48 protein-coding genes and 1 other RNA gene (1 of these 49 running past the window's edge) are annotated in these 57,671 nt (G+C 61.4%); 16 read left to right on the forward strand and 33 right to left on the reverse strand.

The window, feature by feature from the left end; all coding sequences use genetic code 11:
- Positions 1-108 precede the first annotated feature (108 nt).
- Positions 109-717, reverse strand: coding sequence for a TetR/AcrR family transcriptional regulator (locus tag F2S13_RS26795; protein ID WP_166366623.1), 609 nt, complete (start codon positions 715-717; stop codon positions 109-111).
- A 118-nt stretch (positions 718-835) separates the two neighbouring features.
- Positions 836-1,279 carry a DUF3757 domain-containing protein gene (locus F2S13_RS26800; protein ID WP_166366625.1) on the reverse strand — a complete coding sequence of 148 codons (444 nt, stop codon included), beginning with the start codon at positions 1,277-1,279 and terminating at the stop codon, positions 836-838.
- Positions 1,280-1,461: 182 nt separating this feature from the next.
- On the opposite strand from F2S13_RS26800, the gene F2S13_RS26805 reads away from it, so the two are divergent.
- Positions 1,462-2,388: a DUF808 domain-containing protein gene (locus F2S13_RS26805; protein ID WP_166366627.1), complete on the forward strand. Its 927-nt coding sequence runs from the start codon at positions 1,462-1,464 to the stop codon at positions 2,386-2,388.
- Here the strand turns inward: F2S13_RS26805 and F2S13_RS26810 are convergent.
- From F2S13_RS26810 to puuE, 8 genes are all read right to left on the reverse strand, one after another.
- Positions 2,378-2,758 carry a profilin gene (locus F2S13_RS26810; RefSeq protein ID WP_166366629.1) on the reverse strand — a complete coding sequence of 127 codons (381 nt, stop codon included), beginning with the start codon at positions 2,756-2,758 and terminating at the stop codon, positions 2,378-2,380. The genes F2S13_RS26805 and F2S13_RS26810 overlap by 11 nt on opposite strands.
- A 204-nt stretch (positions 2,759-2,962) precedes the next feature.
- Positions 2,963-3,748, reverse strand: coding sequence for an outer membrane protein OmpK (locus F2S13_RS26815; RefSeq protein WP_166366631.1), 786 nt, complete (start codon positions 3,746-3,748; stop codon positions 2,963-2,965).
- A 413-nt stretch (positions 3,749-4,161) separates the two neighbouring features.
- Positions 4,162-5,517 (reverse strand): nucleobase:cation symporter-2 family protein, encoded by a 1,356-nt coding sequence (locus tag F2S13_RS26820; RefSeq protein WP_166366633.1) that lies wholly within the window; start codon positions 5,515-5,517, stop codon positions 4,162-4,164.
- 190 nt (positions 5,518-5,707) lie between these two features.
- A complete protein-coding gene (locus F2S13_RS26825) occupies positions 5,708-7,033 on the reverse strand; it encodes a urate hydroxylase PuuD (protein WP_166366635.1) in 1,326 nt (441 codons plus the stop codon).
- Between the two features lie 48 nt (positions 7,034-7,081).
- On the reverse strand, positions 7,082-7,585 hold the full coding sequence (locus F2S13_RS26830; protein ID WP_166366637.1) for an ureidoglycolate lyase: 504 nt from the start codon (positions 7,583-7,585) through the stop codon (positions 7,082-7,084).
- A 126-nt stretch (positions 7,586-7,711) separates the two neighbouring features.
- Positions 7,712-8,707: an allantoicase gene (gene alc, locus F2S13_RS26835; protein WP_166366639.1), complete on the reverse strand. Its 996-nt coding sequence runs from the start codon at positions 8,705-8,707 to the stop codon at positions 7,712-7,714.
- Positions 8,708-8,744: 37 nt separating this feature from the next.
- Positions 8,745-9,260, reverse strand: a complete 516-nt coding sequence (gene uraD / locus F2S13_RS26840) for a 2-oxo-4-hydroxy-4-carboxy-5-ureidoimidazoline decarboxylase (protein WP_166366641.1) — start codon at positions 9,258-9,260, stop codon at positions 8,745-8,747.
- The gene (puuE, locus tag F2S13_RS26845) at positions 9,257-10,186 is read right to left on the reverse strand and encodes an allantoinase PuuE (protein WP_166366643.1); all 930 of its coding nucleotides are present in this window, start codon (positions 10,184-10,186) and stop codon (positions 9,257-9,259) included. Before puuE ends, uraD begins: the two co-directional genes overlap by 4 nt.
- Before the next feature lie 386 nt (positions 10,187-10,572).
- On the opposite strand from puuE, the gene uraH reads away from it, so the two are divergent.
- Entirely contained in the window at positions 10,573-10,926 is a 354-nt protein-coding gene (gene uraH / locus F2S13_RS26850) for a hydroxyisourate hydrolase (RefSeq protein ID WP_166366645.1), read from the forward strand.
- Between the two features lie 310 nt (positions 10,927-11,236).
- Here uraH and F2S13_RS26855 read toward each other — a convergent pair whose 3' ends face one another.
- A complete protein-coding gene (locus F2S13_RS26855; protein WP_166366647.1) occupies positions 11,237-12,586 on the reverse strand; it encodes an NCS2 family permease in 1,350 nt (449 codons plus the stop codon).
- A gap of 360 nt (positions 12,587-12,946) precedes the next feature.
- On the opposite strand from F2S13_RS26855, the gene F2S13_RS26860 reads away from it, so the two are divergent.
- Positions 12,947-13,717, forward strand: coding sequence for a GntR family transcriptional regulator (locus F2S13_RS26860; protein ID WP_166366649.1), 771 nt, complete (start codon positions 12,947-12,949; stop codon positions 13,715-13,717).
- Between the two features lie 65 nt (positions 13,718-13,782).
- On the opposite strand, the gene guaD is transcribed toward F2S13_RS26860, so the two are convergent.
- The 4 genes from guaD to xdhA all read right to left on the reverse strand — a co-directional run bounded on the left by guaD (position 13,783) and on the right by xdhA (position 19,901).
- Complete coding sequence (gene guaD, locus F2S13_RS26865; protein ID WP_166366658.1) at positions 13,783-15,087, reverse strand: guanine deaminase; 1,305 nt, start codon at positions 15,085-15,087, stop codon at positions 13,783-13,785.
- Positions 15,088-15,094: 7 nt separating this feature from the next.
- Positions 15,095-15,940, reverse strand: a complete 846-nt coding sequence (gene xdhC, locus F2S13_RS26870) for a xanthine dehydrogenase accessory protein XdhC (protein WP_166366660.1) — start codon at positions 15,938-15,940, stop codon at positions 15,095-15,097.
- 114 nt (positions 15,941-16,054) lie between these two features.
- Positions 16,055-18,454 carry a xanthine dehydrogenase molybdopterin binding subunit gene (gene xdhB / locus F2S13_RS26875; RefSeq protein ID WP_166366662.1) on the reverse strand — a complete coding sequence of 800 codons (2,400 nt, stop codon included), beginning with the start codon at positions 18,452-18,454 and terminating at the stop codon, positions 16,055-16,057.
- Positions 18,447-19,901, reverse strand: coding sequence for a xanthine dehydrogenase small subunit (gene xdhA, locus F2S13_RS26880; RefSeq protein ID WP_166366664.1), 1,455 nt, complete (start codon positions 19,899-19,901; stop codon positions 18,447-18,449). Before xdhA ends, xdhB begins: the two co-directional genes overlap by 8 nt.
- 279 nt (positions 19,902-20,180) lie before the next feature.
- Between xdhA and F2S13_RS26885 the strand changes: the two genes are divergently transcribed.
- The 8 genes from F2S13_RS26885 to F2S13_RS26920 all read left to right on the forward strand — a co-directional run bounded on the left by F2S13_RS26885 (position 20,181) and on the right by F2S13_RS26920 (position 34,690).
- A complete protein-coding gene (locus F2S13_RS26885; RefSeq protein WP_166366666.1) occupies positions 20,181-20,840 on the forward strand; it encodes a GntR family transcriptional regulator in 660 nt (219 codons plus the stop codon).
- A 2-nt stretch (positions 20,841-20,842) separates the two neighbouring features.
- Entirely contained in the window at positions 20,843-24,331 is a 3,489-nt protein-coding gene (smc, locus tag F2S13_RS26890) for a chromosome segregation protein SMC (RefSeq protein WP_166366668.1), read from the forward strand.
- Positions 24,332-24,535: 204 nt separating this feature from the next.
- Complete coding sequence (gene zipA, locus F2S13_RS26895; RefSeq protein ID WP_166366670.1) at positions 24,536-25,378, forward strand: cell division protein ZipA; 843 nt, start codon at positions 24,536-24,538, stop codon at positions 25,376-25,378.
- Between the two features lie 180 nt (positions 25,379-25,558).
- A complete protein-coding gene (gene ligA / locus F2S13_RS26900; protein WP_166366672.1) occupies positions 25,559-27,916 on the forward strand; it encodes an NAD-dependent DNA ligase LigA in 2,358 nt (785 codons plus the stop codon).
- Between the two features lie 160 nt (positions 27,917-28,076).
- Positions 28,077-29,240, forward strand: a complete 1,164-nt coding sequence (locus F2S13_RS26905) for a zinc-binding metallopeptidase family protein (RefSeq protein ID WP_166366674.1) — start codon at positions 28,077-28,079, stop codon at positions 29,238-29,240.
- An 87-nt stretch (positions 29,241-29,327) separates the two neighbouring features.
- Positions 29,328-33,938, forward strand: coding sequence for an NEL-type E3 ubiquitin ligase domain-containing protein (locus tag F2S13_RS26910; RefSeq protein ID WP_166366676.1), 4,611 nt, complete (start codon positions 29,328-29,330; stop codon positions 33,936-33,938).
- A gap of 99 nt (positions 33,939-34,037) precedes the next feature.
- An RNA gene (gene ffs / locus F2S13_RS26915) (signal recognition particle sRNA small type) lies at positions 34,038-34,134 on the forward strand.
- Between the two features lie 121 nt (positions 34,135-34,255).
- Positions 34,256-34,690: a hypothetical protein gene (locus F2S13_RS26920; protein WP_166366678.1), complete on the forward strand. Its 435-nt coding sequence runs from the start codon at positions 34,256-34,258 to the stop codon at positions 34,688-34,690.
- Between the two features lie 13 nt (positions 34,691-34,703).
- On the opposite strand, the gene F2S13_RS26925 is transcribed toward F2S13_RS26920, so the two are convergent.
- Positions 34,704-35,477: a substrate-binding periplasmic protein gene (locus tag F2S13_RS26925; protein WP_166366680.1), complete on the reverse strand. Its 774-nt coding sequence runs from the start codon at positions 35,475-35,477 to the stop codon at positions 34,704-34,706.
- A 193-nt stretch (positions 35,478-35,670) separates the two neighbouring features.
- Here F2S13_RS26925 and dnaX point away from each other — a divergent pair, with 193 nt between their 5' ends.
- The 4 genes from dnaX (at position 35,671) to recR (ending at position 40,016) form a co-directional block, all read left to right on the forward strand.
- A complete protein-coding gene (gene dnaX / locus F2S13_RS26930; protein ID WP_166366682.1) occupies positions 35,671-37,728 on the forward strand; it encodes a DNA polymerase III subunit gamma/tau in 2,058 nt (685 codons plus the stop codon).
- 31 nt (positions 37,729-37,759) lie between these two features.
- Positions 37,760-38,086 carry a YbaB/EbfC family nucleoid-associated protein gene (locus F2S13_RS26935; protein WP_027981427.1) on the forward strand — a complete coding sequence of 109 codons (327 nt, stop codon included), beginning with the start codon at positions 37,760-37,762 and terminating at the stop codon, positions 38,084-38,086.
- A 224-nt stretch (positions 38,087-38,310) separates the two neighbouring features.
- The gene (locus F2S13_RS26940; RefSeq protein ID WP_166366684.1) at positions 38,311-39,345 is read left to right on the forward strand and encodes an NADP-dependent oxidoreductase; all 1,035 of its coding nucleotides are present in this window, start codon (positions 38,311-38,313) and stop codon (positions 39,343-39,345) included.
- A 68-nt stretch (positions 39,346-39,413) separates the two neighbouring features.
- Positions 39,414-40,016 carry a recombination mediator RecR gene (gene recR / locus F2S13_RS26945; protein ID WP_166366686.1) on the forward strand — a complete coding sequence of 201 codons (603 nt, stop codon included), beginning with the start codon at positions 39,414-39,416 and terminating at the stop codon, positions 40,014-40,016.
- Between the two features lie 121 nt (positions 40,017-40,137).
- Here the strand turns inward: recR and F2S13_RS26950 are convergent, their stop codons facing one another.
- The 15 genes from F2S13_RS26950 to F2S13_RS27020 form a co-directional block, all read right to left on the reverse strand.
- Complete coding sequence (locus F2S13_RS26950; protein ID WP_166366688.1) at positions 40,138-40,686, reverse strand: adenine phosphoribosyltransferase; 549 nt, start codon at positions 40,684-40,686, stop codon at positions 40,138-40,140.
- A 56-nt stretch (positions 40,687-40,742) separates the two neighbouring features.
- A complete protein-coding gene (gene fnrA / locus F2S13_RS26955) occupies positions 40,743-41,477 on the reverse strand; it encodes a Crp/Fnr family transcriptional regulator FnrA (protein WP_166366690.1) in 735 nt (244 codons plus the stop codon).
- A 98-nt stretch (positions 41,478-41,575) separates the two neighbouring features.
- Entirely contained in the window at positions 41,576-42,958 is a 1,383-nt protein-coding gene (gene hemN, locus F2S13_RS26960) for an oxygen-independent coproporphyrinogen III oxidase (RefSeq protein WP_166366692.1), read from the reverse strand.
- A gap of 81 nt (positions 42,959-43,039) precedes the next feature.
- The gene (locus tag F2S13_RS26965) at positions 43,040-43,723 is read right to left on the reverse strand and encodes an urease accessory protein UreH domain-containing protein (protein WP_166366693.1); all 684 of its coding nucleotides are present in this window, start codon (positions 43,721-43,723) and stop codon (positions 43,040-43,042) included.
- Positions 43,716-43,934 carry a cbb3-type cytochrome oxidase assembly protein CcoS gene (gene ccoS / locus F2S13_RS26970; RefSeq protein WP_166366695.1) on the reverse strand — a complete coding sequence of 73 codons (219 nt, stop codon included), beginning with the start codon at positions 43,932-43,934 and terminating at the stop codon, positions 43,716-43,718. Before ccoS ends, F2S13_RS26965 begins: the two co-directional genes overlap by 8 nt.
- A 10-nt stretch (positions 43,935-43,944) precedes the next feature.
- On the reverse strand, positions 43,945-46,398 hold the full coding sequence (locus F2S13_RS26975) for a heavy metal translocating P-type ATPase (protein ID WP_166366697.1): 2,454 nt from the start codon (positions 46,396-46,398) through the stop codon (positions 43,945-43,947).
- A 137-nt stretch (positions 46,399-46,535) separates the two neighbouring features.
- On the reverse strand, positions 46,536-47,072 hold the full coding sequence (locus F2S13_RS26980; protein WP_166366699.1) for a FixH family protein: 537 nt from the start codon (positions 47,070-47,072) through the stop codon (positions 46,536-46,538).
- An 11-nt stretch (positions 47,073-47,083) separates the two neighbouring features.
- Entirely contained in the window at positions 47,084-48,499 is a 1,416-nt protein-coding gene (gene ccoG, locus F2S13_RS26985) for a cytochrome c oxidase accessory protein CcoG (RefSeq protein WP_166366701.1), read from the reverse strand.
- A 202-nt stretch (positions 48,500-48,701) separates the two neighbouring features.
- Complete coding sequence (locus F2S13_RS26990; RefSeq protein WP_166366704.1) at positions 48,702-49,112, reverse strand: type II toxin-antitoxin system VapC family toxin; 411 nt, start codon at positions 49,110-49,112, stop codon at positions 48,702-48,704.
- The gene (locus F2S13_RS26995) at positions 49,112-49,363 is read right to left on the reverse strand and encodes a type II toxin-antitoxin system Phd/YefM family antitoxin (RefSeq protein WP_166366706.1); all 252 of its coding nucleotides are present in this window, start codon (positions 49,361-49,363) and stop codon (positions 49,112-49,114) included. The genes F2S13_RS26990 and F2S13_RS26995 overlap by 1 nt, the downstream gene beginning before the upstream one ends.
- Positions 49,364-49,510: 147 nt before the next feature.
- Positions 49,511-50,482: a cytochrome-c oxidase, cbb3-type subunit III gene (gene ccoP, locus F2S13_RS27000; RefSeq protein WP_166366708.1), complete on the reverse strand. Its 972-nt coding sequence runs from the start codon at positions 50,480-50,482 to the stop codon at positions 49,511-49,513.
- A complete protein-coding gene (locus F2S13_RS27005; protein ID WP_166366710.1) occupies positions 50,479-50,682 on the reverse strand; it encodes a cbb3-type cytochrome oxidase subunit 3 in 204 nt (67 codons plus the stop codon). Before F2S13_RS27005 ends, ccoP begins: the two co-directional genes overlap by 4 nt.
- A gap of 5 nt (positions 50,683-50,687) precedes the next feature.
- Positions 50,688-51,296 carry a cytochrome-c oxidase, cbb3-type subunit II gene (gene ccoO, locus F2S13_RS27010; RefSeq protein ID WP_166366712.1) on the reverse strand — a complete coding sequence of 203 codons (609 nt, stop codon included), beginning with the start codon at positions 51,294-51,296 and terminating at the stop codon, positions 50,688-50,690.
- On the reverse strand, positions 51,296-52,738 hold the full coding sequence (ccoN, locus tag F2S13_RS27015; RefSeq protein ID WP_166366714.1) for a cytochrome-c oxidase, cbb3-type subunit I: 1,443 nt from the start codon (positions 52,736-52,738) through the stop codon (positions 51,296-51,298). Before ccoN ends, ccoO begins: the two co-directional genes overlap by 1 nt.
- A 428-nt stretch (positions 52,739-53,166) precedes the next feature.
- Positions 53,167-53,340, reverse strand: a complete 174-nt coding sequence (locus F2S13_RS27020; RefSeq protein ID WP_166366716.1) for a hypothetical protein — start codon at positions 53,338-53,340, stop codon at positions 53,167-53,169.
- A gap of 52 nt (positions 53,341-53,392) precedes the next feature.
- Between F2S13_RS27020 and F2S13_RS27025 the strand changes: the two genes are divergently transcribed.
- Positions 53,393-54,082: an alpha/beta family hydrolase gene (locus F2S13_RS27025; RefSeq protein ID WP_166366718.1), complete on the forward strand. Its 690-nt coding sequence runs from the start codon at positions 53,393-53,395 to the stop codon at positions 54,080-54,082.
- Between the two features lie 146 nt (positions 54,083-54,228).
- Here the strand turns inward: F2S13_RS27025 and F2S13_RS27030 are convergent, their stop codons facing one another.
- A complete protein-coding gene (locus tag F2S13_RS27030) occupies positions 54,229-55,794 on the reverse strand; it encodes a methyl-accepting chemotaxis protein (RefSeq protein WP_166366720.1) in 1,566 nt (521 codons plus the stop codon).
- A gap of 103 nt (positions 55,795-55,897) precedes the next feature.
- Positions 55,898-57,671: the 3' portion of an aconitate hydratase AcnA gene (gene acnA, locus F2S13_RS27035; protein ID WP_166366722.1), read on the reverse strand. The gene runs 968 nt beyond the window's last position; the window shows 1,774 of its 2,742 coding nt (coding positions 969-2,742); its start codon lies off the right edge, out of view — the gene reads right to left on this strand; it ends in the stop codon at positions 55,898-55,900.

Raw genomic sequence — 57,671 nt, forward strand, 5'->3', positions numbered from 1 at the left:
TCCGCGTGGGAATGCCTCGCCAGACGCTCTGCGTCGATCGTCACGAGCTCAACGCAGAGCGTCGCAGGATGCATTCCCACGCGGAGCGTGGGAACGAGGGGCCCCGGATCAAACCTCCGGCGCACACCCCTTCAACACCAACCGAATAATCGTCTGCGTCGCCGCTTCATAATCGGCATCGTCCAGCTTGGCCTTGCCGGTCACCGCCGAGATCTGCCAGTCGAAATCCGCATAGGTCTGGGTCGCGGCCCAGATGCTGAACATCAGGTGGTTGGGCTCGATCGGCGCGATCTGGCCGCGGTCGACCCAGGTCTGGATGCAGTCGATGTTGTGCTTGGCCTGGGCGTTGAGTTGCTCGACCTGGTCGGGGCTCAGGTGTGGCGCACCGTGCATGATTTCGCTGGCGAACACTTTCGAGGCGAAGGGCAGGTCGCGGGAAATGCGGATTTTCGAGCGAATGTAGCCACTCAATACTTCATTGGGCTCACCCTCCGGATTGAACGGCGTGGACGCCTGCAGAATCGGCTCGATTATACTTTCCAGGACCTCGCGGTAGAGGTTTTCCTTGGACTTGAAGTAGTAGTAGACATTCGGCTTGGGCAGCCCGGCCTTGGCCGCGATGTCGCTGGTCTTGGTGGCGGCGAAGCCCTTGTCGGCGAACTCTTCACTGGCTGCGCGCAGGATCAGTTCTTTATTGCGTTCGCGAATGGTGCTCATGGTGCTGGACGGTCCTTTGACGCTGCGAGCGCGGATGGTAGCAAAGATCGTCGGGTTAGAGCACCTGTGGCACAGTCCCGTCCAGGTGCGAGGCGTGGCCGGGACACAGGCTGGCAGGCTACCTGGCTTCCTCGAACGCGCAGCCCTGGAGCTCCTGGCTGGTGCATTCGAAGTAGACGAGCCCGAAGGGGCCTTCCTTTTTCTCCCAGGCTGGCGGCCATTTCAAGCGGACGGGGATATCAGGCTGGACATCCGGACGATAGCGCATATCCACCTTCTGGGCGTCTGTCGTGTTGAAGGTGCAAGCGCGTAGTCTGCCGACGTCTTCGGCATTGCCATTGGCAGGGTAGAATATGGCGTTGTCGAAAGTCGTCACGGAAGTGTTCGGATTTTGCAGGACGCCAAGCCACTCCCCCTTACCGTTCTCGGTCTTTACGGTCAGAACGCCGTTGGTATTCTGGATCTCGCGCGGGTTCGGACAGAACTCGACGGTGCCGGCCAAGGCGTTGCCCGCGAATAGGGCAGGCAGCAGCACAAGCAGGGTGGGTTTGAGTTTGAGCATTTACTTCTCCATAGTTTGTTCAGGAAGCCGCAGCCTTGCGGCGTCCTCATCTTAGGAGTGGAGAACCTGAGTGGATGCAGGCAGGTTCCCTCATATGCCGTAGTTACTTTCAGATCACGGTGTAGTACGGTCCTGACCAGGCACTGAATCAGCCTGAATGAATGATTTTTATGGAGTAGCACATGGCAGGAAGTAGCTTGCTGGTACTGATCGACGACATCGCCACGGTGCTCGACGATGTGGCCGTGATGACCAAGCTGGCCGCGAAGAAAACCGCCGGGGTGCTCGGCGATGACCTGGCGCTTAACGCCCAGCAGGTCTCGGGCGTACGCGCCGACCGCGAGCTGCCGGTGGTCTGGGCCGTGGCCAAGGGCTCGTTTATCAACAAGCTGATCCTGGTGCCGGCGGCACTGGCCATCAGCGCTTTCATCCCCTGGGCCGTCACGCCATTGTTGATGCTGGGTGGCGCTTTCCTCTGCTTTGAAGGCTTCGAGAAGCTCGCGCACAAGTTCCTCCACAGCAAGGCTGAAGACGACGCCGAGCATGCCGAACTGACCGAGGTGGTGGCCGACCCGGCCGTCGATCTGGTGGCGTTCGAAAAGGACAAGATCAAAGGCGCGGTGCGCACCGATTTCATTCTCTCGGCGGAAATCATCGCCATCACCCTGGGCATTGTCGCCGACTCGCCCCTGACCCAGCAGATCATTGTGCTCTCGGGCATCGCCATCGTCATGACGATCGGGGTTTACGGCCTGGTCGGCGGCATCGTCAAGCTCGATGACCTGGGGCTGTGGCTGAGTCAGAAGTCCGGGCGCATATCCCAGGCCATCGGCGGCGCGATCCTGCGGGCGGCACCGTACCTGATGAAGAGCCTGTCAGTGATCGGTACGGCGGCGATGTTCATGGTCGGTGGCGGGATTCTGACCCACGGCATCCCGGCCGCTCATCATGGGATTGAAGCGGTCACGCAACGGTTGGAGCCGGTGGTGGGCGGCTTGACGGTGATCGTGCCGACTTTGCTCAGCGCCCTGGCCGGCGTGGTGGCCGGCGCCCTGGTGTTGGCGCTGGTCATGGCCGGCGGCAAGCTTTGGCGGGCGTTCAGAAGCTGAGAATACGCAGATAGTCGGTGAAGGTTTCGACGATCTTCAGCGCCTTGCTGCCGTGCAGCTCCTCGTTATAGACACCGATCACCAGCTCTTCAGGGGTCTTGATGCAGACGCAGCCCCTGGAGCCTCTTCGGCCAAGCAGGCCATGGGCGTTGACGTACAGCGTGAAGTACTTGCGGCGGTCGAGTATGAAGCCGTATCGCAAAGCCGACAGTGGCAAATCGAATAGAGAGTGCAGGACGGTAATCTCTTCCAGGCTGGGAGCAAAGCCGGCCGAGCATGCCCAGACCTGGCCGTCGTACCCCAGGATGGCGGCGTGCTCCAGCCCAGCCCCCACAAGATTCAGGTCCACATAAGATTGCCAGGTGTTCATGGCCAGACTCCAGAAATTACCAGTGGGTGACTGGCCTATCTTTGGGGAATTCCCAAGACCTTGGCTACTGTCAGAAATGACAGTTTTTTCGGTTTTATTAGTCTGGTTGGCGATAACCAAGCTGTTTTTAATCGCTTTGCCGCATTTCCTCTTTAAGCCCTATGGCCTGCGAGTGACGCAGGCCATACGCACTCAGGCGATCACTTAGAAGTGCACCTTGACCAGTACGCTTGCGGTGTTCTGGTTGGTGTCGAACGAGGAGGTGTCGACGATGCCGTACTTGTCGCTCCAGTAGTCGTATTCGATACCGACGTACAGCTGTTTTTCACCCATGTGCAGCGCCTTGCCCAGGTCGTACTTGATCTGGGGAACGAAGTGCAGGTTGGCGTGATAGGTGCTGCGGCTGTTCTCGTCGTTGTCGACGACCCAGTCCATGAAGCCGTCGATCTTGATGTCGGAGCTGCCCACGGGAATGGTGTAGGACCAGACCGGGGAGATTTGCCAGACGTCATCACCCGGACGGTCGCCCTCGGTGTTGCGCTGGTAGAAGTTCAGCTGGAAGTAGTCGAAACCCGGGATCGCCAGGTCGAAGCCCGGGCCGATCAGGTACGACTCGACGTCGTTCTCGCCCCACTCGTAGGTCATGGCCAGCAACACGTCCTTGATCGGGCCGAACTCGAGTTTCGAATCGAAGATCTTGCCGAACGACAGGCGTGGGCTGACTTCACCGTAGATGGAGTTGCTGCCGTTCTGAGAATCGTCCTTGCCGTTGTAGAAGGTCTTGTCGATGAACAGGAAGTTGTCACCGTACTTCCAGCCGTCGGCGTGCTCGAAGGTGAAGGTCTGCTGGTTTGGTGGGTTGACGGTGTAGTCCTTGCCGTACAGGTAGGTCAGGCTGTTGTCCTGCCACTGCACCCAGTCGCCGGCCATGGCCTGGCCTGCGGCCAACAGGCTGCCAGCCAACATCAGGTTCGAGAAAATACGCTTCATTCGGTTGCTCCCAGGATGAATGGTTCTAGTTTTGTGTGCCTTGCAGCGCTCTCATTCGGCGCCTTTTTCAGGTAAAGCTGTCTTTCGAGTCAGTTTTTTTCATCTGGCCGCACTTTTTTGGCAAGAGCTGGGCCTGAACGCTGGATCGGCCGCAGATATCCTGCTCGACAAAGGTCTGAACAGAGGAAAGATGTACGTGCTGACTTTGACGCATACCAACCGATGGTCCGCTTGACTGATCGGTCAGTAATCTCGGGCGAGATTCTTTGCGCCTAGCTTGAGCGGCCGCGGAGAATACTGGCTCGCGGGTGACTGCTCAAGTGTTACATCATGGATCGGGCGCGTAAAAGTGGAGCATTTGGTCAAAAACCTGACCAAAGGGCAGCGTCATCCGGACCGCTGCCCCGATTGGGTCAATGATGCTGTACCGCGTGCTCGAGTGCCTGGCGCTCGGCACCGCCCAGCACATTGAACAGCAAGTTCAAGAGCAGGGCGCTGAGGGTTGCCATGGCGATGCCACTGTGGGTAATGGGCTCCAGCCAATGGGGCATATGAGCGAAGAACTCCGGACGAACCACCGGAATCAGGCCCATGCCGACACTGACGGCCACCAGCAACTGATTGCGGCGGTCGCTGATGTCGGTTTCCTGGAGAATCTTGATGCCGGTCGCCGCGACCATGCCGAACATGGCGATGGCTGCGCCACCCAGTACCGCGGGCGGAATCGACGCGACCAGGTAGGCCGCCTTGGGCAGCAGGCTCAGACCAATCAACAGGCCCCCGGCCACGACTGTCACGTAGCGGCAGCGCACACCCGTCATCTGCACCAGGCCGATGTTCTGGGCGAAGGAGGAGTGGGTGAAAGTGTTGAGAAAACCGGCGAAGAACGAAGCGGTCGCATCGCACAACAGGCCACGACGCAGCATGCCCGGCGTGACTTCCCGGTCGGTGATCTTGCCCAGCGCCAGGAACATCCCGGTGGACTCGACGAAAATGATCACCACCACCAGGCACATCGACAGGATCGGCGCCAGGCTGAAGGTCGGCATGCCGAAATGCAGCGGGGTGACCACTCGCAGCCATGGTGCTTCGGCCAGGCCACTGAGGTCGACCATACCGATCATGCCGGCGATGCCGTAGCCCAGGCCCATGCCGATCAGTACCGAGACATTGACCCAGAACCCGCGCATGAAGCGGTTGATCAGCAGGATGGTGGCCAGCACCAGGGCGGCAACCGCCAGGTAGATGGGCGAGCCGAATTGCGCCGCGCCACTGCCGCCACCTGCCCAATTGACTGCCACCGGGAACAGCGACAGGCCGATGGAAGTGATCACCGTGCCGGTGACCAGGGGCGGGAAGAAACGCACGACCTTGGACATGAAGGGGGCAATCAACATACCGAAGAAGCCGGCAGCGATGGTTGCACCAAAGATGCCGCTCATGCCGACGCCGTCCATGCCCGCCATGGCGACCATGCTGCCGACGGCGGCGAAACTGGCACCCATCATCACGGGCATGCGAATACCGACAGGGCCGATACCCAGCGATTGCACCATGGTGGCAATGCCGGCGACCAGCAGGTCGGCGTTAATCAGAAAGGCAATTTCTTCACGGGAGAGGCCGGCGGCTTGTCCGATGATCAGCGGCACCGCAATGGCGCCTCCGTACATCAGCAGCACATGCTGTATACCCACCAGGATCAGTTGCAGCAATGGCAGGGGCTGTCGCGGTGGCGCAGGAGGGACGTGCGCCTTGAGTGACTCGGACATGCAACACCTCGGATTTTGTTCTTATTGTTCAGCATTTCTACGCTGTCTGGCTGGGCGCCCGTAGCCGCTGCCGCAGGCTGCGCTCGCCCCTGCAAGGGGCGCTCGATCTCAAGATCGCCGGGAGGTCCTGCGGACCTCAGCGCAGCCTGCGGCAGCGGCTACAGGGGGCCAATCAAGGCTGCCGTTTACATCAGTTGGTCGGCGCCCCCTTGGCAATCCAGGCGCCGATCATGTCGCGTTCCTGCTGGGTCATCTTGGTGATGTTACCCAGTGGCATCACCTGGCTGGCCACGGCCTGGGCCTGGATGCGCGGTGCCAGTTGCTGGATCTGTTGCGGGGTGTCGAACATGATGCCTGCCGGAGCTGTGCTGAACAGTGGGCTGGTCGGCTTGGCCGAATGGCACACGGCGCAACGTTCCTGGATGACGCTGTGGATCTTGTTGAAGCCAGCGTCATCCATTGCTGCCACAGGTGCCTGTTCGGCAGCCGGGGCAGTGGCAGGAGCAGCAGGTGCGGCAGCTTGTTCCGCAGCCTTCTCGCTGGCGCGCTTGCCGCCCTGGGCGGTTTCCGGCAGCGGCTGGTACTCGATTTTCGCGGCAGCCTGCTCAGGCGCGCTCGGCATCGGTGCGGGACCGGTGACGTAAGCCAGGCAGATCATCGACAGGGCGCCGACCGGCAGGGTCCAGGCGTACTTGTTGCTTTCATGACGGGTGTTGAAGTAGTGACGCACCAACACCGCAGCCACCGCGATACCGGCCAGGATCAACCAGTTGTACTGGCTGCCGTAGGTGCTCGGGAAGTGGTTGCTGATCATGATGAACAGCACCGGCAGGGTGAAGTAGTTGTTGTGCCGCGAGCGCAGCAGGCCCTTGGCCGGCAGGACCGGATCCGGGGTCTGGTTGGCTTCGATGGCGGCTACCAACTGACGCTGGGCCGGCATGATGATGCGGAACACGTTACCGACCATGATGGTGCCGATGATCGCGCCAGTGTGCAGGTAGGCGCCACGACCGCTGAACACCTGGCTGAAGCCGAAGCAGGCAGCGATGACCAGCACGAACAGCACCAGGCCCAGCAGGGCAGGGCGTTTGCCCAGTGGCGAGTCGCAGAGGAAGTCGTAGATGAACCAGCCGGCGATCAGCGAGCCGACACCGATGGCGATACCTTCAGCGCCGCTCAGGGTGCTGCCAGGGGCCAGCAGGTACAGGGTGGGGTTGGAGTAGAACACCACGCACAGCAGCGCGATACCCGACATCCAGGTGAAATAGGCTTCCCATTTGAACCAGTGCAGGTTCTCCGGCATCTTCGGCGGAGCCAGCTTGTATTTTTCCAGGTGGTAGATACCACCACCGTGGATCGCCCAGAGATCGCCCGACAGGCCGTCCTTGGGGTTGACGCGATTGAGGTTGTTTTCCAGCCATACGAAGTAGAACGAAGCGCCGATCCAGGCCACGCCCGTGATCATGTGAACCCAGCGCACGCTCAGGTTCAGCCATTCAATCAGATGTGCTTCCACAGTACTTACCTCTTGCCTGTCACCGTCGGTCGATGGCCAGGCCTTCTCTTATTGGTGGGGGTTGAGGATCAGCAGCTCATCCTCATTGAAAAAATGCTCATCGCAGTTATTGCCTGTGCCACTGCGATCAACCACCAGGAAGTCATCCCGCTTTTCGATCGTCAGCACCGGGTGGTGCCAGACGCCGCGATGGTAATTAATGCCCTGCCTGCCATTACTGACAAAGGCGCGGACCAAGCCTGATACAGGTACATCGCCAAGTGGCGCGACCACGATCAGAAAGGGGTTGCCGAGCAGCGGAATAAACGCCTGGCTGCCCAGCGGATGGCGCTCCAGCATGCGGACGGTCAAGGGCATGTCCTGCGCGTCGGCGCGGAAAATGCTGATGATCGCCTTGTCCTCGGGCTGCGCGGTTTCTACCGTCGCCAGCTTGTGGAAACGCATGGTCGAGCCGTTGTTGATCATGAAGTGGTCGCTGCCGTCGGTTTCGATCACGTCACCGAAAGGGGCGAAGGCTTCTTTGGTCAGGGGCTCAATCACTAGTGTGCGCATGCTGTTCTTCTTAAGTTTGAGTTCTGTGTTGTTTGTTCTATCGCATCGCTGGCAAGCCAGCTCCCACAGGATCAGTGTTCGGCGCCGATCTCTGTGGGAGCTGGCTTGCCAGCGATAGGGGCGACGCTATTTAGCTACCTTGCCCAATACCCGCAAACGGCTAACCCCACCATCCGGGAATACATTCAGGCGAATGTGGGTAATCGGCCCCAGATCCTTGATCTGCTCCTGGAAGCTGTGCTCCTGGTGCATTTCCAGTTTCTGACTCGGCAACAGTTCACGCCAGAACAGGCTCTGGGTTTCGATCTGGCTGTCGGTGCCGCCCTTGACGAAGGCGCCCTGGATCGAGCAGCTGTCCGGGTAGTTGCCTTTGAAGTGCAGGGTGTCGACGACCACTTGTTCAACGATGCCGGCATGGCCCAGGGCGACGATGACCCAGTCGTTGCCCGGGGTGCGACGACGTGCGGTTTCCCAGCCGTCGCCCATGTTGACGCCACGGCCCGGGTTGAGGATGTTGCTCATGCGCCCGAAGTGCTCGTCGGAGCAGGCCAGGGCGCGGCCGCCGTTGAGTGCGGCAGCCAGGTCGACCTGTTCGTTGTCGCCGACGGCCGACCAGTCGCGGAACGGCACGCCGTACACGCGCAGGCGAGCCACGCCGCCATCCGGGTAGATGTTGAAGCGCAGGTGGCTGAAGGCCTGGTCGTTGCTGATTTCGTGGTAGTGGTGGCTGTTGCCTGAAAGCTCCACGGCAGACAGCACTTCGACCCACTGGGTCTGCTCGGTGGGGGCGCCTTCAGCCACGAAGCAGGCTTCCAGGGACGCCGACGGTGGGAAGTTGCCGGTGAAGAAGGAGGTGTCGATGTCCACACCCTTGATCGAACCCGGTACGCCCAGGCGGATGACCGCGCTGTCGTAGCCCTCGAAACGCTTGCGGCGCGATTCCCAGCCGTCCATCCACTTGCCGTTGTCGTCGAACACGCCTTCCTTCCACACCGCAGGAGTCGGCTGGAACAGGCGGTTGACGTCGGCGAACCAGTCATCCGTGACCGAGATGGCTTTGGTGCCCAGGCGCGCGTCGGCCAGGTTGACGAACTTCTCGAAGGGTACGGCGTATGCTTTCATTTTTCTGGTCTGCCTTGAATAAGTGGCTTTGGATGCACTAAAGCTGCAGTAAGCGGAACAGGGCGATCTTGTTGATCTGCGCCAGTGCTTCCTTGAACTCGGCCTCGACCGAGTTATGGATACGCGTTTCGAACGCGGCGAGAATCTGATGCCGGTTGCTGCCTTTCACCGCCATGATGAAGGGGAAGGCAAATTTGGCTTTGTAGGCGTCGTTCAGCTCGGTGAAGCGCTGGAACTCTTCGGCCGTGCATTGGTGAATGCCGGCGCCGGCTTGTTCGTTGGTGCTGGCCTCGGTCAGTTCGCCTTGCACGGCGGCTTTGCCGGCCAAGTCCGGGTGAGCGTTGATCAGGGCCAGTTGGCTTGCATGATCGGCGCTCAGCAGCACATCGCTCATGCGCTGGTGCAGGGTTTCGATCACGTCGATCTCGGGGCCCTGGCCCAGGTCGAAGGCCTTTTCGGCCACCCATGGCGAATGTTCGTAGATATCGGCGAACGCCCGGGCGAAGCTTGCACGATCGAGGGTCGACGGCGTCAGGGTCTGAAAGCGGTTCATTGCGCGGCCTCGGCGTTGAAAGGGTGGGTGGCGTGCCAGTGACGGGCAATATCCACGCGCCGGGTGAACCAGACCTGGTCATGGCTCTTGGCGTATTCGATGAATTTTTTCAGCGCGGCCAGGCGGGCAGGGCGGCCGATCAGGCGGCAGTGCAGGCCGATGGAGAGCATTTTCGGGGCATCGGCGCCTTCGGCGTAGAGCACGTCGAAGGCATCCTTGAGGTACTGGAAGAACTGCTCGCCGTTGTTGAAACCCTGGACCTGGGTGAAGCGCATGTCGTTGGTGTCCAGGGTGTAGGGGATCACCAGGTGCGCCTTGCCGGTCGGGTTGTTGCCTTCCCAGTAGGGCAGGTCATCGTCGTAGGTGTCGGAGTCATAGAGGAAACCGCCTTCTTCCATCACCAGCCGACGGGTGTTCGGGCCGGTGCGGCCGGTGTACCAGCCCAGCGGGCGTTCACCGGTGATTTCGGTGAGGATGCGGATGGCTTCGAGCATGTGCTCGCGCTCCTGGTTCTCATCCATGTACTGGTAGTCGATCCAGCGATAGCCGTGGCTGCAGATTTCGTGGCCAGCGTCGACCATGGCGCGGATCACGTCCGGATGACGCTGGGCGGCCATGGCCACGGCGAAGATCGTCAGCGGGATGTCGAATTCCTTGAACAGCTTGAGGATGCGCCACACACCGGCACGGCTGCCATACTCGTAGAGCGATTCCATGCTCATGTTGCGCGCGCCTTGCAGCGGCTGGGCAGCCACCATTTCCGAGAGGAAGGCTTCGGACTCCTTGTCCCCGTGCAGGATATTGCGCTCGCCACCTTCTTCGTAATTGAGTACGAACGACAGGGCGATACGGGCATTCCCCGGCCACTGTGGATGGGGAGGGGTGTTGCCGTAACCGATCAGGTCGCGTGGGTAGTCAGCGCTCACTGCAGTCTTCCTTCTTGTTCGTGGTAACAGGGGCGTGGCTACCCGCTGAGGGGTGTGGGCCACGGCGATGGAGTGATTGTATACAACTTTATATCCATTTTGTAAGCCTGTTTTTTTGCATTTCTTTTGCGAAGCTGTCAGGGAAATAGGTTGCAAAAAACTTGCCTGATCGGTCAAGTTGAATCGTTGAAATGCACGACTGGCCTGATTTTAGGTCGTTTTAGCCGACCGGCGGGCGAGGATCGGTCTGGGCATAAAAATGCGCGATTTATTGTGTACAATATTTCCGAAAAATGTCTTAATAATCCGGCTGCCGACGCCGCTCGTGCTCCGTAACGGCGCGGCCTGGGTATTTTTGCAACCGATTTGATAAAGCGAGCCACCCAATGGGACGTTTGACCACGCACGTACTGGATGCAGCCCACGGCTGCCCCGGCAGCTCGATCAAGGTCGAGCTCTATCGCGTCGAAGGCCAGCAGCTTGAGCTGGTCGCCACCGCTCTGACCAACAGCGACGGTCGTTGCGACGCACCGCTGCTGCAAGGCGATGACTACCGCAGCGGCGTCTACCAGCTGCAATTCGCCGCCGGCGACTATTACCGCGCCAAGGGCGTGCAGTTGCCCGAACAGGCTTTTCTGGATGTGGTAGTCCTGCGCTTCGGCATCAGCGCCGAGCAGGATCACTACCATGTGCCGTTGTTGATTTCGCCGTACAGTTATTCCACGTATCGGGGTAGCTAGTCCCGGTTTCTGGTCCGAAACTTCGTTGGTTTTTGCCCGCTCTCACTGGCGGGCTTTTTTATGCCCTCGATTTTGTGCGACCGCGTTGCGGTCGATCGCTGGCAAGCCAGCTCCCACAGGGGACTTGCGCTTCCTCGTTCCCACGCTCTGCGTGGGAATGCATCCAGAGACGCTCTGCGTCGGGATCTTGAAGGTCGACGCAGAGCGTCTGGCACGGCATTCCCACGCGGAGCGTGGGGAACGAGATAAACGAGATAATGCAAAAAGCCCCACCCGAAGGTGAGGCTTGGTTTGCTACCGCTTACAGCGTTTACAAGAACACAAACTTGGCAATAAAGATCGCGCACAGCACCCACAGGCTCAGGGAAATTTCCTTGTGCTTGCCGGTACCGGCCTTGAGCACCACATAGCTGATAAAGCCCAGGGCGATACCGTCGGCGACCGAGAAGGTCAGCGGCATCATGATCATGGTGACGATTGCGGGAATGCAGTCGGTCGATTCTTCCCAGTTGATGTGGGCCATGCCGCCCATCATCAGCATGGCTACATAGATCAATGCACCGGCGGTGGCGTAGGCGGGGATCATGCCGGCCAGTGGCGCGAAGAACATGGCGGCAATGAACAGGATGCCGACCACGACGGCGGTCAAACCGGTGCGGCCACCGGCGGCCACGCCTGCAGCACTTTCCACGTAGCTGGTGACCGGTGGCACGCCGACCACGGCGCCGAACACGCTGGAGGCGCTGTCGGCCTTGAGGGCGCGGGACAGGTTTTCGATGCGACCGTCGGCGTTCACCAGGTTGGCCCGCTGGGCGACGCCCATCAGGGTGCCGGCGGTGTCGAACATGTGCACGAAGAGGAAGGCCAGCACCACGCTGATCATGCTGACGTTGAACACGCCGGCCACGTCCATGGCCATCCAGGTCGGTGCCAGGCTGGGTGGCATGGAAAACACGCCGCCATATTCCACCAGCCCCAGGCCCCAACCGGCGAGGGTCACGGTAATGATGCTGATGAGGATCGCGCCGAACACGCGGTGGTAACTCAGCACCGCAATCATCAGGAAGCACATGGCGGCCAGCAGTGGCCCTGCTTCACGCAGCGAACCGAGCTTGATCAGAGTGGCCGGGCTGTCGACGATGATGCCGGCAGTCTTCAGGCCGATCAGGCCGAGGAACAGCCCGACCCCCGCACCCATGGCATGACGCAGGCTCACCGGAATGCTGTTGAGCAGCCATTCGCGGACCCGCGACAAGGTCAGGAACATGAACAGCACGCCGGAAACGAATACGGCACCAAGGGCTGTTTCCCAGTTGTACCCCATGGTCCCGACCACGGTGTAGGTAAAGAACGCATTGAGCCCCATGCCCGGTGCCAGGCCCACCGGCCAGTTGGCATACAGGCCCATCAGCAGGCAACCCAGTGCTGCGGCGATGCAGGTGGCGACGAAGGCTGCGCCATGATCGATCCCGGCATCGGCCATGATGTTCGGGTTGACGAAAATGATGTAGGCCATGGTAATGAAGGTCGTCAGACCTGCAATCAATTCGGTTTTGACGGTGGTGCCATGCAGCTTGAGTTTGAAAATCCGCTCCAGCCAATTGCTACTCAATGGCGGGGCGAGATCCAGCGTAGGGGCTTCGGATTTGCGACTTTCCACAGCATGTACTCCTCAAGACTTTTCTTGTTTTTCAGAACCGGTCCTGCGCTTTGCACTAGGGGGATCTGTGAGGCGAATGGGATGGCGCGGTCATCCAGACCATTTATTGACCTGCGGGTCAGGATGTTGCACGAAAGGATTATGCTTTTGTATACAAATAAAGCAAATAATGTTTTTGCGTTTGTCTGCAATTTTTTGTTATTGGCGTTATAAGTGCCATCACAGCCTGCAGAAATGGCCGCTGCTGTGTACAATGTGCCCGTAGCTTTACCTGTATTTTTCACCCAAGGCTTGTCATCGACCCTTTGCCTGGTATTACAGTCAGGGTCCCACTGCCGGAATCTTTGCCCTCGAGTGCCCATGAACGATCAGTTGCAACCTCTCAAGAAACCATCGCGTGCCGGCAAGGCCGGGCGCAGCGGAACCCAGGACGACATCGTCTATGCGCATATTTTCGAGGCGATCCTCGAGCAGCGTCTGGCGCCGGGAACCAAGTTGAGCGAGGAAGCCCTGGGCGAGATTTTCGGCGTCAGTCGCACCATCATCCGCCGTGCGTTGTCGCGCCTGGCCCATGAAGGCGTGGTGCTGTTGCGGCCGAACCGGGGAGCGGTGGTGTCCAGCCCGAGCGTGGAAGAAGCCCGCCAGGTGTTTTTCGCGCGGCGCATGGTCGAACGCTCCATCACCGAGCTCGCGGTGGAGCACGCTACGGCTGAACATATCGCCGAGTTGCGGCAGATGGTGCTCGATGAGCGCGACAGTTTTTCCCGTGGCGATCGTGGTGCCGGTATCCGCCTGTCCGGGGAGTTCCACCTCAAGCTGGCGGAAGCGGCCATGAACGCACCGCTGATCAGCTTCCAGCGCAGCCTGGTGTCGCAGACGTCGCTGATCATCGCCCAGTACGAAAGCGGCAACCGCTCGCACTGCTCCTACGACGAACACACCCAACTGATCGACGCCATCGAAGCCCGCGACGCGGTGCTGGCGGTGAACCTGATGATGCACCACATGGATCATATCGACAGCAAGCTCAACCTCGATGAGGAAGGCGCGTCGGATGATTTGCATGCGGTGTTTTCGCATTTGTTGCAGACCAAGAAGGCTGGGCGGGCGGGGTCTTCGGTCAAGGGCTGAATGCTGCTTGTGATTCGAGATCCTGCGGCCGCTGCGCTCGGGCGCGCAGCGGCCGCAGGGATCTCTCAACGCTGATGAACCAGCCTGCCAGCCGCAAAGGTCTGCTGCACCGTCCGGTCATCCCCCAGCGTCATCAACACGAACAACGTCTCCTCAATACTGCGCGACTGCTGGATCCGGTAGGACAGCAGCGGTGTGGCGTTGTAGTCCAGCACCACGAAGTCGGCATCGCTGCCCGCTTGCAGGTTGCCGATGCGGTCTTCCAGGCGCAGGGCACGCGCGCCGCCCAGGGTGGCCAGGTACAGTGACTTGAACGGGCTCAGGCGTGCTCCCTGCAGTTGCATGACCTTGTAGGCTTCGTTGAGCGTCTGCAACAGCGAGAAGCTGGTGCCGCCGCCGACATCGGTGCCCAGGCCGACGTTGACCTTGTGCTTCTCGGCCATCGGCAGGTTGAACAGGCCGCTGCCCAGGAACAGGTTCGAGGTCGGGCAGAAGGCGATGGCCGAGCCGGTCTCGGCCAGGCGCTGGCATTCCTCGTCGCACAGGTGCACGCCGTGGGCGAACACCGAGCGCTCGCCGAGCAACTGATAGTGGTCGTAGACGTCCAGGTAGCCCTTGCGTTCCGGGAACAGCGCTTTGACCCACTCGATTTCCTTGAGGTTTTCGCTGATGTGGGTCTGCATGTACAGATCCGGGTATTCCCTGAGCAATTGCCCGGCCAGGGTCAACTGTTCCGGCGTACTGGTCGGGGCGAAGCGCGGGGTCACGGCGTAATGCAGTCGGCCCTTGCCGTGCCAGCGCTCGATCAGCGCCTTGCTTTCGACATAACTGGATTCGGCGGTGTCGGTCAGGTAGTCCGGGGCGTTGCGGTCCATCATCACCTTGCCGGCGATCATGCGCAGGTTCAGGCGCTCGGCTTCTTCGAAAAAGGCGTCCACCGATTCCGGGTGCACACTGGCGAACACCAGGGCAGTGGTGGTGCCGTTGCGCAGCAGTTCCTCGATGAAAATCTTCGCGACTTTATCGGCATGGGCCTTGTCGGAGAACTGGCGTTCGCACGGGAAGGTGTAGGTGTTGAGCCAGTCCAGCAGCTGTTCGCCGTAGGAGCCGACCATGCCGGTCTGTGGCAAGTGGATGTGGGTATCGATGAAACCCGGGGTGATCAGCGCATCCTCATAGTGCACGACCTCGACGTCGGCGGGCAGGCTGGTCAGCAACACCTCGGCCGGGCCCACGGCACTGATCTTGCCGTCTTCGACCACAAGCAGGCCGTCGGCGAAGTATTCATAGGAAGCCTCGATACCCACTTCGGCAGGGTCGGCGAGGCTGTGCAGGATGGCGGCGCGGTAGGCTTTACGGGTCAGGCTCATAAGGCTCTCATTGAATGGCTTGGCTGCGTCGTGAAGCCGGCAGCAATTGGGCAATGGGTTCGGCGCTGGACGAAGTCTGCTGGCCAAAGTTTGCGTTGTAGGTGGCGATGATTTCGGCGGCGATGGACACGGCGATTTCGATCGGCAATTTGCCTTTGACCTCGGCGATCCCCATCGGGCAGCGCATGCGCTGGACCAACTGGGGGTCGAAGCCGCGGTCACGCAGGCGGTGTTCGAACTTGACGCGCTTGGTCTTCGAGCCGATCAGGCCGAACCAGGTGAAGTCGTTGCGCTTGAGGATCGCAGCGGTCAGTTCCAGGTCGAGCTGATGATTGTGGGTCATGACGATGCAGTAACTGCCCGAAGGCAAGTCCTGGACTTCATCGACCGGCTCGTCGCTGACGATCCTGATGACCCCCTCAGGGATCTGCTCGGGAAATTCCTGTTCACGCGAATCGATCCAGCGCACCTTGCAGGGCAGGCTGGCCAATAATGGCACCAGGGCGCGGCCGACGTGGCCGGCGCCGAATACGGCAATCTGTGCCTGCACCCGGCCCATGGGCTCGAACAGCAGCACGGTGGCGCCGCCGCAGCACTGACCCAGGCTCGCGCCCAGGCTGAAGCGTTCCAGATGGGTGTCCTGGCGACCACTGGCGAGCATCTCGCGGGCGATTTTCATCGCCTTGTATTCCAGGTGACCGCCACCGATGGTGTCGTACAGGTGCTCGGCGCTGACCACCATCTTGGAACCGGCATTGCGCGGCGTCGAGCCGCGTTCCTCGATGATGGTCACGAGCACGCAGGGTTCACCACGGTCCTGCAGGTCGGCCAGGGCGCTGATCCAGTTACGCATTATTCAGTTACCCCTCATGTGTCTGTGCTGGCCTTATCGCTGGCAAGCCAGCTCCCACAGGGGGCATTGTGAGCGCCTCCTCTGTGGGAGCCGGCTTGCCGGCGATAGCGGTCATCATGGCGCCACGGTCTCGACTTCAGTAATGGGTTGCTGTACCGCCACCGCCTTGCGCATCTGCTCACACCCCCAAAGCACCCGCTCCGGCGTCGCCGGCGCGTCGATCCGGGGTTGCACGCGATAGTCGGCCAGGCTCGCCACCGCATCCTTGATTGCGCACCAGGCCGCGATGCCGAGCATGAACGGTGGCTCACCCACGGCCTTGGAGTGGAACACGGTGTCTTCCGGGTTCTTGCGGTTTTCCACCAGCTTGACCCGCAGGTCGATCGGCATGTCGGCCACGGCCGGGATCTTGTAGCTCGCCGGGCCGTTGGTGACCAGCTTGCCCTTGGCGTTCCACACCAGCTCCTCGGTGGTCAGCCAGCCCATGCCCTGGATGAAGCCGCCTTCGACCTGGCCGATATCGATGGCCGGGTTCAGCGAGGCGCCGACATCGTGGAGGATGTCGGTGCGCAGCATCTTGTACTCGCCGGTCAGGGTATCGACGATCACCTCGGCGCAGGCCGCACCGAAGGCAAAGTAGTAGAACGGCCGACCACGGGCCTGGGAGCGGTCGTAGTAGATCTTCGGCGTCTTGTAGAAACCGGTGCTCGACAGCGATACCTGAGCAAAGTAGGCCTGCTGGATCAGTTCTTCGAAGGTGAGGATCTGGTCACGCACGCGCACATGGCCGTTGCGGAACTCCACGTCCTCTTCGCTGACCTTGTACTGTCTTGCTGCGAATTCCACCAGGCGCTGCTTGATGATTTCCGCGGCGTTCTGGGCCGCCTTGCCGTTCAGGTCGGCGCCGCTGGACGCTGCGGTCGGCGAGGTGTTGGGCACCTTGTCGGTGTTGGTGGCGGTGATCTGGATACGGTTGAAGTCGACCTGGAACACTTCGGCGACCACCTGGGCCACCTTGGTGTTGAGGCCCTGGCCCATTTCCGTGCCGCCGTGGTTCAGGTGGATGCTGCCATCGGTATAGACGTGCACCAGGGCGCCGGCCTGGTTGAGGAAGCTGGCGGTGAAGGAAATCCCGAACTTGACCGGGGTCAGCGCCAGGCCTTTTTTCAGCACCGGGCTGTTGGCGTTGAAACGGCGGATCGACTCGCGGCGTTCGGCGTAGTCGCTGCTGGCTTCAAGTTCGGCGGTGATCTCTTCGAGCATGTTGTGCTCGACGGTCTGGTAGTAATGGGTGACGTTGCGTTCGGTCTTGCCGTAGTAGTTGGCCTTGCGCACTGCCAGCGGGTCGAGCGCCAGGTGCCGGGCGATGTGGTCCATGACCTCTTCGATGGCGACCATGCCTTGCGGGCCGCCGAAACCACGGTAGGCCGTGTTCGAGGCGGTGTTGGTCTTGCAGCGGTGACCGTTGATGGTCGCATCGCCCAGGTAGTACGAGTTGTCGGAGTGGAACATGGCCCGGTCGACGATCGAGTTCGACAGGTCCGGCGAGCAACCGCAGTTGCCGGCCAGGTCCATGGCGATGCCGTGCAGGCGGCCGCTGTCGTCGAAGCCCACGTCGTATTCGATATAGAAGGGGTGGCGCTTGCCGGTCATGATCATGTCTTCGACCCGTGGCAGGCGCATCTTGGTCGGTTGCCCGGTCAGGTGCGCAATCACCGCGCACAGGCACGCCGGGCTGGCTGCCTGGGTTTCCTTGCCACCGAAACCACCGCCCATGCGGCGCATGTCGACAACGATCTTGTTCATCGAGACGTCGAGGACTTCGGCGACCAGCTTTTGCACTTCGGTCGGGTTCTGGGTCGAGCAGTAGACAATCATGCCGCCGTCTTCGGTGGGCATCACCGAGGAAATCTGGGTTTCCAGGTAGAAGTGCTCCTGGCCACCAATGTGCAGCGTGCCTTGCAGTCGGTGCGGGGCAGTGGCCAGTGCCGTGGCCGAGTCACCGCGTTGGTGGGTATGGCTGTCGAGCACGAAATGCTTCTTGCGAAACGCCTCGACCACATCCAGCACCGGTTCCAGGTCTTCATACTCGATGATCGCGGCCATAGCCGCCTGACGTGCGGTTTCCAGGTCGCGGGCGGCGACGGCAACCACCGGTTGGCCGACGAATTCCACGGTATCGATGGCCAGCAACGGGTCGCCCGGCATCAAGGGGCCGATATCCTTCAGGCCCGGCACATCTTCGTGGGTAATGGCGATGCGCACGCCGTCGAAGGCGTAGCAGGGCGTGGTATCGATCTTGACGACACGGGCATGGGCGCGGTCGGACAGGCGTGCATACACGTGCAGCTGGTTCGGGAATTCCAGGCGATCGTCGATGTACACGGCTTCGCCGGACACATGCTTGTCGGCGCTGTCATGCTTGAGGCTGCGGCCCACGCCGGTGGTCAAATCCTCGGCGAACAGGGCGGCGAGCTCTTCTTGAGTTTTCGGGGCGTTGTGATGGTTAGACATAAGCGGTCACCCGAGTCTCGATGTGCGGCGATTGCAGTTCGATGAAGTATTTGCGCAGCAGGTTCTGCGCGCTCAGCAGGCGGTATTCCTTGCTGGCGCGGAAGTCCGACAGCGGCGTGAAATCATCGGCCAGGGCGGTGCAGGCGCGTTCGACAGCGGCCTGGTTCCAGGTTTTGCCCAGCAACGACGCCTCACAGGCCTTGGCTCGTTTGGGTATCGCCGCCATACCGCCGAAGGCCACCCGCGCTTCGGCCACCAGGCCATTTTCGATGCGCAGGTTGAAGGCCGCGCAGACGGCGGAAATGTCATCGTCCAGGCGTTTGGACACCTTGTAGGCGCGGAATTTCCACTGCGCCTGGGCGCGGGGCACGATGATCTTCTCGATGAACTCGCTTTCCTGGCGGGCCGTGATGCGGTAATCGATGAAGTAGTCTTCCAGGGCCAGGGTGCGGGTGGCTTCGCCTTTGCGCAGCACAATCTGTGCGCCCAGGGCGATCAGCAGGGGCGGCGAGTCGCCAATGGGCGAGGCGTTGCCGATATTGCCGCCCAGGGTGCCCTGGTTGCGGATCTGCAATGAAGCGAAGCGGTGCAGCAGTTCGCCGAAGTCCGGGTATTCGGCGGTCAGGGCGTCATGGCAATCGGTCAGGGGCGTGGCCGCACCGATTTCCAGGCGATCGTCGAAACGCTCGATACGCTTCATTTCGGCGACGTTGCCCACATAGATCATCACCGGCAGGGCGCGGTGGAACTGGGTGACTTCCAGCGCCAGGTCGGTACCGCCGGCCAGCAACCGAGCTTCAGGGTGCGAGCCGTAGAGGTCGGCCAGGTCGGCCACGGTCAGGGGCACCAGGCAGCGTTTGTCGCCGCTGTTGAGCTCGCCGATGTCCTTGGGCGCGATGGCTTGCAGGCGGGCGATGGTTTGCGCTTCGCCGGCATCGAACTGGTCGCCGCCCGCCTGGCAGCAGGCCTGTTCGGCAGCGGCCAGGATCGGCCGGTAGCCGGTGCAGCGGCAGAGGTTGCCGGCCAGGGCTTCCTGGGCCTTGTGCAGATCCGGTGCATCGCTGTTCTTTTGCAGGGCAAACAGGGACATGACAAAGCCGGGTGTGCAGAAGCCGCACTGGGAGCCATGGCAGTCGGCCATGGCCTGCTGCACGCTGTGGAGCTTGCCTTGGTGCTTGAGGTCTTCGACGCTGATCAATTGCTTGCCGTGCAACGACGAAACAAAGGTCAGGCACGAGTTCAGGCTGCGATAGCGAATGTGCTCGCTGCCGTCTTCCGCTTTACTCAGTTCGCCGACCACCACGGTGCACGCGCCGCAATCGCCGCTGGCGCAGCCTTCTTTGGTGCCGGATTTTCCCAGGTGCTCACGCAAGTACTCGAGCACTGTCAGGTTCGGATCCAGGGCGTGCTCACTGCGCAGCTCCTGGTTAAGTAGAAACTGGATCACGGAAGACCTCACGAGCGAATTATTGTTGTTGATCGATTGAGCTGAATTTAGTCAGCTCTGACTTCTCGGTCAATAAAAATCTGACTTTAAAGTCAAGAAAGTGCACGCAAACGGTTTACGTCGATCAACGTTCCTATTTATAAGGGTAGAAGGTTGCAGACGCAGCAGGATTTGTTTGCTGGATTTGTGCCATTTTCGCGCAGTGCGTCTCTGCGCTTGCAGGTATCAATTGCGTTACACTTGGCCGCCTGCACAGATCAATGATTTCGAAGGAAAACCATGACGTTCAAGGCGCCGGACAGCCTCTCCGAGCAAATTGCCCACTACCTCGCCGAACGGATCATTCGCGGCGAGCTCAAGCCTGCCGAGCGTATTCAGGAGCTGAAAGTCACCCAGGCCCTGAACGTCAGTCGCGGTTCGGTGCGCGAGGCGCTGCTGATTCTCGAGCGCCGCCACCTGGTGACGATCCCGCCCCGGCGCGGCGCCCATGTGAGCGAACTCAATGAGCACCACGTGCGTAGCCTGTGCACCTTGATGGGCGAGATGTACATCCTGCTCGGCAACGGCGTGGCAACAGGCTGGAAAACCCAGGCCGACCTTGCGCCATTCGTGCAGATCCAGCAGCGCCTGCAGGAAAGTTTCGCGCGCCAGGACATCAAGACCTTCGTCGAAGACAGCTTCAACGTGATGCGCGCCGCCTATCCGTTCGCCGATAACCCGTACTTGCAGGAGACCGTCGAAAACCTGCAGCCGGCCATGAGCCGCAACTATTATCTGGCCCTGGATCAACGCAAGGCGGAAATGAGCGAATACCTGGCGCTGTTCGATCAGTTGCTCGAAGCGGTGATCGCACGCGATCAGCCACGGATTCGCGTCATACTCAGTGCGTACGTCCAGCGTAGCTGCGACCTGGTGCTCGCTGCCCTGGCGGTTCGCTAAGCATGCGCCTCAAGTGCATCAAGCTGGCCGGGTTCAAGTCGTTCGTCGACCCGACCACGGTGAACTTCCCCAGTAACATGGCGGCAGTGGTCGGGCCCAACGGTTGCGGCAAGTCCAACATCATCGATGCGGTGCGCTGGGTGATGGGCGAAAGCTCGGCGAAAAACCTGCGCGGCGAGTCGATGACCGACGTCATCTTCAATGGCTCGACCAGCCGCAAGCCGGTCAGCCAGGCCAGCATCGAGCTGGTGTTCGACAACTCCGACAGCACCCTGGTGGGCGAATACGCCGCCTACGCGGAGATTTCCATCCGTCGCAAGGTGACTCGCGACAGCCAGAACACCTATTTCCTCAACGGTGCCAAATGCCGTCGCCGTGATATCACCGATATCTTCCTGGGCACCGGCCTCGGCCCGCGCAGCTACTCGATCATCGAGCAGGGCATGATCTCCAAGCTGATCGAGGCCAAGCCCGAAGACCTGCGCAACTTCATCGAAGAAGCCGCCGGCATTTCCAAGTACAAGGAACGTCGTCGGGAAACCGAGAGCCGCATTCGCCGCACGCATGAGAACCTCGAGCGCCTGACCGACTTGCGCGAAGAGCTGGAGCGCCAGCTCGAACGCTTGCACCGCCAGGCCCAGGCTGCGGAGAAGTACCAGGAATACAAGGCCGAGGAGCGTCAGCTCAAGGCACAGCTCTCGGCCCTGCGCTGGCAGGCACTGAATGAACAGGTCGGCCAGCGCGAGGCGGTGATCGGCGACCAGGAAATCGCCTTTGAAGCCCTGGTGGCCGAACAGCGCAACGCCGATGCCAGCATCGAGCGGTTGCGCGACGGCCACCACGACCTGTCCGAGCGCTTCAGCCTGGTGCAGGGGCGTTTCTATTCGGTGGGGGGCGATATCGCCCGGGTCGAGCAGAGCATCCAGCACGGCCAGCAGCGCCTGCGTCAACTGCAGGACGATTTGAAAGAAGCCGAACGCTCGCGGCTCGAAACCGAATCGCACCTGGGCCATGACCGGACTTTGCTGGCGACCCTGGGCGAAGAACTGGCCATGCTCGAGCCCGAGCAGGAAATGACCAGCGCCGCGGCCGAAGAAGCTGCCGCGGCCCTGGAAGAATCCGAAAGCACCATGCATGGCTGGCAGGAACAGTGGGACAGCTTCAATACCCGCTCGGCCGAGCCACGGCGCCAGGCCGAGGTGCAGCAATCGCGCATCCAGCAGCTCGAGCAAAGCATGGAGCGGCTGGCCGAACGCCAGCGCAAGCTGTCCGAAGAGTTGGCCCTGCTGGCAGCCGATCCGGAAGATGCCGCCATTCTCGAGCTGGGTGAGCAACTGGCCAGCAGTGAGTTGCTGCTGGAAGAATTGCAGGCGCGCGACGAGCAGCAGGTCGAACGCCTCGAAGCGCTGCGCAATGCCTTGCAGCAAGCCACCCAGGCACAGCAGCAGGCCCAGGGTGAATTGCAGCGCCTCAATGGTCGCCTGGCTTCGCTGGAAGCCTTGCAGCAGGCCGCCCTCGATCCCGGCACCGGCACCGCGCAATGGTTGCGCGAACAGGGGCTGGACCAGCGCCCGCGCCTGGCCGAGGGGCTGCGGGTCGAATCCGGTTGGGAGCTGGCGGTGGAAACCGTGCTGGGTGCCGACCTGCAAGCGGTATTGGTCGATGACGTCAGCGGTATCGACGTGGCCGGGTTCACCCAGGGCGACCTGCGCCTGATCGACCCGGGCCGCGATGCCGTGCGACTGCCGGGCAGTTTGCTCGACAAGGTCGAGAGCCAGGTCGATCTGGCGCCCTGGCTGGCCCAGGTCAAGCCGGTCGAGGATCTCGATGCGGCGCTGGCCCTGCGCAGCCGTCTGGCGCCGGGTGAGAGCCTGATCAGTCGCGATGGGTACTGGATTGGCCGGCATTTCCTGCGGGTGTGTCGTGCCAGTGACGCGCAGAGCGGGGTGCTGGCGCGCGGGCAGGAATTGCAAAGCCTGGGACTGGAGCAGGGCGAGCGCGAAGCCGCATTGGCATCCCTTGAAGAACAACTGCAAAGCTTGCGTGAGCAACAGTTGCATGAGGAAGACAGTCGCGAGCAACTGCGCCGCCGCCTGCAGGAAGAAGCACGCCAGCAGGGTGAACTCAAGGCGCAACTGTCGGCGGGCAAGGCCAAGGTTGAACAACTGGTCCTGCGCCGTCGTCGGCTCGAAGAAGAATTGACGGAACTGGCCGAGCAGCGAGCCATCGAACACGAGCAACTGGGCGAGTCGCGCCTGCAATTGCAGGACGCGCTGGACATCATGGCCCAGGACACCGAACAGCGTGAATTGCTGTTGGCCCAGCGCGACAGCCTGCGCGAGCGGCTCGACCGGGTGCGCCAGGAGGCCCGCCAGCACAAGGACCACGCCCATCAACTGGCCGTGCGCCTGGGATCGTTGCGGGCTCAGCACGATTCCACGCGTCAGGCGCTGGAGCGTCTGGAGCTGCAATCGGAGCGCCTGAGCGAAAAGCGTGAACAATTGTGCCTTAACCTGGAAGAGGGCGAGGCACCGCTCGAAGAACTGCGGCTCAAGCTCGAAGAGCTGCTGGAGCGGCGCATGGCCGTCGACGAGGAAATGCGTCAGGCGCGCATGCAGATGGAGGACGCCGACCGCGAGCTGCGCGATGCCGAGAAACGCCGCAGCCAGGCCGAACAGCAATCGCAGCTGCTGCGCGGCCAGCTCGAGCAGCACCGGATGGAATGGCAGGGCCTGAGCGTCAGGCGCAAGGCCCTGCAGGAACAATTGCATGAAGACGGCTACGATCTGCACGGGGTGCTCGCCACCCTCGGCAGCGACGCCAATGAACAGGAGGCCGAACAAGAGCTCGAACGCATCGACGCCAGGATCCAGCGCCTGGGCGCAATCAACCTGGCGGCCATCGACGAATATCAGCAGCAGTCCGAGCGCAAGCGTTACCTCGATGCTCAGGACGCTGATCTGGTCGAGGCCCTCGATACCCTGGAAAATGTCATCCGCAAGATCGACAAGGAGACCCGCAACCGCTTCAAGGATACCTTTGATCAGATAAACGGCGGTTTACAGGCTTTGTTTCCAAAAGTTTTCGGTGGCGGCAGCGCATATTTGGAACTGACGGGCGAAGATCTACTCGATACAGGGGTGACGATCATGGCGCGTCCGCCTGGCAAGAAGAACAGCACCATTCATTTGCTCTCTGGTGGAGAGAAGGCCCTGACTGCGCTGGCCCTGGTTTTCGCCATTTTCAAACTGAACCCGGCGCCGTTCTGCATGCTGGACGAAGTGGATGCACCATTGGATGACGCTAACGTGGGGCGCTATGCGAATCTGGTGAAGGAAATGTCCCAAACGGTGCAATTCATCTATATCACCCACAACAAGATCGCCATGGAAATGGCCGATCAATTGATGGGGGTGACCATGCACGAGCCGGGTTGTTCGCGGTTGGTGGCGGTGGATGTCGAGGAAGCCATGGCCATGGTCGATGCCTGATTGGAGGGGATCGCGCAAGGTGAATGAGCAATTGCCGCAGGTGGATGCGACAGACGGTGTAAAGTTGTCTTTGGTCGTGCTAGTTTAGTGTTTACTTTTTTGTATGCGTGGGTAAAACGCCTGTCAGAACATAGAGTTGGCGCCACGTTTTAAAGGGGTTTTAACCCTTTATTTTCAGCATTTTTCATAGAGGCACAGGATTAAATGGAAATCGGTCTGCGCGAGTGGCTGATCGTCATCGGCATCATTGTCATTGCCGGTATTCTTTTCGATGGCTGGCGCCGCATGCGTGGCGGCAAGGGCAAATTGAAATTCAGGCTGGACCGCAGCTTCTCCAACCTGCCGGACGACGAGCCCACCAGTGCTGAAGTACTGGGCCCGCCCCGTGTGCTCGACGATCACAAGGAGCCGCAACTGGACGAGCACGACCTGCCGTCGATGAGCGCGCCTGCACGTGAAACCGGCAAGCGCAAGCGAACGGCAGAACCTTCCCAGGGTGACTTGAACCTCAAGCTGGACCTGGATGAGCCGAGCTTCTCCAGCCGCGACAACGACTTCCCGGACGAAACCCGTTCTGCAAGCCTCGGCGCAAGCGACAGCAAGGAGCTGCCACCGGTCGAGGAAGTGCTGGTCATCAGCGTGATCTCCCGCGACGAGGGCGGCTTCAAGGGCCCGGCGTTGCTGCAGAACATTCTGGAAAGCGGCCTGCGTTTCGGTGAAATGGACATTTTCCACCGTCACGAAAGCATGGCTGGCAACGGCGAAGTACTGTTCTCCATGGCCAACGCGGTCAAGCCCGGGGTTTTCGACCTGGACGACATCGACCATTTCAGCACCCGTGCAGTGAGCTTCTTCCTCGGCTTGCCAGGCCCGCGTCATCCCAAGCAGGCGTTCGATGTCATGGTGGCCGCTGCACGCAAGCTGGCCCATGAACTCAACGGCGAGCTCAAGGACGATCAGCGCAGCGTCATGACGGCCCAGACCATTGAGCATTACCGTCAGCGCATTGTTGAATTCGAGCGTCGTGCGTTGACCCAGAAACGCTAGGCTTTGGATTTGCGGTGAGCCTATCGCTGGCAAGCCAGCTCCCACAGGGAAAACACAGGATTTGTGTGGGACCCGGCCTCTGTGGGAGCTGGCTTGCCAGCGATGCAGTCACCACAAATTCCAAGGAATAAACACAGAGAGCAGCCCCGGCTGCTCTTTTGCTTTACGAGAGACCACACCATGACTGCCCCGCAAACCCGGATCCTCGAGCTGCGCGCCGAACTCGACCAGCACAACTACCGCTATCACGTCCTCGACGAGCCCAGCATCCCGGACGCCGAATACGACCGGCTGTTTCGCGAGCTCAAGGAGCTGGAAGCGCAGCATCCGGAACTGGTCAGCAGCGACTCGCCCACCCAGCGCGTGGGCAGCGCGGCGCTGACGGCTTTCACCCAGGTGCGCCATGAAGTGCCGATGCTGAGCCTGGGCAACGCCTTCGAAGAGAACGATCTGCGTGAATTCGATCGCCGGGTCACCGAAGGCCTGGACCTGCCGGCAGGCGACCTGTTCGGCGCCGGCGCAGCGGTCGAGTACAGCTGCGAGCCCAAGCTCGACGGCCTGGCGGTCAGCCTGCTGTACCGCGATGGCCTGCTCGTTCAAGGCGCCACCCGCGGCGACGGCACCACGGGCGAGGACATCAGTGTCAATGTGCGCACGGTGCGCAATATCCCCCTCAAGCTCCACGGCAGCGGTTGGCCGGCGGTGCTGGAGGTGCGGGGTGAAGTGTTCATGTCCAAGGCGGGTTTCGAACGCCTGAACGCCACGCAGATGGAGGTTGGCGGCAAGACGTTCGCCAACCCGCGCAATGCCGCGGCCGGCAGCCTGCGTCAGCTGGACTCGAAAATCACCGCCAGTCGCCCGCTGGAATTCTGCTGCTATGGCCTGGGCCAGGTCTCGGCAACCATTGCAGACACCCATATTGGTACCCTTGAGCAGCTCAAAGCCTGGGGCATGCCGATCAGTCGCGAGTTGAAGCGGGCCAATGGCGTGGCCGAATGCCTGGACTACTACCGCGACATCGGCGCGCGGCGCAATGATTTGGCCTATGAAATCGATGGCGTGGTGTTCAAGGTCAACAGCCTGGCCTACCAGCGCGAACTGGGCTTCCGTGCGCGCGAGCCACGCTGGGCGATTGCCCACAAATTCCCGGCCATGGAAGAACTCACCGAACTGCTCGACGTGGAATTCCAGGTCGGCCGCACCGGCGCGGTAACGCCCGTGGCGCGGCTCAAGCCGGTCAAGGTTGCCGGTGTCACCGTGGCCAACGCCACCTTGCATAACATGGATGAAGTGGCGCGCCTGGGCTTGATGATTGGTGACACTGTGATCATTCGCCGTGCCGGTGACGTGATTCCCCAGGTCATGCAAGTGGTCGTCGAGCGCCGGCCGGCCGATGCCCGCCCGGTGCATGTCCCCGAGCAATGCCCGGTGTGCGGTTCCCAGGTCGAACGCACGCAACTGGTCAAGCGCAGCAAGGGCAAGGAAACCGTCAGCGAAGGCGCCGTGTACCGTTGCGTCGGCCGGCTGGCCTGTGCGGCGCAGCTCAAGCAGGCGATCATTCACTTCGTTTCGCGCCGGGCCATGGACATCGAGGGGCTGGGCGAAAAGAGCGTCGAACAGTTGGTCGACGAAGGCCTGGTGTCGTCGCCGGCGGACCTCTACACCCTGGGTTTCGAGCAGATCGTCGACCTGGAAGGTTTTGCCGAGTTGTCCAGCAACAACCTGCTCAAGGCTATCGCAGACAGCAAGCGACCGACACTGGCGCGTTTTATCTACGCACTGGGCATCCCTGACGTGGGCGAAGAGACCGCCAAGGTGCTGGCGCGCTCCCTGGGCTCACTGGAACGGATCATGGCGGCACTTCCGCAAGTCCTGACCTATCTGCCGGATGTCGGGCTGGAAGTGGCGTACGAGATCCACAGCTTTTTCGAGGACGAGCACAACCGCAAGGTCATCGCCCAATTGCTCGAGCGCGGCCTGCAGTTGCAGGATCAGGGTGAGGTGCACGCCGAGTTCGCCGCCAGCACCACCCTGGCAGGCTTGATCGCCAAGCTGGAGATTGCCTCGGTGGGGCCGACCGGCGCGCAAAAGCTGGTGGACAAGCTCGGCAGCCTCGACAGGATCATCGCCGCCGACGGCATCGACCTGCGCCAGGCGCTCAACGCCAAGCAGGCCGACGCTGTACGCGAATACTTCAAGGTGCCGGAAAACGCCGAACGCGCCAGGGCGGTCGAAGCGCAGTTGCAGGCTTTCGGCATGCACTGGGCCAGCGAGAAGAAAGTCATCGCCGGCCTGCCGCTGGCCGGCCAGACCTGGGTGTTGACCGGCTCGCTGGAGCGCATGAGCCGCGACGTGGCCAAGGACAAGCTGGAAAGTCTGGGGGCCAAGGTTGCAGGTTCGGTGTCGGCCAAGACCCATTGCGTGGTGGCCGGTCCCGGTGCCGGATCGAAGTTGGCCAAGGCCAATGAGTTGGGCCTCAAAGTCCTGGACGAAGACGCATTCATCGCCTTTCTGAACGAGCACGGTATCGAAGCCTGATGTAGCCGCTATCTCGTTCCCACGCTCTGCGTGGGAATGCTGTGCCAGACGCTCTGCGTCGACCTGCGCGAGCTCGACGCAGAGCGTCTCTGGATGCATTCCCACGCGGAGCGTGGGAACGAGGAAAAGGTCCACCGCTGCCCCGGAAAAGGAGATCGCCATGTACCGCTTCTTCGAACAGCTCAGTGCCCGAATCGCTGCACCTTTCATCGGTCAGGACACTCGCCAGGGCAAGGTCTGGCAATGCCAATGCGGCCAGTCGATCTTCTTTCGCAACAGCCAGTGCCTGGCCTGTCTCTCGGCACTGGGTTATTGGCCGGGGCAGAACCTGCTGTCGTCCTTGCAGCCAGGTGCAGAGCCTGGCTGCTGGCAGCTGACCTCGGCGCCCGAGGCCGGCCTGTTTCGCCGCTGCGCCAACCTCGACACGCCGGCGGCATGCAACTGGTTGATACCGAACGTGGCACCGCAGGCGTTTTGCATTGCCTGTGAACTCAATCGCACCATTCCGGACCTCACGGTCCCGGAAAACCATGAGCGCTGGCGCAAGGTCGAAACGGCAAAGCGCCGGCTGGTCGCGCAATTGCTCAACCTCGGGCTGACGGTGATTGCAAAATCCACGGATGAAAGCGCGGGCCTGGCGTTTGACTTTGTCGGTGTCGATCTCGACGGTCAGGCGCCGACCACCGGCCATGCCAATGGCCTGATCACCCTGGACATCAAGGAAGCCGACGACGCCCACCGGGAGAAGGTCCGGCAACAGATGCACGAGCCGTACCGGGCCTTGCTCGGGCATTTTCGTCATGAGGTCGGGCACTATTATTGGGACCGGCTGATCGCCGGCAGCCCATGGCTTGACGACTTCAGGGCGTTGTTCGGCGATGAGCGCGCCAGCTACGCCCAGGCCCTTGAACGTCACTATGCCCAGGGCGCGCCGCTGGACTGGGCGGACAGCCATGTCAGCGCCTACGCCACCATGCACCCCTGGGAAGACTGGGCGGAAACCTGGGCCCACTATCTGCACATGATGGACGCGGTCGATACCGCCCTGGGTTTTGGCATGAATGCGCTGACGCTTGACCTCGACTACCTGCCGTTCGCTGCGCAGAGCCTGTATCGGCCCGAAGATGCCGGGAGTGAGGCATTCCTGTCATTTGTCAATGCCTGGATCGAGTTGTCCGGGATGCTCAATGAACTGTCGCGCAGCATGGGGCAGGCGGATTTCTATCCCTTCGTGCTGCCATCACCGGTCATCGCCAAACTGCATTTCATCCATCTGGTCATTCAGGAGGCAGGCGGTCGGGCCGATCAATGGGTGAATGTCTGAAATAGTGTCGTGGGCATAACTATGTGTGGTCTGCCAGGCAAGGGGTGCTCCTAGGATAGGTGCTTTCAAATTGCCCAAGGATTGCGCATGAGCACCCAAGACATCCCGATCGATAGCGTGGTTGAGCACACCCGCTTTCAGGAAAACCTCGAAATCATGGCCCGGGCACTGCCCGATTGGCTGGTGCGGGCCGATGTTGCCACGCGCCAGGCCTATAGCCGCAGTCTGCAGGCTTCGCACAAGGCCAACAAAGCAGCCAAGGCAGTTCTGGGCACGCTGCAAGGGGTGGATGCGTTTGCATCCACGTGCCTGGCCGAGGCCTTGTTCAGTCAATTCAAGGTCAGGCTCGACGTTCGTGATGCCCAATTCAAGCATGTAGCGCTTGTCCCGACTTCCGGGCTGGGAGGGGGTGTTTTTCTCAATAGTTTTTGGGAAATGACGACGCAAGGCAGTTTGCTCCACGCCGCAATGCAAAACTTTACCGAGCCCGAGTGCAACGCGACTGAGTTCTTGCAAGGCTCAGGTGTTTACGTCAACGCCGAACAACTGACTGCCGTTGCGCCCCACGCGTTCACAAGCCTGTGTAGAAGAGTGGACCTGGGGGGCAGGTATCAAAAGCATCTCCATTCGGTGCTTGCCCCTGACACCGGTGAGGATGGGGTGCCTGGTCCGAAATCGCGGGCCGTCTGTGCCACGCTGGCAGCGGCAAGGCGCTGCAATCTCGAAGTGGCGGCGCATGTGGCCTGTATGAAAGGAGCGATTAGCTGGTCGGCCTATCAAATGCTCCTGCAGGTGTGTGATGGGCAGTCGCAGTTCATCTACGATTCGATGAGCACACAGATCAAGCAACTGAACCTGTTCGGGCACGAGCTCGCGAGCATTGTGATATTCGAGCAGAATAGGATTGTGGGACCTGTGCAAACAGCCGGGTGTAAACGCGTCGTTTATATCCCGGGTGATCCGCTTGGCGAACTGCGTGAATACGACAGCCCTGCGGCGTTCGACGAAGCGCTGAAGTCTCGCGTGCGCTTCAAGGGGTTTCGAGATTTCCTGGTGCGCCACGCGCCGATACTCGAACAGGCGAGGCTTGAGCAGCAACTTTCCGGAGATCTGTCCGGGCATGTACGTGAGCGGCCGCTGCAGGGCGAGCTGTTCAATGAACTGGTCCGTCTGCAAACCTTGCGAACCGCTCAGGACAGTCGTCACTTGGCTGTTCCCACTGCCGATGTGGACAGCGCGGAGCGACGAAAGCGGCTGCAGGCGCTCGAGGATGCGGGGTTGCTATTGTTGACCCTGGCATCGTTTGTCGTGCCGTTGCTCAACCAGATGATGCTGGCAACCGCCGCCGCACAGTTGATGTCCGAAGCCTACGAGGGCATCAAGGACTGGACGGAGGACCGGACCGATGAGGCCATGGGACACCTGACCTCGATTGTCGAGTCCCTGGGCGTGGCCGTAGCGCTGGGGGCGATTGGCCATCGGGTCAATTTGTGGGCCAGCCAATCCGAGTTCTTTCAGACCTTGCGGCCGGTCAAGTTGTTCGGCGGAGCGGTCAAGCTCTGGTGGCCGGACCTTGCGCCCTATCGCAGCTCGATCGAACTGACGGATGTTGCTCCGTCCAGCGACGGCAGGTTCCGGGTGGGCGAGGACGATTACATTGCCATCGATGGCCATCATTATCGGGTATCCCAGGATGTGGGGTCAGGCCAGTGGCGGGTGCTGCATCCGCAACGTGACGATGCCTTTGCGCCGATTCTGCAGAGCAACGGCCAGGGCGCCTGGCGGCATAGCCTGGAGAAGCCATGGGAGTGGCCTTCGGCACGGTATCTGTTTCGGCGCCTGGGGCCCGTAAGCGGCAATCTTGACAATGTTGCAGTCGATGCCTTGCTGGCGATCAGCGGTGTCGACGAAGCGCAGCTGTGCCGGATTCACGTCGATAACGCCCCAACGCCTGCCCGGCTCGACATTGCGGTCAAGCAGTGGTGGCTCGATCAGGATATCGATCGGTTCATCGAGCGATTGCAGGTGGGCGAGGTCAGTGATGAGGCGATGGCCCGCTACCTCGCTCCGAGTCTGGGAATTGAAAAGCCAGCCGCGGATGCCGGCGCCGCTGCATTTCAGCCCTGGACCCAGGCCATGGCCCGGCAGGCGAGCGTGGATCGAGTGGGCTTGTTCGAGCATTTCGCGGCGCTGCGTGGGCCGGCTTCATCAGCACAAACGGCGTTGATTCGACGGGACTTCCCCGGGTTGCCGCAGGAGATGGCAGAGGAATTACTTGAGCAGTCTACAGCTGCCGAGGTGGCCAGGATGGCGGAACTGCAGCGCGTTCCTCTGGCAATGGCCGAGCAGGCGCGCTGGCGTTTGCGCGAATACCGACTGATGTGCGCGCTGGAAGGCTTTTACCGCCCTGGGCGGCGTAGCCTGTCATTCGAAAAACTGGTGTTGGGCCTGCTTGAATCTCTGCCAGCCTGGCCAGAGGGTAGGGAGGTTCAATTGCACCAGGGCGGGATTGATGGTGAGTTGATCGCGCAGGGTGGGCGTGGGCAAGCGTCTGCGTCATTGCGGCTGGTTCGCAGTGCGGCGGGTTATGAGAGCATTGATGGTGAGGGGCGAACCTCAGGTCACCACACCGACTTGTTCGAAGCCTTGGCGGCGCTCGGTAGCGATGGGGGCACTGAAGGTTCCATACCTGCATTGAACGCTACAGACTTGCATCGTCAACTGACGACCTTGGCGGTATCGGATCGGCAGCGATCGGCAAGGCTGATTGGGGCGGGGCCGCGACAACCCTGGTTCAGGATGCCGACCCGGCTCAAGGACAATCGCCTGGGTTACCCGCTGAGCGGACGCGGGGCCGCAGGCAGGCATACCGCGTTTTACATGGACGAGTGCAAGTCCCTTTATCCGAGCATGACCAATGCCGAAATCTCCGATCACCTGGATCAGCTCATCGAGTCTGGCGTGAATGTCCGGCGTCTGCTGACCGAAAAAAAGGCCGAGCTGCAAGCACTGCAAGATACCCTCGACCAATGGGTGGGGCAGGGGCAGAGCGCGCCCCAACGAAGTCGCACCATGCGGCGGCGACGGGTGGCAGATGCTTTTGTGGCGAGCTGGCGGCGACAGAGCAATCGGCTGTTCAGCGACCATGGCGAGCTGGAGGGGTATCGCCTGAATCTGGAGGGGGCGGATTTGAGCGATCCTCCGGTTTTTCCCGACCATATCGATTTTGGTCATGTACGCCACTTGTCGTTACGCAACACAGGCATGACTCACGTGCCCAACGGCTTTCTCGACGCTTTCAACAAGCTGCGTATTCTCGATATCGGCGAGAATCGACTGTCCCGCTTGCCGGACGCCATCGCAGACATGACCGCTCTGGAGGCCTTGCATTGTGAAAACAATACAATCGTGTTGAGCGAGGCCGCTGTCGGGGCACTCGGCCGATTGCGCAAATTGGAGCATCTCGATCTGAATGGCAACCCGTTGAGTCGAGTACCTGACGTGCAGCCACTGCACGGCTTGCGCATCCTTGGCTTGCGGCGTACCGGCATCGAGCGGATGCCTTCCGGCCTGGCGCAACTCCCCCGGCTGGAAATGGCGGATTTACGCGACAATCGGCTCAGCCTGCTACCGGAGGAGGTTTATCAGTCGACCTCGCGTTCGGTGCGCAGCCTCTGGCTGCAGGACAATCCCTTTTCCGCCGACTCCCTGGAACAAATAGAGGACTATCGTCAGCGCACAGGCATCAATCTGGGTGGCTTGGCGCACCAGATGGAAAATGAAACCAGGCCTGATCTTTTCTGGTCGCAGGGCACCGATGAGGCGCTTACGCAGTTGCGCGAAAAACACTGGTTCGAGCTGCGCAAGGAACCGGGCTCCAGTGAGTTTTTCAGGCTTTTGAACGATCTGACGGTGACTGCCGACTACGACAGTGCTCGCGAGGATCTGACACGCAGAGTCTGGAATGTCGTCGAAGCCGCATACAGCAACAGTAAACTGCGTCGCAAGCTGTTCCGGCTGGCCGGGAATCCGCGCACCTGTGGCGACAGCAGTGCATTGAATTTCAGTTACCTGGAAATCAGGGTCGAAGTCTTCAAGGCGAAGTCCAATGGCGACGTCAGTCAGGTGACAAGTCGTTTGCTGCGCTTGGCCAAAGGCTTGTTTCGACTGGAGCAGCTGGACCGGATAGTCCTGGAAGACCTTCAGGCGCGCCCCGTCAACCCAAGGCAGCCGATCGACGAGGTAGAGGTCAGCCTGGCTTATCGCGTCGGGCTGGCAAAAGATCTGGACTTGCCCGGGCAGCCCAAAAGTATGCTTTACCAGTCGTTGGCGGGCGTCACCCAGGCGAAGTTGCGGGATGCCAGGCGTGCAATCGAGAACGCACAGAAAAATGCTGGTGCGATGGCGGAATTCGTTTCCCGGCAGGACTTCTGGAGCATGTGGTTACGTAAGCAGCACGCCAGGGAATTTTTGGAGGTCAGAGCATCGATGGAGGGCAGAGAGCAGGCGCTTGAAGCGCGCAAGAGCGAGCTTGATGACCAGACTTTTGTGCAGACGTACGACCGGATGAACCAGGATTTTCAGCAGAAACTGGCCGCGTTGCAATTACGCCTGACCGAAGAGGCTTTGCGGGGCGAAACCATTGCGGCTACCGAAGAACAACCCGGCACTTCCCATGGAGAACGTACAAGTACTTGAGTCTTCTGCGTTTTTTATTGCGCATCAGAGGTTGTAACTTCGCGCAGGACCGGTACAATGGCGCGGCTCGCCGACTGGTGAGCCGTGTTATGGTGACCCCATCGGTCCCCCCGCAACGATCAGCCGTGAACCCGGTCAGGCCTGGAAGGGAGCAGCCGCAGCGGTGACATTGTGTGCCGGGGTGTGGCTGGTGGGGTCGCCACCTATCTGCTTCAACTCAATTGCCCCCTGTCGATTTTCACTCTTTCACTGCTTGGTGAACCAAGGGGTGATGCAGTAGTGTCCAGCATTCCTGACTGAACCACGGAAAACTATCCATGGCCTCCGCCAACAAACAGCACAAACGCGCCACCCGCGCCAAGGCCAAGGCCAAGCAGAACCGCACCCAGCGTGCGAGTGCGCCGGTGGACCTGGACCCGAACGACAGCCGCATCGACTTCGAATCGGTGGACCTGACCGAGCTGTTCAAGAAAATGCGCGATGCCGAGTCCACGAGCCAGAAGGCCCTGTGCGCGGCCTTCCTGGAAGACCCGCTGCTGGAGCTGGTGTTCGAGCAGGAAGGTGAAGAGGGCACGATGGACTTCATTCTCGCGGCCCTGATCGAGTACCGCCAGTGGTCCACCGAGGCGGATGAAGCCACCGCCCTGGCCTGGATCGAATCGCCGGCCTTTCAGGCCGACTATGTGGCGGCGTCGGACGATATTGCGGCGCGGGCTCAAAAATCAGTGAATGATGCCCAGGTGCCTCACTGAGATGAGGCCGGGGTTACCCTGCGCTCGGGATTGCTTCCTGCCCGGACGAACTGCCCTGCTGCCGATAACGCTCGATGATCCGGTCGATCTCGCCCGACATTTTCATGTTCTGTAACGTTTGCAGAATTCGCTCTACCGGAATCGATGGGTCATCGCGCACGTAACAACCCAGTTCCTGCTCTTCGAGCACGGCAAGGCTGTGCAGTTGTTGCTCGGGAGGGAGTCGGCGGTTGAACCAGTCAAGGGACAGCTGATTGCTGACGGCGTAGTCGAAGCGCCCGGCCTGGAGCTTCTGCAACACCTGTTGTTGGCTGCGGGCGTCTTCACGATGCAGGCGGTTGCTGTCGAACAGGGGTTGCAAGGTCGGGTAGGAGTAACCGAGCACTGTCCCGATACTTTGCCTTGGCAGTTGTTCCGGCGCTATCGGGGTCGCTGTTCGGCGGCTTCCGATCAATACATCGCGCTGATAGATGAGCGGCAGGCTGAGGACGTAACGGGCAGAGGTTTCGGGCAGCCAGGACCTGGTTGCGTAGCAGCGAACGTCAACGTCGCCTTTCTCCATCGCTTTCTGCAATCGCAGCCGGGCCATTACGTGGTATTCGGCCGGGTAGCCGATCTGCCTTGCCAGGCTTTGGGTGATGTCGAAGACAATGCCCTCGACGGGTTGCCCGAGTTCGACTCGAGCCAGCGGCATGGTCCAGCTTTCAGGAATGGAAAACCGCAGAGCAGGTTCTGCGGCCACACAATGACAGGTCAGCAGCGCGAGTGCGCCCAGCGCTAGACGCATCGGGTTCTCCGTGAGGGGGCTGAATGCCGGGCCGGCTCTGAAGCCTGCATCTTAGGCAGAACAAGCAGCGATTGCGCAAGGATTGTATTGTTACTATCGAGGTCTGCCCAGACGGGCGCGTACATCGGGTGCAATTTCACCCATGCTCCGCTACGATTAGCGGTCTTTGGCATTTCAAACGCGACGGTTTTCGATGAGTTATCAGGTTCTTGCACGTAAATGGCGTCCGCGCTCGTTCCGCGAAATGGTCGGCCAGACCCATGTGCTCAAGGCCTTGATCAATGCGCTGGACAACCAGCGCCTGCACCACGCCTACCTGTTTACCGGTACCCGTGGGGTCGGCAAGACCACTATCGCGCGGATCATCGCCAAGTGTGTGAATTGTGAAACCGGGATTACCTCAACGCCCTGCGGCACCTGTTCGGTGTGCCGGGAGATCGACGAGGGGCGCTTCGTCGACCTGATCGAGATCGACGCCGCGAGCCGGACCAAGGTCGAGGACACCCGCGAACTGCTCGACAATGTGCAATACGCGCCAAGCCGCGGGCGCTTCAAGGTCTACCTGATCGACGAAGTGCACATGCTGTCCAGCCACTCCTTCAACGCCTTGCTCAAGACGCTGGAAGAGCCGCCGCCCTACGTCAAGTTCATTCTGGCGACCACCGATCCGCAGAAGTTGCCGGCAACCATCCTGTCGCGCTGCCTGCAGTTTTCCCTGAAGAACATGACCCCCGAGCGGGTGGTCGAACACCTGAGCCATGTGCTCGGGGTCGAGAACGTGCCGTTCGAAGACGATGCATTGTGGCTGCTCGGTCGCGCGGCCGACGGTTCGATGCGCGATGCCATGAGCCTGACCGACCAGGCAATTGCCTTCGGTGAAGGCAAGGTACTGGCCGCCGATGTCCGGGCGATGCTCGGTACCCTTGACCACGGACAGGTCTACGGTGTGCTCCAGGCGCTGCTCGAGGGCGATGCGCGGGGCTTGCTCGAGGCGGTGCGCCAGTTGGCCGAACAGGGCCCGGACTGGAATGGCGTACTGGCCGAGATGCTCAATGTGCTGCACCGGGTCGCGATCGCCCAGGCCTTGCCCGAGGCGGTCGATAACGGCCATGGCGACCGGGACCGGGTGCTGGCCCTGGCCCAGGCCCTGCCGGCCGAAGACGTGCAGTTCTATTACCAGATGGGCCTGATCGGTCGCCGTGACCTGCCCTTGGCGCCGGACCCGCGTGGCGGCTTCGAAATGGTCCTGCTGCGCATGCTGGCCTTCCGCCCTGCCGACAGCGATGAAGCGCCGAGGCAGGCGCTAAAGCCAGTGGGGATCAGCCAGGCCACAGCTGAATCCTCCCCGGCAGTGGCGGTCGCGGCGCCTGTAGCGCCGGCTGTAGCGTCGGAGCCTGCGCCGATCAGTGCGCCGGAACCCGAGCCTGAACCGGTTGCGGTCGCACAGACGATACCGGCACCGGTGCCTGAGCCCGTTGCCGCACCTGTTGTCGAAGAAGTCGACTTGCCCTGGAATGAACCCAAGGCAATCGAGCCTGCGCCTGCCATGGAACCTGTGCTGGAGGTCGAAGCCGAGCAACCGGACCTGACGCCCATGCCGGTGCCTGTGCCTGCCAGCGCGGTGCCCGATGCTCCCCAGCAGGTCCCTGCGCCACCGCTGCCTGACGATGACATCGGTTACAGCCCGGCCGGCATGGAGCGTGACGACGAGCCGCCACTGGATGACGATTACGATCCAGTCGACATGGATTCGGCGTCCTACAGTTTTCTCGACGAGCTGGCCAGCGAATCCGCCGCGCCGGCGCCTGCCGAGCCGGAACTGTTGCCGGCTGCACAGCCCGCCACGGGGCTGGCCCTCGATTGGCTGGAGTTGTTCCCCAAATTGCCGATCTCGGGGATGACCGGCAGCATTGCGGCCAACTGCACCCTGGTTGCCGTCGAGGGCGACCACTGGCTGTTGCACCTGGACCCGGCCCATAGCGCGCTGTTCAATGCGACCCAGCAACGCCGCTTGAACGAGGCGCTGAACCAGTTCCACGGGCGGACCCTGACGCTGGATATCCAGTTGATCCGCCCGGAGCAGGAAACCCCGGCCCAGGCTGCCGCTCGCAAGCGCGCCAACCGTCAGAGCGAGGCCGAGGCATCGATTCATGCCGACCCGTTCATCCAGCAAATGATGCAACAGTTCGGTGCGGTCATTCGTGACGATACTATTGAACCTGTCGACGCTTTGGTCAGCCAAAGCGTATAACCAATGAAATCAACCCTTGAGGTGACCCCCCATGATGAAAGGTGGCATGGCCGGCCTGATGAAGCAGGCTCAGCAAATGCAGGAAAAAATGGCCAAGATGCAGGAAGAACTGGCCAATGCCGAAGTGACCGGTCAATCCGGCGCGGGTCTGGTCAGCGTGGTAATGACCGGCCGTCACGACGTCAAGCGCATCAGCCTGGATGACAGCCTGATGCAGGAAGACAAGGAAGTGCTCGAAGACCTGATCGCCGCAGCTGTCAACGATGCCGTGCGCAAGATCGAGGCCAACAGCCAGGAAAAAATGGGCGGCATGACCGCTGGCATGCAATTGCCTCCAGGCTTCAAGATGCCGTTCTGAGGCGCTTGAACAGTTTTACCGATGCCAGGCGCCAGCCTGGCATTTTTTTTGGCCGTAAGGTTTTGCGACCGCTTTGCGGTCGATCGCGGGCAAGCCCGCTCCCACAGGGCTCGCGGTCAACCCTGTGGGAGCGGCGGTGCGACGATTCGACTTGCCCGCGATGAGGCCGTACCGGTCTGATAGGACCTCTATACTCATCCTTCTTCATTCAAGGAGTGAGTCCGATGTCCGAGCAATTGATTCTCAATCAGCGCATCGTCCTGGCGTCCCGCCCGACCGGTGCGCCGACGCCGGAAAACTTTCGCATGGAGCGCGTGGCCCTGCCGGAACTTGCCGACGGCCAGATTCTGCTGCGCACGCTTTACCTGTCGCTCGACCCCTATATGCGTGGGCGCATGAGCGACGCACCGTCGTACGCGGCACCCGTGCAGATCAATGAGGTCATGACTGGCGGCGCGGTGAGTCGGGTCGAGGCGTCGCGTCATCCGAGATACAGCGTCGGCGACCTGGTGGTCGGTGCCACCGGCTGGCAAAGCCACAGCATTTCCGATGGCGCGCAATTGGTACCTTTGCCGCCAGGGCTGCCCAGCCCGTCGATGGCCCTGGGCGTGCTGGGCATGCCGGGCATGACCGCCTACATGGGCCTGATGGACATTGGCCAGCCCAAGGCCGGGGAGACGCTGGTGGTTGCGGCGGCCTCGGGCGCGGTGGGCTCGGTGGTCGGTCAAGTGGCGAAAATCAAGGGCCTGCACGTGGTCGGGGTTGCCGGTGGCGCCGAGAAGTGTCGCTATGTGGTCGAGGAGTTGGGCTTTCATGCCTGTGTGGACCACAAGAGCCCGAGCTTTGCCGACGATCTGGCCAAGGTCTGCGACAAGGGCATCGACATCTACTACGAGAACGTCGGCGGTGCGGTGTTCGATGCCGTCCTGCCACTGCTCAACGCCAAGGCGCGCATCCCCCTGTGCGGCCTGATCGCCCAGTACAACGCCACCGCGTTACCGGACGGACCGGACCGCCTGGCGCTGTTGCAGCGCACGATATTGACCAAGCGTCTGCGCATGCAGGGCTTTATCGTCTTCGACGACTACGGCGATCGTCATCAGGAATTCTTCGCGGCCATGGCACCGTGGGTGCGTGAGGGCAAGGTGCGTTTTCGCGAGGATGTGGTCGAAGGGCTCGATCATGCGCCTGGCGCGTTTATCGGGCTGCTGGAAGGGCGCAACTTTGGCAAACTGGTGGTCAAAGTATCGGAAGCCTGATGCGCATTTGACGCAAGTGGCAGGCGCCGGTATAAACCCGCTCTCGTTGTTATGTCAGGCCTTTGACCATGAGCTTCAGCCCACTGATTCGCCAACTGATCGACGCCTTGCGCACCTTGCCCGGCGTCGGCCAGAAAACCGCCCAGCGCATGGCCCTGCAACTGCTCGAGCGCGATCGCAGCGGCGGCATCCGGCTGGCCCAGGCGCTCAGCCAGGCGATGGAAGGGGTGGGGCATTGCCGGCAATGCCGCACCCTGACCGAAAACGAACTCTGCCCGCAGTGCGCCGACACGCGGCGCGACGACACGCTGCTGTGCGTGGTCGAAGGGCCGATGGACGTCTATGCAGTGGAGCAGACCGGTTACCGTGGGCGCTACTTTGTGCTCAAGGGGCACCTGTCGCCGCTCGATGGCCTGGGGCCCGAAGCGATCGGCATCCCGCAGCTGCTGGCGCGGATCGAAGTCCAGGGCAGCTTCACTGAAGTCATCCTGGCGACCAACCCGACCGTGGAAGGCGAAGCCACCGCGCATTACATTGCGCAGTTGCTGGGTGACAAGGGTTTGATCGTATCGCGCATTGCCCATGGCGTGCCGTTGGGCGGGGAGCTGGAGCTGGTTGATGGCGGGACCCTGGCGCATTCGTTTGCGGGGCGTAAGCCGATTTCGTTGTAATTCAGGTAGCCCGCGTCGTCTGCATCGCGGGCAAGCCCGCTCCCACAGAGCCCGCGGTGAACCCTGTGGGAGCGGGCTTGCCCGCGATGAGGCCCTGCCAGACGCCACAGGGCCTTGCGTATTACTTCTCGTCCAGCGCAAAGCTGGTCAGGGAAAACGTCGGAATCCCCAGTGCTTCCAGCCGCTGCGAACCACCCAGCTCCGGCAGGTCGATGATCGCCGCCGCTTCGAACACCTCGGCGCCCATGCGCCGAACCAGGTTCGCCGCCGCGATCAGGGTGCCGCCGGTGGCGATCAGGTCATCGAAGATCAGCACCGAGTCGCCTTCGCACAGGCTGTCGGCATGCACTTCCAGAAACGCTTCGCCGTACTCGGTCTGGTAACCCTCGGCAATCACGTCGGCCGGCAGTTTGCCTTGCTTGCGAAACAGGATCAGCGGCTTGTTCAACTGGTGGGCGATGATCGAGCCGATCAGGAAACCGCGCGCGTCCATGGCGCCGATATGGGTGAAGTCGGCTTCGACATAACGTTCAATGAAACTGTCGGCAACGTGACGCAAGCCGCGTGGCGACTGGAACAGCGGGGTGATGTCGCGAAAGACCACGCCGGGCTTGGGGAAGTCCAGCACCGGGCGGATCAGGGATTTGAGGTCGAAGGGGGCGATTTCCATGGGGGAAGCATCCTGGCGGGCACAATGCTCGCCAGTATACCTGACCCCGTGGACAATCAGCCTTCCAGCGATCCGCCGGCCAGCGCGCAGAGTTGTATTGGGTCGAGGATGTGAACTTCCTTGCCTTCGGCTTCGATCAAGCCATTTTGCTGGAAGCGGGTGAACACCCGCGACACGGTCTCTACCGCCAGACCCAGGTAGTTGCCGATTTCGTTGCGCGACATGCTCAGGCGGAACTGGTTGGCCGAGAAGCCCCGGGCGCGGAAGCGCGCCGACAGGTTGACCAGGAAGGTGGCGATGCGCTCGTCGGCGGTTTTTTTCGACAGTAGCAACATCATTTGCTGGTCGTCGCGAATTTCCCGGCTCATCACGCGCATCAACTGGCGGCGCAGCTGTGGCAATTGCACGGACAACTCGTCCAGGCGCTCGAACGGGATCTCGCAGACTGAGGTGGTCTCCTGCGCCTGGGCAGAGACCGGGTAGGTTTCAGTGTCCATTCCCGATAAACCGACCAGCTCGCTGGGCAGGTGGAAACCGGTGATCTGTTCTTCGCCGCTGTCGCTCAGGCTGAAGGTTTTCAAGGCGCCGGAGCGTACCGCGTAAACTGAGCCGAAACTGTCACCCTGGCGAAACAGGAACTCGCCTTTTTTCAGGGGGCGGCCGCGCTTGACGATGTCATCCAGTGCATCCATATCTTCCATATTCAGCGAAAGCGGAAGGCACAGGGGCGCCAGGCTGCAATCCTTGCAATGGGCCTGGTTGTGGGCGCGCAGTTTAGCTGGCTCGGACATTTCATCGATCCTTGTGGGAAACACACATAAGTTGTAAGGGTAACCCAAGGACGATAGTTCAGGCCAGTGCGTGCCATTTTGCCGCATGTCTGTTTGGCTCAGATCACCCGGGAAAAACGCTGGCGATTCTGTGCATCAAGGTAGGCATCGAAGACCATGCACACCGATCGCGCCAGCAAACGTCCTGCCGGGAGGATTTCAATACCCCTGGCGTCCAGTGCGATCAGCCCGTCATTGGCCATATGCTGCAATGCAGGCCATAGCGGGGCGAAGTAGCCGCGAAAGTCGATGTTGAAGGCCTGCTCGATGCTGTCGAAATCCAGTTCGAAATGGCAGATCAATTGCTGGATCACTTCACGGCGCAGACGATCGTCGTCGCAGCACACCAGCCCGCGGTGGGTGGCCAGTTGAGCGCTGGCCAGGCAGCCTTGGTACTCATTGATATCGCTGCGGTTCTGGCTGTACAAGTCGCCGATCTGGCTGATGGCCGAGACCCCGAGGCCGATCAGGTCGCAATGGCCGTGGGTGGTATAGCCCTGGAAGTTGCGTTGCAGGGTCGATTCTTCCTGGGCGATGGCCAGTTCGTCATCGGGCAGGGCGAAATGGTCCATGCCGATGTAGCGATAGCCTGCCCGGGTCAACTGTTCGATGGTGTTGTGCAGCATCTGCAGCTTGATCGCGGGTGCCGGCAGGTCATTGCCGTCGATCCGGCGCTGGGGCATGAAGCGTTCCGGGAGATGAGCGTAGTTGAACACCGAGAGGCGGTCGGGTTGCAGCTTGATCACTTCGTCGACCGTGTGGGCAAAGCCCTCTGGCGTCTGTTTCGGCAAGCCGTAGATCAGATCGATATTGATCGAGCGAAATTGCAGGGTTCGCGCCGCTTCCACGATAGCGCGGGTCTGGTCCAGGCTCTGCAGGCGGTTGATCGCGCGCTGCACGATAGGGTCCAGGTCCTGCACGCCCAGACTGACCCGATTGAAGCCCAGCTCGCGCAGCAGCCCCATGGTCGACCAGTCGGCCTCGCGGGGGTCGATCTCGATGCCGTAGTCGCCCGAGTCATCGTCGAGCAAATTGAAATGCTGGCGCAGGTGAGCCATCAACTGGCGCAATTCGTCGTGGCTGAGAAAGGTCGGCGTGCCGCCGCCGAAGTGCAGTTGCTCGACGGTCTGCCTGGGGGCCAGGTGGCAGCCGATCAGGCGAATTTCCTGTTCCAGCGCCTGCAGATAGGGCTGGGCGCGACCACGGTCCTTGGTGATGACCTTGTTGCAGGCGCAGTAGTAGCAAATGTTCGCGCAGAACGGCACGTGCACGTAGAGCGACAGCGGTCGCACGGCCTTGCGGCTATCGCGCAGGGCATGCAGCAGGTCGAAGCTGCCGACCTGGTCATGGAACTGCACGGCAGTCGGGTAGGAGGTATAACGTGGTCCGGCCAGGTCGTAGCGGCGGATCAGATCAGGGTCCCAACGAAGTGCGTCGAGCATGTGGATATTCCCAGGCGTGGCGAGCGGTTTTCCACAGTCTAGGGAGCCGCATCCGGGCGCGTGTTGACTTGCATCAAGCGGTCAGTGACCCATCAGCCAGTGCTGGTGTGGCCCGGGCAGGGTCCAGAGGCCGAACAGCATCACCAGCAGGCCGCCGGCGATGCGCACGCCACGCTGGCGCAGCAGGGCGCTGGTGCGTTCGGCGGCAAGCCCGGTGGCCAGCAGCACCGGCCAGGTACCCAGGCCGAAGGCGAGCATCAACGCGGCGCTGTCGACAGCATTGCCCTGGCTCGCAGCCCAGAGCAGGGTGCTGTAGACCAGGCCGCAGGGCAACCAGCCCCAAAGTGCGCCCAGCAACAATGCCCGGGGCAGGCTGGAGACGGGCAGCAGGCGGTTGGCGACCGGCTGGATATGCCGCCACAGGCCGCGCCCGAGGGTTTCAATGCGGGTCAGGCCGCTCCACCAGCCCGCGAGATACAGACCCATGGCGATCAGCAACAGGGCGGCAATCACGCGCAGGATCATCGCTGCCGGACTGCTGGCCACGGCCCAGCCGGCCAGGCCGATCAGCAGGCCCGCGCAGGTGTAGCTGAGGATGCGGCCCAGGTTATAGGCCAGCAGCAGGTGAAAGCGTCGGCTGCGCTGTTCCTTGGGAATCGCCAGGGTCAGGGCGCCCATGAGTCCGCCGCACATGCCCAGGCAGTGACCGCCGCCGAGCAGGCCCAGGATAACCGCCGAAACCAACAGTGGCGCCAGTTCAAGCACGGGGCGGGGCCTCGTCCTGGTCATGGGGCGGGGTGTGGTTGGCTTCGTCCACGCCAGCCTGGTGCTTGGGGTCCTGGTCGTCGAACAGAATGCTGTGGGCGGGACCGTCGAGGTCGTCGTACTGGCCGCTGTCGACCGCCCAGAAGAAGATATACACGGCAATGGCGACAATCAGCAGCGCGGCCGGAATCATGACGTAAAGCGCGGGCATGGGAACTCCGTTAGGCAGCAACCGGCGTCGGGCCGGCAACTGGCTGAGTGGTTGGCTGCAAGCCCTTCATGCGGGTCAGGCGCAGGGCGTTGAGGACCACGGTCAGCGAGCTGATGGACATGCCGACGGCGGCCCAGACCGGAGTGATCCAGCCCAGCGCTGCGAACGGCAACATAAGGCCATTGTACAGCCCTGCCCAGAGAAGGTTCTCGATGATTACACGGCGGGTGCGGCGAGCCAGGGCAATGGCGTGCACCAGCGCATCGAGGCGGTTGGACAGCAGCACGGCATCGGCATTGGTCTTGGCAAGGTCGGTGGCCGAGCCCATGGCGATGCTGATATCGGCAGCGGCCAGCACGGGTACGTCGTTGACGCCGTCGCCGAGCATCAACACCTTGCGACCTTGTCGATGCAGGTTTTGCAAGACCTGCAGCTTGTCGTCCGGGCGCAAGCCGCCCTGGAACTGGTCGATGCCCAGCTCGGCAGCGACGCTGGCAACCATCGGCGAGCTGTCGCCGGACAGCAGCAGGGTGTTCCAGCCGCGAGCCTTGCAAGCGGCAAGCAGGGCGGGGGCATCGTCGCGCAGGCGATCGTCGAGCACGAACCAGGCCAGCGCACCCCGGGTGTCGCCCAGCAGCAGCCATTGCCCGGCCTCATCGGGTAGCGACGGCACCGCGCAGCCACTCAATGCGCAGACGAAGGCTGGCTGGCCGATGCGCAGGCGCTCGCCACCGACCAGGCCCTCCAGGCCCAGCCCGGGAGCACTCGACACTTCTTCGGCAGCTTCGCTGGCACGGCCGAATGCACGGGCGATGGGGTGTTCGGAACGGTTTTCCAGGGCGGCGGCAAGCATCAGGCAACGGTCGGCATCGAGCGCCGCCAAGGGGCGTATGGCGCGCAAGGCCAGGCGGCCTTCGGTCAGCGTCCCGGTCTTGTCGAAAATCACTGTGTCGATCTGGTTCAGGCCTTCAAGGACATGCCCGCGGGTCAGCAGCAGGCCGAGTTTATGCAGGGTGCCGGTGGCGGCCGTCAGTGCGGTCGGGGTCGCCAGCGACAGTGCGCAGGGGCAGGTTGCAACCAGCATGGCCAGGACGATCCAGAAGGCGCGCGACGGCTCCAGTTGCCACCAGAGCAGGCCGATACCGGCTGCGGCGATCAACGAGATCAGCAGGAACCACTGCGCCGCACGGTCGGCGATCTCTGCCAGGCGGGGCTTTTCCGCCTGGGCCCGCTCCAGCAGGCGGACGATGGCCGATAGCCGCGTGTCCTGGCCCAGGGCCTGGACTTGCACGGTCAATGCGCCCTCGACATTGAGGGTCCCTGCGGTGACGGCATCGCCCGGACGGCGGGGTTGCGGCAGGTATTCGCCGGTGAGCAGCGATTCGTCGATGCTCGATTGCCCATCGAGAATTTTCCCGTCGGCAGGCAGGACCGCGCCAGGGTGGACCAGGACCCGATCACCCAGCTGCAACTCGCTCAGCAGAATGCGCTCGGCGTGTCCTTGGGCATCCAGGCGCAGGCAGGATGCCGGCAGCAGGTTGACCAATTGCGCGGTGGCGGCGGCGGTGCGCTCGCGGGCCCGGCGCTCCAGGTAGCGCCCGGTCAGCAGGAACAGGGCGAACATGCCGACAGCGTCGAAATACAGCTCGCCGCTGCCGGTGATGGCGGTCCAGATCCCGGCGATGTAGGCCCCGCCGATGGCCAGCGACACCGACACATCCATGGTCAGGTGGCGGGTGCGCAGGTCACGGGCGGCACCCCGGAAAAATGGCGCACAGCTGTAGAACACAATGGGCGTGGTCAGGAACAGCGCGACCCAGCGCAGGATGGTGTGCATCTCCGGGCTCAGGTCGATATTGAATTCGGGCCAGGTGGCCATGGTCGCCATCATGGCCTGGAACCACAGCAAACCGGCGACCCCGAGCTGGCGCAGGGCAGTACGGTTTTCGCTGGCCAGTTGCTCGGCGGCGCGATCGGCCTGGTACGGATGGGCGGCATAACCGATCTGGCGCAACTCGGCCAGGACCCGGCTCAATGGCAGCTGGCTGTCGGTCCATTGCACCTGCAGGCGGTGGTTGGACAGGTTCAGGCGTGCTTCGGCCACGGCCGGCAGGCTACGCAGGTGTTTCTCGATCAGCCAGCCACAGGCCGCGCAGCTGATGCCTTCGATCAGCAGGGTGGCTTCGGCCAGTTCGCCGGTGTGGCGCACGAAGGGCTTTTGCACGTCGGCGCGATCGTACAGGGCCAGCTCGTCGACCAGTTGCACGGGCAAATTCTGCGGGTTGGCAGAGGCTTCACTGCGGTGCTGGTAATAGCTTTCCAGCTTGCCGGCGACAATAGCTTCGGCCACGGCCTGGCAACCCGGGCAGCAGAACTCGCGGGGTTCGCCCAGGACGGTGGCGGTGAAGCGGCTGCCGCTGGGGACGGGCAGGGCGCAGTGGTAGCAGGGGGTTGGGCTGGTCATGGTGTCTATTCGCAAGTTCACGCGAACCTTGTAGCCGCTGCCGCAGGCTGCGCTGAGGCCCGAAGGGGCTCTCGGCGGTCTTGAGATCTTGCGCCCGCTTTGCGGACGAGCGCAGCCTTCGGCAGCGGCTACAGGTGCTATTGCTTCAGGTCTTCGGCACCCTGCAGCGGCTCATCACCCAGCAACAACGTCTTGTCATGCCCCACCTGTTCTTCCTCGAACATCCGCCAGATATGTTCATCCTGGCTACCGAGCAACTCGACAAAGCGCCGCCCTTCGATCTTGTCATTCATCTGGCCGATATAACGACCGGCTTCGCTTTCACTGCGAGTCAGGACAATCTTGCGGTCCTTCTCCGGCTGGGTCGGCGAGATCAGGTTCAGCTCCAGGGTCTGCGGCTGGCTGTCGCCGTTCAGGCGCAGGTCGACTTCGCCGGTCAGTTCATCCAGGTGCACGCTGGCGTGCAGTTTCAGGGTCTGGGCCAGCAATTCACGGTCCAGCGAGCGGTTGATGCCCTTGCCGGCCTCGTAGTAGTTGTCATTGACCAGGTTGTCCGGGTTGTTCACCGCGATGGTCACCATGGTCAGGCTCAGGGCCACGGAGGTGGCGAGTACCCCGATGATGATCCAGGGCCAGAGATGCTTGTACCAGGGGCTGGTGGCTGTAGCGGGCATAAAAAGTTCTCTTATCGAATTTGCGGGCCGATGAACCGGCTCTTGGCTTCAACGCTGATGTCGCTGTTATCGGCATCCTTGAGGATGAAGCGCACCTCATTGGTACTCGATGGCAGCTTCTCGGGTGCCATCGACAGCTCGACCGGCTGGGTGTAGATCTCGCCGGCAGGCACACGGATCTCGCGTTTGCCCTGCAGTTTGAGGTCCGGCAGGCCAGCGGCTTCGAGCACATAGGTGTGGTCGCGCTGATCCTTGTTCATGACCTTCAGGCTGTAGACGTTTTCGATCCGGCCCTCGGCGTTCTCGCGGTAGAGCACACGGTCCTTGCTGACATCGAAGCCCACCAGCGAGCGCATGAAGAATGCAGTGATCAACAGGGTGATCATCGCCAGCAAGACGACGGCATAGCCGATCAGGCGTGGGCGCAGTTTATGGGTTTTTTGCCCGGAAAGGTTGTGCTCGGTGGTGTAGCTGATAAGGCCGCGCGGATAGTCCATCTTGTCCATGATGCTGTCGCAGGCGTCGATACAGGCGGCGCAGCCGATGCACTCGATCTGCAGGCCGTCGCGGATATCGATGCCGGTCGGGCACACCTGGACGCACATGGTGCAGTCGATGCAATCGCCCAGGCCCTGGGCCTTGTAGTCGATGCCTTTCTTGCGCGGGCCACGACCTTCGCCACGGCGCGGGTCGTAGGAAACGATCAGGGTATCCTTGTCGAACATCACACTCTGGAAGCGCGCATAGGGGCACATGTAGATGCACACCTGCTCACGCAGCCAGCCGGCGTTGCCATAGGTGGCCAGGGTGAAGAAACCGACCCAGAAGTAGGACCAGCCATCGGCTTGCCCGGTGAAAAAGTCGATGACCAGCTCACGAATCGGCGAGAAATAGCCGACGAAGGTCATGCCGGTGACGAAACCGATCAGCAGCCACAGCGTGTGTTTGCTGAGCTTGCGCAGGAACTTGTTGGCGCTCATGGGCGCCTTGTCGAGCTTGATGCGCTGGTTGCGGTCGCCTTCGGTGACCTTCTCGCACCACATGAAGATCCAGGTCCAGACGCTTTGCGGGCAGGTATAGCCGCACCAGACGCGCCCGGCATAGACGGTGATGAAGAACAGGCCGAAGGCGCTGATGATCAACATGCCCGACAGCAGGATGAAATCCTGGGGCCAGAAGGTCGCGCCGAAGATGAAGAACTTGCGTTCCGGCAGGTTCCACCACACGGCCTGGTGGCCACCCCAGTTCAGCCAGACCGTGCCGAAGTACAGCAGGAACAGTACGCCACCGCCGGCCATGCGCAAGTTACGAAAGAGGCCGGTGAAGGCGCGGGTGTAGATTTTTTCCCGAGAGGCGTAGAGATCGACGCTGTTGTTATCTTTCTTGGCAGGCGGGGTAACGTCATGTACCGGAATCTGGTTGCTCATCATTGAGTCCCACGGCAGTGGAAAAGTGCCATAGCCAGTACGTGCCGGCTACAGTCAGAAGAGTATGGCTCTAGCGCGCATGATACGCCTGTAGTACAGGTGCGGGGGAGGGGTGCGACTTTTGGCCGCGTTGGGGAAAATCGATTGATGGTGTAATGACTTGAATCAATTGACTTGCGCATTGTGACGCGAAGGGCTGGAATCATTGGCCCCATGGGTTCAGTAGTTCAGCTCCGGTGGCCTCGAAGTCTGCAACATTTCGGGTAACGATGGTCAACCCATGTACGAGTGCAGTCGCAGCAATCAATGCATCGCATTCGCTGCGCGGGTCAGGCACGTGCAATTGTGCGCAACGCCGGGCGACGACGCTGTCGATCGCCAGAATTCGACCGCTGAACGCAGGGAGCACATGATTCTGCAGCCATGTGCGCAAGCTTGCGCCTTGTGTGGGGTCGCGACGTTCAATGCGCAGCACACCGGTTTCCAGTTCCAGCAAGGTAATGGCAGAAATGAACAGGCTGGAAGGCACCACGGTTTTTGCCCAGGCCACGACGTTCTTGTCGGCTTTGGACTTGCGTAGTTCAGAGACGACATTGGTGTCGAGCAGAAACATCAGGACAGGTCCACGGGACGAGGCGTGATCGCAACGCGTTGCGGCTCGAACTCAATCTCTTCGGATTCCGGCATGACCAGGAGTTCGACGATGCTGGGGCTCATGCAAGTCAATTTCTGATAGTCCTCCATGGACAACAACACATGTGCAGGCCGACCGCGATCGGTAATGAAGACAGGGCCTTGCCGTGCGGCTTTCTTGGCGCCGCTTGTGTCTTGATTGAATTCGCGGCTCGATACAGTAGTAATCATGAGGTAACCCTCCGAAAGCATATGTAGCTACGTTACTACAATGCCGAAGGGTGGGCAACGGGTACGTAGAGGAGTATCGCTCATCCAAAACAAAACGGCCCCGCCAACATGCATTGGCGGGGCCGTTCGTTGTTTCAGGCTGTTGCCTTATTCCGCAGCTTTCTCACCATGGGAGAGGCTGTAGACGTAGGCGGCCAGCAGGTGAACCTTGTCGTTGCCCTGCATTTGTTCCTGGGCAGGCATCTGGCCCTGGCGGCCGTAACGGATGGTCTGCTGCAGTTGAGCGAAGCTCGAACCGTAGATGAACGCCTGTGGGTGGGTCAGGTTAGGCGCGCCCATGGCCGGGGTGCCTTTGCCTTCAGGGCCGTGGCAGGCCACGCAGTTGGCGGCGAAGATCTTCTGGCCGGCTGCCGGGTCGGCTTTGACGCCTTCTGGCAGTTTGCGACCGTCGAGGTTGGTCAGGACGAAGGCGGCCACATCGGCAACGCCTTGTTCGCCGATCACTTCGGCCCAGGCCGGCATCACGGCGTGACGACCGCCCATGATGGTGGTCTTGATGGTTTCCGGCTCGCCGCCCCAGCGCCAGTCGGCGTCGGTCAGGTTCGGGAAGCCATAGGCGCCCTTGGCGTCGGAACCGTGGCAAACCGAGCAGTTGGAGGCGAACAGGCGGCCACCCATCTTCAGGGCTTGTGGGTCCTTGGCGACTTGTTCGATCGGCATGGCGGCGAATTTGGCGAAGATCGGACCGAACTTGGCGTCCGAACGAGCCATTTCCTTTTCCCACTCGTGCACGCCAGTCCAGCCCGGCTTGCCATTGGCGAACTCGGTCTTCTTGTCGTTGTCCAGGTAGGTGTAGCCCGGCAGCAGGCCTTTCCAGTTACCCAGGCCCGGGTAGAGCACCAGGTAGCCGAGGGCGAAGATGATGGTGCCGACGAACAGCATGAACCACCACTTTGGCAGTGGGTTGTCATATTCCTCGATGCCATCGAACGAGTGGCCGACTGTTTCATCAGTGGCTTCGGTGCGCTGGCCCTTGCGGGTGGACAGCAGCAGCCAGGTCAGGGCAAAAATGGTGCCCAGACTCAGGACGGTGACATACAGACTCCAGAAGGTAGTCATTCGTTGTTACTCCTAGAAGCTCTCGCTTGCGATTGCGCTTGCTCGACGTGCTTGATGGCCTCGGGATCATCCGCGAAAGGCAGCAAGGTCGCTTCGTCAAACTCGGACTTGCGCCGTGAGCTGAATACCCACAGCGCCAGACCGATGAAGGCCACCATCACGACGACGGTGCCCAGGCCACGAATCATCCCGATATCCATCAATATCACCGTTTGCTTTTGATGATGGTGCCAAGGCCCTGAAGGTAGGCAACCACGGCGTCCATTTCGGTCTTGCCCTTGACGGCATCACGTGCACCGGCGATGTCTTCGTCAGTGTAGGGAACGCCCAGGGAGCGCAGGACTTCCATCTTCTTCGCGGTTTCCTTGCCGTCGAGCTTGTTCTCGACCAGGAAGGGGTAAGCAGGCATCTTCGACTCGGGCACGACGTTGCGCGGGTTGTACAGGTGCGCGCGGTGCCAGTCATCGGAGTAACGTCCACCGACGCGGGCCAGGTCAGGACCGGTACGCTTGGAACCCCACAGGAACGGGTGGTCCCAGACGCTTTCACCGGCGACCGAGTAGTGGCCGTAGCGTTCGGTTTCAGCGCGGAACGGACGGATCATCTGCGAGTGGCAGCCGACACAGCCGTTGGCGATGTACACGTCACGGCCTTCCAGTTCCAGGGCCGAGCGAGGCTTCATGCCTTCGACCGGCTTGTTGGTGACGTCCTGGAAGAACAGCGGGACGATCTGGGTCAGTCCGCCGACGGAGACGGCGATGACCATGAAGAAGGCCAGCAGGCCAATATTCTTCTCAACTGCTTCGTGCTTCATCAATGAGCTCCAACGACAGCGATCTTGGTGGCCGCTTCGGCTTCAGCCGGGTTCGAGGCGCGGACGGTACGCCATACGTTGTACGCCATCAGCAGCATGCCGGTGGCGAAGAACGCGCCGCCCAGGGCACGGACGATGTAGCCAGGGTGGCTGGCCTGCAGCGCTTCGACGAAGGAGTAGGTCAGGGTGCCGTCATCGTTGATTGCACGCCACATCAGGCCCTGGGTGATGCCGTTGACCCACATCGAAGCGATGTAGAGCACGGTACCGATGGTCGCCAGCCAGAAGTGCGCGTTGATCAGGCCAGTGCTGTGCATCTGCTGACGACCGAACAGTTTCGGGATCATGTGGTAGATGGCGCCGATCGAGATCATCGCTACCCAGCCCAGGGCGCCGGCGTGTACGTGGCCGATGGTCCAGTCGGTGTAGTGCGACAGCGAGTTGACGGTCTTGATGGCCATCATCGGGCCTTCGAAGGTCGACATGCCGTAGAACGCCAGGGAGACGACCAGGAAACGCAGGATCGGGTCGGTGCGCAGCTTATGCCAGGCGCCCGACAGGGTCATCATGCCGTTGATCATGCCGCCCCAGCTCGGAGCCAGCAGGATGATCGACATGGCCATGCCCAGCGACTGAGCCCAGTCCGGCAGCGCGGTGTAGTGCAGGTGGTGCGGGCCGGCCCAGATGTACAGGGTGATCAGCGCCCAGAAGTGGACGATCGACAGGCGATAGGAGTAGATCGGACGCTCGGCCTGCTTGGGTACGAAGTAGTACATCATGCCCAGGAAGCCGGTGGTCAGGAAGAAGCCCACGGCGTTGTGGCCATACCACCACTGGATCATCGCGTCGGTCGCACCCGAGTAGGCCGAGTAGGACTTGAACAGGCTGACCGGCAGCGACATGTGGTTGACGATGTGCAGCATCGCCGTCACGACGATGAAGGCACCGTAGAACCAGTTACCCACGTAGATGTGCTTGGTCTTGCGCTTGACGATGGTGCCAAAGAACACCACACCGTAGGTGACCCAGACAATGGCCAGCAAAATGGCGATCGGCCATTCCAGTTCGGCATATTCCTTGGTCGTGGTGTAGCCCAGCGGCAGTGTCACGATCGCAGCGACGATCACCGCTTGCCAACCCCAGAAGGTGAAGGCCGCGAGGCTGTCGGAAATCAGACGCGTCTGGCAGGTACGCTGCACGACATAGTAGGAAGTGGCAAACAGAGCACAACCACCGAAGGCGAAAATCACCAGGTTGGTGTGCAACGGGCGAAGGCGTCCAAAAGTCGTCCACGGCAAGTCGAAGTTAAGTTGCGGCCAGACAAGCTGTGAGGCGATGAAGACACCGAGCCCCATGCCAAGGATCCCCCAGACCACCGTCATGATGGCGAACTGGCGGACTACCTTATAGTTATAAGCAGTCGGACTGATTGCTGTGCTCATTCTAAGGTTCCACGGTTTGGGTGTTTTTTAGGATATAAAATCGGTCGCAAGTATGGAGAAAGCAACTAGTCATTGCAACGCGACATACCCGCTGCAAAGCCTGCCCGAAGCTGATTCTGCGGCCGTTTCAGCCATCTCGAAGTCGCATTTGCACTGTTGTGCAAAATGCCCTCGCGGATAAAACATGGCCAGGCATTTGTTACTGGGCGCACAGCATGAGCACTGCACCGGCAATACAGGAATAATCGAGGGGCCGGATCTGGGCCGGTATCTATCAGCCTTTTGGCTGGTTATTCCATTACAGTTGCCTGAATCAGTGTTCACTGGAGCCGTGTTTTTTATCGCCGGTCCACTGTGGCAAGAAGCTTAGTCCCGAAAGTCGGGAGTGGAAAGGCAGGGTATTGGAGGGGTGCGACACTTGGTCGCAATCAGGTGCGGAACTGCCGCGCCCGGCTTGGGTGTGAGTGTTGTTTGGTCAAGCGCGCAATTGTTCCAGTTTGTTGCTGATACGCCTTGTCAGAGGGTGTCTGGGCCAAGTTGCAGACGCAGGTGGCGAGCAACTGCAAATCATAGTTGGCGGTAATGCTGCTGATTGTGTTCATGGGGTTCCTCCTCCGTTAGTTATAAGCAAACTTTTTTTAAAGCGAGGCAAGCATGAACAATGGGCAAGACGCCGGTATTGACGGGGATCAATGGGCGCAGTTGGTGGAACACAACGGCTGGCGCTGGAATCCTGCGCAGAATCAGGGGCCGCGCCGCATCGCGCCGTGCCTGATCCTGGCCCATGGCGCCGGAGCGCCGATGGACAGCGGCTTCATGAATGAAATGGCCCACAGGTTGGCAGCCTGCGGCGTCGGCGTGCTGCGCTTCGAGTTTCCCTACATGGCGCAACGGCGCGTGGACGGCAGCAAGCGCCCGCCCAATCCCCAGGCCAAATTGCTTGAATGCTGGCGCCAGGTGTATGAGCAGGTGCGACCCCAGGTCGCGGGAAAGCTGGCGATTGGCGGCAAGTCCATGGGCGGGCGCATGGCGAGCCTGGTGGCGGATGAACTGGGCGCCGATGCCCTGGTGTGCCTGGGCTATCCGTTCTACGCGGCGGGCAAGCCGGAAAAGCCACGGGTCGAGCATCTGGCGAACCTGCGGACGCCGACGTTGATCGTGCAGGGCGAGCGCGATGCCTTGGGTAATCGGGAGGCGGTGGGGTGGTATGCGCTATCGAAGGCGATCGAGGTGTGCTGGTTGACGGCGGGGGATCATGACTTGAAGCCGCTGAAGGCTTCGGGGTTCAGTCATGAGCAGCATTTGCAGGCGGCGGCGGAGCGGGTGGCACAATTTTTGCGCTGATTCAGGGACTTGCACGAACTCTGTAGCCGCTGCCGCAGGCTGCGCCAAGGTCCGCAGGACCTTCATCAAATCCGAAATCCTGCGCCCGCTTCGCGGTCGAGCGCAGCCTGGCGGCAGCGGCTACAGGATCTCGGCAAGGCCCTCAATCACCGATTAAACCGCTCCACCAACGAATACTGCGTCCCCGCCGTACGCGTCAGCTCTTCACTGAGCAAGGCCGAATTCTGGGCTTGTTCAGACGTCTGGTCCGCCAACTGGGCAATGGTGCTGATGTTGCGGCTGATCTCTTCGGCCACGGCAGTCTGCTCTTCAGTCGCAGCGGCGATCTGTGTCGTCATGTCGGTAATGTTGGCCACCGCTTCGCTGATACCCATCAAGGCCTGGTCCGCTTCCAGTACCCGAGCCACGCCTTCTTCGGCCTGGCGATGGCCGGCTTCCATGGTTTGCACGGCATTGCTGGCGGTCTGTTGCAGCTTGGCGATCAGGCCGTGGATCTGCCCGGTGGATTCGCTGGTGCGCTGGGCCAGCTGACGGACTTCATCGGCCACCACGGCAAAGCCACGGCCCATTTCACCGGCACGGGCCGCCTCGATGGCGGCATTGAGCGCCAGCAGGTTGGTCTGGTCGGCAATGCCCTTGATCACGTCGACCACACCGCCGATCTCGTTACTGTCCTGGGCCAGTTGGGTGACGGTCAGGCCGGTCTCGCCGACCACGCGCGACAGGCGCTCAATGGCTTCGCGGGTTTCGCCGGCAATGTCGCGGCCGCGCCCGGTCAGGCGATTGGCTTCCTGAGTGGCATCGGCGGTGCGCTGCACATGACTGGCGACTTCCTGGGTGGTCGCGGCCATCTGATTGACCGCCGTGGCCACTTGTTCGGTTTCGACGCGCTGACGCTCAAGGCCGGTAGAGCTCTTGTGGGCGAGGGTGTCGGATTGCCGGGCCTGATCGGTCAGGTGCTCGGCGGTGTCCTGCAGGCGGGTCAGGCAGGTGCGCAAATGGGCATCCTGGCTGAGCATGGCCATTTCCAGCCGGGCCTGGACGCCACGGCTGTCGGTGTACATCTGCGCGATCAACGGGTCCGAGGTGGTCTGCTCGGCCAGGGACAACAGGCGCTTGATCCCGCGTTGTTGCCAGCTCAAGCCGACCAGGCCCAGCGGTACCGACAACGCGGCGGCCAGGGCAAAGCCCCAGGACGAATCCAGCCAGGCGCCAATCAGGAAGCCCACCTGGCTGACCAGAATGAAGGGCAGCCAGTCCTGCAGGACCGGCAGCCAGCGATCGCTGGCCGGAATTGCCGACTTGCCGGCGTTCAGGCGTTGGTAGAGGTCCTGGGCGCGACGGATCTGTTCGGCCGTGGGCTTGACCCGAACCGACTCGTAACCGACGACCTGGTTGTTCTCGAAAATCGGCGTCACATAAGCGTTGACCCAGTAATGGTCACCGCTCTTGCAGCGGTTCTTGACCACGCCCATCCACGGCAAACCCTGCTTGAGCGTGCTCCACATGTGGGCGAACACGGCCGCAGGCACGTCCGGGTGGCGGACCAGGTTGTGCGGTGCGCGCACCAGCTCTTCGCGACTGAACCCACTGATTTCGACGAAGGCGTCGTTGCAGTAGGTGATCACCCCCTTGGCATCAGTGGTCGAGATCAACCGCTGTTGTGTTGGGAAAGTCCGTTCGCGTTGGGTAATCGGCTGGTTATTACGCATGAGCAGTTCAATCCATAAAGGCTGTGGACAGGGTGTCGGCAGCCTTTCGGATTAATTGAGTATTTTTTTTCGTTCCTTGAAGTCCATCACGAAATGATTGGGTTCATTTTGCGATCAATTGGCGCAACACATAGTGCAGGATGCCGCCTGACTTGAAGTACTCCACTTCATTGAGGGTATCGATCCGGCACAGGACCTCCACCTTATCCTGCGTGCCGTTTTCGCGGGTGATCTGCAAGGTCAGATTCATCCTCGGCTGAAGCGGGGCAGTCCCAAGCCCCAGGATGTCGAAGGTTTCCCGCCCGGTGAGGCTCAGTGACTTGCGGTTCTGGTCGAGCTTGAACTGCAGGGGCAGTACGCCCATACCCACCAGGTTGGAACGGTGGATGCGCTCGAAGCTTTCGGCGATCACCGCCTTGACCCCCAGCAGGTTGGTGCCCTTGGCGGCCCAGTCACGGCTGGAGCCGGTGCCGTATTCCTGCCCGGCGATGACCACCAGCGGCGTGCCGGCAGCCTGGTAGCGCATGGCGGCATCGTAGATCGGCATTTTTTCGCCCGTGGGGATGTACAGCGTGTTGCCGCCTTCTTCGCCGGCGAGCATTTCGTTGCGGATGCGGATATTGGCGAAGGTGCCGCGCATCATCACTTCATGGTTGCCCCGGCGCGAACCATAGGAGTTGAAGTCCCGAGGCTCCACGCCCTTGTCGCGCAGGTACTGCCCGGCGGGGCTGTCGGCCTTGATGTTGCCGGCCGGGGAGATGTGGTCGGTGGTCACCGAGTCGCCCAGCAACGCCAGGACCCGGGCACCCTTGATATCGGCGACCACAGGCGGTGGTCCGGCAATATCGTCGAAGAACGGTGGATGCTGGATATAGGTGGAGTCGTCCTGCCAGACATAGGTCGCCGCTTGCGGCACTTCGATCGCTTGCCATTGTGCGTCACCGGCAAAGACTTCGGCGTACTGCTTGTGGAACATGGCCGTGTCGACTTTGGTCACGGCGTCGGCGATCTCTTTCTGACTCGGCCAGATATCGCGCAGGAACACGGGCCGGCCATCCTTGCCCAGGCCCAGCGGTTCACTGCCGATATCGATGCGCACACTGCCGGCCAGTGCATAAGCGACCACCAGGGGAGGGGAAGCCAGCCAGTTGGTCTTCACCAGCGGATGGACCCGGCCTTCGAAGTTGCGGTTGCCGGAGAGCACCGAGGCCACGGTCAGGTCGGCCTGCACAATGGCTTTCTCGATGGGTTCGGCCAGGGGGCCGGAGTTGCCGATGCAGGTGGTGCAGCCATAGCCCACCAGGTCGAAACCCAGCGCGTCGAGGTACTGCGTCAGCCCCGCGGCCTCGTAGTAGTCCGTCACCACCTTGGAGCCCGGCGCCAGTGAGCTCTTGACCCAGGGTTTGCGTTGCAGGCCTTTCTCCACGGCTTTTTTCGCCACAAGCCCGGCGGCCATCATGACGCTGGGATTGGAGGTGTTGGTGCAGGAGGTAATGGCGGCGATCACCACGGCGCCGTCTCGCAGGCAATGGCTCTGGCCCTCGTGGCTGTATTCGGCTTCACCGGCAAGGTCCGGATTGCCCACCGCGACGCCACCGCCGCCTTCGCTTTCCAGGCGGCCCTCTTCCTTGCTGGTCGGCTTGAGGCGCAAACCGATGAAGTCACTGAAAGCCTGGGGCACGTTCGACAGGGCGACGCGGTCCTGGGGGCGTTTCGGGCCGGCGAGGCTGGCTTCGACCTCGCCCATGTCCAGGGCCAGCGTGTCGGTGAACACCGGTTCCTGGCCGGACAGGCGCCACAGTCCCTGCGCCTTGCAGTAGGCTTCGACCAGTTTCACGGTCGCGGTCGGACGACCGGACAACTGCAGGTACTCCAGG

Source organism: Pseudomonas akapageensis (genome assembly GCF_011355085.1).
GTDB lineage: Bacteria > Pseudomonadota > Gammaproteobacteria > Pseudomonadales > Pseudomonadaceae > Aquipseudomonas > Aquipseudomonas akapageensis.

Excerpts from the sequence above, each read along its gene's own strand:
- uraH (WP_166366645.1), top strand. The coding sequence starts at position 10,573 with ATGGGACGTTTGACCACGCACGTACTGGATGCAGCCCACGGCTGCCCC.
- zipA (WP_166366670.1), top strand. The coding sequence starts at position 24,536 with ATGGAAATCGGTCTGCGCGAGTGGCTGATCGTCATCGGCATCATTGTC.
- F2S13_RS26950 (WP_166366688.1), bottom strand. The coding sequence starts at position 40,686 with ATGGAAATCGCCCCCTTCGACCTCAAATCCCTGATCCGCCCGGTGCTG.
- F2S13_RS26815 (WP_166366631.1), bottom strand. The coding sequence starts at position 3,748 with ATGAAGCGTATTTTCTCGAACCTGATGTTGGCTGGCAGCCTGTTGGCC.
- F2S13_RS26940 (WP_166366684.1), top strand. The coding sequence starts at position 38,311 with ATGTCCGAGCAATTGATTCTCAATCAGCGCATCGTCCTGGCGTCCCGC.
- alc (WP_166366639.1), bottom strand. The coding sequence starts at position 8,707 with ATGAAAGCATACGCCGTACCCTTCGAGAAGTTCGTCAACCTGGCCGAC.
- F2S13_RS26995 (WP_166366706.1), bottom strand. The coding sequence starts at position 49,363 with ATGATTACTACTGTATCGAGCCGCGAATTCAATCAAGACACAAGCGGC.
- F2S13_RS27005 (WP_166366710.1), bottom strand. The coding sequence starts at position 50,682 with ATGGATATCGGGATGATTCGTGGCCTGGGCACCGTCGTCGTGATGGTG.
- ccoN (WP_166366714.1), bottom strand. The coding sequence starts at position 52,738 with ATGAGCACAGCAATCAGTCCGACTGCTTATAACTATAAGGTAGTCCGC.
- dnaX (WP_166366682.1), top strand. The coding sequence starts at position 35,671 with ATGAGTTATCAGGTTCTTGCACGTAAATGGCGTCCGCGCTCGTTCCGC.
- ccoS (WP_166366695.1), bottom strand. The coding sequence starts at position 43,934 with ATGCCCGCGCTTTACGTCATGATTCCGGCCGCGCTGCTGATTGTCGCC.
- F2S13_RS26795 (WP_166366623.1), bottom strand. The coding sequence starts at position 717 with ATGAGCACCATTCGCGAACGCAATAAAGAACTGATCCTGCGCGCAGCC.
- F2S13_RS26885 (WP_166366666.1), top strand. The coding sequence starts at position 20,181 with ATGACGTTCAAGGCGCCGGACAGCCTCTCCGAGCAAATTGCCCACTAC.
- F2S13_RS27030 (WP_166366720.1), bottom strand. The coding sequence starts at position 55,794 with ATGCGTAATAACCAGCCGATTACCCAACGCGAACGGACTTTCCCAACA.
- F2S13_RS26800 (WP_166366625.1), bottom strand. The coding sequence starts at position 1,279 with ATGCTCAAACTCAAACCCACCCTGCTTGTGCTGCTGCCTGCCCTATTC.
- F2S13_RS26910 (WP_166366676.1), top strand. The coding sequence starts at position 29,328 with ATGAGCACCCAAGACATCCCGATCGATAGCGTGGTTGAGCACACCCGC.
- F2S13_RS26830 (WP_166366637.1), bottom strand. The coding sequence starts at position 7,585 with ATGCGCACACTAGTGATTGAGCCCCTGACCAAAGAAGCCTTCGCCCCT.
- xdhC (WP_166366660.1), bottom strand. The coding sequence starts at position 15,940 with ATGCGTAACTGGATCAGCGCCCTGGCCGACCTGCAGGACCGTGGTGAA.
- smc (WP_166366668.1), top strand. The coding sequence starts at position 20,843 with ATGCGCCTCAAGTGCATCAAGCTGGCCGGGTTCAAGTCGTTCGTCGAC.
- F2S13_RS27025 (WP_166366718.1), top strand. The coding sequence starts at position 53,393 with ATGAACAATGGGCAAGACGCCGGTATTGACGGGGATCAATGGGCGCAG.
- F2S13_RS26990 (WP_166366704.1), bottom strand. The coding sequence starts at position 49,112 with ATGTTTCTGCTCGACACCAATGTCGTCTCTGAACTACGCAAGTCCAAA.
- F2S13_RS27020 (WP_166366716.1), bottom strand. The coding sequence starts at position 53,340 with ATGAACACAATCAGCAGCATTACCGCCAACTATGATTTGCAGTTGCTC.
- F2S13_RS26805 (WP_166366627.1), top strand. The coding sequence starts at position 1,462 with ATGGCAGGAAGTAGCTTGCTGGTACTGATCGACGACATCGCCACGGTG.
- F2S13_RS26980 (WP_166366699.1), bottom strand. The coding sequence starts at position 47,072 with ATGCCCGCTACAGCCACCAGCCCCTGGTACAAGCATCTCTGGCCCTGG.
- recR (WP_166366686.1), top strand. The coding sequence starts at position 39,414 with ATGAGCTTCAGCCCACTGATTCGCCAACTGATCGACGCCTTGCGCACC.
- ligA (WP_166366672.1), top strand. The coding sequence starts at position 25,559 with ATGACTGCCCCGCAAACCCGGATCCTCGAGCTGCGCGCCGAACTCGAC.
- F2S13_RS26820 (WP_166366633.1), bottom strand. The coding sequence starts at position 5,517 with ATGTCCGAGTCACTCAAGGCGCACGTCCCTCCTGCGCCACCGCGACAG.
- uraD (WP_166366641.1), bottom strand. The coding sequence starts at position 9,260 with ATGAACCGCTTTCAGACCCTGACGCCGTCGACCCTCGATCGTGCAAGC.
- fnrA (WP_166366690.1), bottom strand. The coding sequence starts at position 41,477 with ATGTCCGAGCCAGCTAAACTGCGCGCCCACAACCAGGCCCATTGCAAG.
- hemN (WP_166366692.1), bottom strand. The coding sequence starts at position 42,958 with ATGCTCGACGCACTTCGTTGGGACCCTGATCTGATCCGCCGCTACGAC.
- guaD (WP_166366658.1), bottom strand. The coding sequence starts at position 15,087 with ATGAGCCTGACCCGTAAAGCCTACCGCGCCGCCATCCTGCACAGCCTC.
- ccoP (WP_166366708.1), bottom strand. The coding sequence starts at position 50,482 with ATGACTACCTTCTGGAGTCTGTATGTCACCGTCCTGAGTCTGGGCACC.
- F2S13_RS26905 (WP_166366674.1), top strand. The coding sequence starts at position 28,077 with ATGTACCGCTTCTTCGAACAGCTCAGTGCCCGAATCGCTGCACCTTTC.
- xdhB (WP_166366662.1), bottom strand. The coding sequence starts at position 18,454 with ATGTCTAACCATCACAACGCCCCGAAAACTCAAGAAGAGCTCGCCGCC.
- F2S13_RS26925 (WP_166366680.1), bottom strand. The coding sequence starts at position 35,477 with ATGCGTCTAGCGCTGGGCGCACTCGCGCTGCTGACCTGTCATTGTGTG.
- ccoG (WP_166366701.1), bottom strand. The coding sequence starts at position 48,499 with ATGAGCAACCAGATTCCGGTACATGACGTTACCCCGCCTGCCAAGAAA.
- F2S13_RS26810 (WP_166366629.1), bottom strand. The coding sequence starts at position 2,758 with ATGAACACCTGGCAATCTTATGTGGACCTGAATCTTGTGGGGGCTGGG.
- ccoO (WP_166366712.1), bottom strand. The coding sequence starts at position 51,296 with ATGAAGCACGAAGCAGTTGAGAAGAATATTGGCCTGCTGGCCTTCTTC.
- F2S13_RS26935 (WP_027981427.1), top strand. The coding sequence starts at position 37,760 with ATGATGAAAGGTGGCATGGCCGGCCTGATGAAGCAGGCTCAGCAAATG.
- F2S13_RS26975 (WP_166366697.1), bottom strand. The coding sequence starts at position 46,398 with ATGACCAGCCCAACCCCCTGCTACCACTGCGCCCTGCCCGTCCCCAGC.
- F2S13_RS26920 (WP_166366678.1), top strand. The coding sequence starts at position 34,256 with ATGGCCTCCGCCAACAAACAGCACAAACGCGCCACCCGCGCCAAGGCC.
- F2S13_RS26860 (WP_166366649.1), top strand. The coding sequence starts at position 12,947 with ATGAACGATCAGTTGCAACCTCTCAAGAAACCATCGCGTGCCGGCAAG.